Raw genomic sequence first — 55,549 nt, forward strand, 5'->3', positions numbered from 1 at the left:
ATCGTCCTCGACCTCGCCTAATCCCCCCCGCGACGAACCGCGAGCAAACCATGTTCGACAGTCCTACCTTGCCGGCCACACGGCGCCGCTTCGTCCAGGGCCTGGCGGTCAGCGGGGCGGTGGCCGGAGTTTCGCCGGCGCTGCTGGCGGGCCCCGCCGCCGCCGCGACCGCCGAATTGCGCGGGACCGAATTCGATCTCGAGATCGCCGAACTGCCGGTCAACTTCACCGGCAAGCGTCGGATCGCCACGGCGGTGAACGGCGCCGTGCCCGCCCCCGTGCTGCGATTGCGCGAGGGCGACACCGTCACCCTGCGCGTCCGCAACCGCCTCAAGGAGATGTCCAGCATCCACTGGCACGGGGTCATCCTGCCCGCCGAGATGGACGGCGTGCCGGGCATCAGCTTTCCCGGGATCGCGCCCGGCGAGACCTTCACCTATCGCTTCGAGCTGCGTCAGGCGGGCACCTACTGGTATCACGCGCACACCTTGGCCGAGCAAACCGGGCTTTATGGCGCGATCATCGTCGAGCCGCGCGCGCCGACCGGACCTGCGCCCGATCGGGACTACGCCATCCTGCTGAGCGACTGGTCGGACGAACCGCCGCTGCAGATCTTCACGAACCTCAAGAAGCTGAGCAGCTACTACAATTTCGCGCAGCCGACCGCCGGAGACTTCCTCGATGATGTGAGCCGCCTGGGGGCGGGCCAGGCCCTGACGCGGCGGCGGATGTGGAACCGGTCGCGGATGAACCCGACGGACTACAGCGACGTCTCGGCCGCCACCTACACCTACCTGATGAACGGAACGCCGCCGGCCGGGAATTGGACGGGCATAGCCGCCGCCGGCGAGCGGGTTCGCCTGCGGTTCGTGGGCGCGGCGACGGCGACCTTCTTCGACGTGCGCATTCCCGGCGTCGCGATGACCGTCGTCTCGACCGACGGCCAGCCGGTGGAGCCGGTGACGGTCGAGGAGTTCCGGATCGGGCCGGGCGAGACCTACGACGTCGAGTTCACCATGGGCGACGGCGCCCGCACGATCTTCGCCCAATCGATCGACCGGACCGGCTTCGCCCGCGGCGTCATCGCCCCAGCGCCCGGCATGACGGCGCCGACGCCGGCGCTCGATGCGCGGACCTGGCTCGATCCGGTCGACATGATGGGCGCCATGGCCGCCATGGGCGGCGAACACGCCGGCCACGGCATGGCGGACACGCCCCCGAAGGCGCGTCACGCGCGCACCGAGTACGGCGCCAACACCGACATGCGCGTCGACTATCCGCGCACCAATCTCGACGATCCCGGCGCGGGCCTGCGCGAGCGGTCCTGGCGGGTGCTGACCCTGGCCGACCTTCGCACGCCCGGCGGCGATCCGGATCCTCGCGAGCCGGAGCGTGAGATCGAGTTGCACCTCACCGGCAACATGGAGCGCTTCATCTGGACGCTGGACGGGATCAAGCTGAACGATTCCCGTCCGCTCCACTTCAAGCCGAACGCGCGGCTGCGCATCGTTCTCGTCAACGACACGATGATGGCCCACCCGATGCACCTCCACGGCATGTGGAGCGATGTCGAAGGCCCGGACGGCGCGTTCCAGGTCCGCAAGCATACCGTGGTGGTCCAGCCCGCCCAGCGGATCAGCTTTCGCGTCACCGCCGACGCCATGGGGCGATGGGCCTTCCACTGTCATCTGCTCTACCACATGGCGGCCGGCATGTTCCGGGAGGTGGTCGTCGCATGACCCGTCTGGCCCTCTCGCGAGCGTCTCTGCTCGCCTTGGCTCTGAGCGTTTCGGCCGTGGCCGCGCCCGCAATCGCCCAGGACGCCCCCCATCAGCACGCCGCGCCACCGCCGCCGAGCCCGGCCCCAACGGCCTCCCCCGCGGCGCCTGCGGATCACGCGGGCATGGATATGTCCGGCATGGATATGTCCGGCGCGGGGACGCCCGCCGGCGGCATGACCATGGACATGGGACGGATGCAGGGCGGCAAGGCTCCGCCGGACGCCCGCAACTCCGACGACTATGCGGACGGCTATCGCAATTCGACGCTGCCGGGCTACGAGATGGCCGACAAGCTGTCGATCCCCAAGGTTCTCGTTGACGAACTGGAGTTCGCCAGCGGCAACGAGGGGCAGGGCGTCGGCTGGACCGTCCTCGTCACCCAGGGCCAGGACGACAGCAAGCTCTGGCTGCGCAGCCAGGGCCTCAAGAACTCCAAGGATCGCCTCGATCCGGAGAGCAGCGTCGAGGCGCTGTGGTGGCGCAGCAAGAGCCCGTTCTGGGGCACGTTGCTGGGCGTTCGTCAGGATCTCGGCAAGGGGGCGACCACTTGGCTCGCCGCCGGCGTCGAGGGCCTGGCGCCCTACTGGTTCGATGTCCAGCTGACCGGCTACGTCGGCGACGACGGCCGCCTCGGCGCCCGCGCCAAGGGCGCCTACGAGGTCCGCTTCACCAATCGCCTCATCCTGACCCCGCAGGTCGAAACCAACCTCTATTCCAAGCGCTCGACCGACCGTGAGCTCGGCGGCGGCTTCAGCAACGTCGAGCTGAGCGCTCGGCTGCGCTACGAGGTCTCGCGGAAATTCGCGCCCTATGTCGGCTTCGTCTGGGAGCGGGCGCTGGACGACACCGCCGACTTCCGACGTGCCGATCGCCAGCGCCCGGCCGAGCATCGGGTGGTTGTCGGCTTGCGATCATGGTGGTGAGGCGCTGCGCGGCGCCTTGGCGACCGGAAGACGGCCTGACGTGTTCTGCGGCGGACGATAGCCCTGGCCGGAGCCAGACGGCTGCGTCGATCCTGTTGCTTCTCGCGGTCGCGGCGGCGTCTGCGGGCCAGACCGCCGTCCTCGCCTTTCTCCCGACCCTCGTCGACGGAGGCCAGGCCGACTTGGCGCTGCGCATCCACGATGTCCATGTCGCGAGTTTGACGGCGGCCCACCCGCTGGCGGCGCTCGTCTTCGCGCCGCTCTGGGGATGGCTCGCCGACCGCATCGACTACCGGATCATTCTGCGCACGGCCCTGGTCGTCCTCGCGCTGGCGACCGCGCCGGTCGGGGCGGTCCCGCTCCCCATGCTGTATGGACTTCGCTTGCTGGCTGGGCTGTCCGCGGCCGCCATCATCCCGCTGGCGCTGCTGTCAACGAACTTCGCACCCGGTGGCCGGGACGAGCAGGCGAGGCGTTTCACCTGGCTGACGGCCTTCATGTTTCTTGGCGACCTGTTCGGCCCCCTGCTCGCCGAAGCGTCCGCGTCGCTCTTTCCCCGCACGCCGCTGTTGGTGCTCGCGCTCGTCATCGCCGTGCTGGCGCTGGCGCTGACGACCGGCATTGTGCGCTTGCCGGCCCGCTGTGCCGCCCGTCCCGAGGGACGTCGCCTGCAAGCCCCGCCGCGCGTCGTCACGCTTGTCCTCCTGCTTGTCACCATCGTCGGCGGCGGCGGACTCGCCGCCATGCATGTCAGCCTGCTCGTGACCCGCTCCGAGGGCGCGCTGAGCCGCGAGGCGATCGCCGGGATGCTCAGTCTCTGCGGGCTGGCGATGTTGGCGGCTCAGCTTTTCCACACCCGCGTCACCTGGCTGGTGACCGCGCCTCGACGCCTAGCCTGCCTCACGCTCGCGCTTCTAGCCCTGTCGCTGTTTCTCTTTCGGTTTGGAACGACCGTGGTCGAAATGGCCGGTCTCATCGCCGTCGCCGGCTGGAGCTCAGCCAGTCTTCGGCTGGTCACGAGCTTCTGGATCAGCGGCCCCATGCGGCCCTCTGGAGTCATGCTTGGGCTGCAGCATACAGCCGCGAGCCTCGGCCAGGCGCTGGCGCCCATGTCGCTCGCCGTCGTGTCACCCCATCGGCAAGCGGCCGTCGTCGAAGCGATCGGCTGGCTGTCGCTCGGTCTGCTCGCGCTTCTGCCGGCGATATGGCGCCGGACGGCGACACCGGTCCATCCAGCCGGGGAAAGGGCGTGACAGCGCCGCCACGTCCGAGAGCCGCGTCCGCCACGCGCCCAGCTTCACGCCAAGGAGTCCGCCCATGAAAATCCGCCTCGCCGCCGTTCTGCTGTTGCTCGCCTTGCCCAGCGCCGCGCTGGCGGCTGGCGACATCCTGCTCTATCGCGACCCTGGATGTGGTTGCTGCGAGGCCTGGGCCCAGGCCGTCCGTGCGAAACTGGACAGAAAGGTCATCGTCAGGGATCAGGTCGCCCGCGTGCGCCTGCAGCGCCAATCCGGCCTGCCGCCGGCGCTTTCCTCCTGCCACACCGCGATCATCGACGGTTTCGTTATCGAAGGTCATGTGCCGGTCGCCGAGGTGAAGCGTCTCCTGGCCGCCCGGCCGGCTGGCGTGAAGGGGCTCGCCGTCGGCGGCATGCCGATCGGCTCGGAGGGCATGGCGGCGCCGAGCGGGGCGCGGCAACACTACGATGTCGTGGCCTTCGGGCCGGCCGGCGCGCGGGTTTTCGCCCGCTACTGACCTCCAACGGTCAGGGCCATGGGCTGGCGTCGGGTCAATGCGCGTCGCGCGACATCCCCGACTGCCGACGCAAGGCTTCGAGCACCGCCCGGCCGATCACCGGCTTGGGGATCACCTGATCGAAGCCGGCCGCGCGCGCGCGTTGCTCGAGATCCTCGTCGTAGAAGCCGGAGATCAGGATGGCGCCGCCGCGCCAGCCCTGGCGCCGGAGATGATCCAGGAGCGTCAGGCCGTCGATGTCGGGCATCCGGTAGTCGAGGATCACGCAATCGGCTTCCCTAGCGCGCGGATCAGCCAGAAGGGCGCTCCCCGTGGTGTAGCCGCTCACCGTGTAGCCGCGGGCTCGAAGCATGAGGAGGAGGCCGCGTCGCACGCCAGGATCATCGTCGGAGACGAGGACCGTATAGCGGCGATCGCGCGGCGAGGAACTGACCGATAACATCGCGCGATGAAGGCATCCGGTTGAAAGCCTGGTGACCGTCGCATGTCCGCCGCCTCCGGGTCGCTACGTAAACGTCGCAGTCACTTGGGTTTGCGGCCCATCCCGGCGGCGAAGGCGATCCTAAGCGCCTCGGACAGGTTGCGCACGTCCAGCTTGGTCATCAGGCTGGCGCGATGCACCTCCACGGTGCGTGACGAGCATCCAAGGTCATAGGCGATGGTCTTGTTGGGATGGCCTTGGGCCAAGCCCTCCAGCACCTCGCGCTCACGAGGGGTGAGGCTGGCGATGCGCACCTGCGCGTCCGACGCCTCGATCGCGCGGACGTCGGCGTCGTCGATACGCGCGAATGCTCGCTCGACCGCATGGAGAAGAGCGGCCTTCTCGAAGGGCTTTTCGAGGAAATCCACGGCGCCGGCCTTCATCGCCTGCACCGCGACCGACACATCGCCATGACCCGTCAGCACGATGACCGGCATCTGGATGCCGCGCTCGGCCATGGCGGTCTGCACCTCCAGGCCGTCCATCGCCGGCATGCGCACGTCGAGAATGACGCAGCCCTGGGTCGTCGACCGGGCCGCCCTCAGGAACTCCACGCCCGAAGCGTAGGTCTCCACGCCAAAGCCCGCCGTCTTCAAGGCGAACCCGGCCGCGCGCCGGATCGCCTCTTCGTCGTCGACGAGGTGTATGATCCGCCTATCCCCCATAATCCTCCTCCGCCCCCGCGTGGATCAAGGTGAAATGGAACCGGGCGCCGCCACGCTCAGGCGCCTCGACCCAGATCCGCCCGCCGTGCGCTTCGATGATGGTCCGGCAGATCGAGAGCCCCAGACCCATGCCGTCGGCCTTGGTCGAGACGAACGCCGTGAAGAGCTGCTCGCCGATGTCCTCGGCGATGCCCGGCCCGCTATCCTCGACGGTGACCTCGATCAGGCCGTCGCCGCGCAGGCGCGTGGCGATTCTCAGGTCGCGGATCGGGGTGTCCGCCATCGCCTCGATGGCGTTGCGCATAAGGTTGACCAGGACCTGTTGAATCTGCACCCGATCGACGAGGACGGGCGTGGCCGCCGGATCGAAATCGAAGAAGCTGCGCACCCCCCGCTCGCGCGCGCCCACGAGCGCCAGCTGGCCGGCGTCGCCGATCACCTGCGCCAGGTCGTGCAGGCTCTTCTCGACCTCGCCGCGCGCCACGAAGTCGCGCAGGCGGCGCACGATATGGCCAGCGCGCAGGGTCTCCTGCGCGGCCTCGTCCATGACCCGGCGAAAGGTGGCGAAGGGTTCCCCCTGCTCGGCTTCCAGCATGTCGCGGATCGTCTCCAGATAGAGCGAGACGGCCGCCAGAGGCTGGTTGAGTTCATGCGCCAGGGTCGAGGCCATGGTGCCCATGGCGCTCAGCCGGGAGACATGAACCAGCTCGGCCTGAAGCGCCTTCAGCTTCAGTTCGTCCTGCTCCTTGGCGGTCAGATCGCGAATGAAGCCGGTGAACAGCCGCTGGCCGTTCTCGCCCGCCTCGCCGACCGAAAGCTCCATCGGGAAGGTCGACCCGTCACGTCGCAGCCCCACCACGACGCGGCCGACGCCGATGATCCTGCGCTCGCCGGTCTGCAGGTAGTGGTTGATGTACGCGTCGTGCCGGCCATGGTCCGGCTCGGGCATCAGACACGCGACATTGCGGCCGATCAGCTCGGCCTCGCGATAGCCGAACAGGCGTTGGGCCGCCGCGCTGAACGAGGTGATGGCGCCGGCCTCGTCGATGATGATCATCGCGTCCGGCACCGTCGCCAGGATCGATTGCAAATGCTGCTCGCGCGTTTCGATGGAGGCGCGCACCGCGGCCTCGTCGGTGATGTCGCGGGCGATGCAGGCGAAGCCGCGATGCGCGCCCGCGTCGAACAGCGGCGTGACGGTCAGGCGGGCGAGGTATTCAGCGCCGTTTTCGCAGACCCGCCAGGCCTCGCGCTCCAGCACGCCGTCGCGCAAGGCCGCGGCGAGATCCGCCCGGGGACGCCCGGCGTGGATCTCATCGGGCGGATAGAAGACATCGTGCTGCTGGCCGACGACGTGATCGGCTGACCAGCATTCGATCCGTTCGCCGCCGATATTGTAGCTCAGGACCCGTCCCGAGGCGGCAAGCAGCGTCAGGACATAGCCGCCGGCCTGGCGCAGAAACAGCCGCGCAAGCTGCTCGACGGCGGCCACGCCCGCCTCGGGGCCTTGATCCTGGTCGCGCATGCCGCCGGCTCAGGCCAGATCCGCGGCGCGCAGGCGCGGCGATGCGGCGCGAGCGCGAGCTTGGCGACACCCCGCGGGGCCGGACCGGCAGGCCGCCCGACAACGCCGCGCGCCAGCCTTCAGCCCCCACGCGCGCGGGTCCGATAGTGCATCCATGGGTCACGGTCTCGCTTGTATCCGCGGGGTCCTATCGCGTTTACGCGCGGGCCGGCCGGTCCCCTCAGAATTTCAGCGCAAAGTGCGGCCGCGCCGTTGCTTGGCGCCCGCGCGGCTTGTCGAACGCCTCGCGGCCTGTTGCCCTCTCCAGCCGCGGGTCTGAGGAGAGTACGTATTGACCCCGGCACGATCTCAGACCCTACAAGGGCTGCTGGCGAAAGGAACGCGCGGATGAACGAGACCAAGCCCACGGCGCATGGCGCCCCGGCGGCCGACCAGGTGAAGGACCCGGTCTGCGGCATGAGCGTGGACCCGGCCAAGACCGCGCACCATGCCGAGCACGCCGGCAAGCCGCACCACTTCTGCAGCGCGGGCTGCCGGGCCAAATTCATCGCCGATCCCGACCGCTATCTCGGCGCGCCGGCCGCGTCGGCCGCGTCGGCCGCGCCCGAAGGCGTCATCTGGACCTGCCCCATGCATCCGGAGATCCGCCAGGACCATCCCGGAGCCTGTCCCATCTGCGGCATGGCGCTCGAACCGGCGACGGTGACCGCCGACGCCGGTCCCAGCCATGAGCTGATCGACATGACCCGCCGCTTCTGGGTCGGTCTGGCTCTCAGCATCCCGGTGCTGATCCTCGAGATGGGCGGCCATCTATTCCCCGCGTTGCATCACATCATCCCGATGCCGGTTTCGATATGGGTCCAGTTCGCCCTGGCTACCCCGGTGGTCCTATGGGCCGGTTGGCCGTTCTTCGAGCGTGGCTGGGCCTCGCTGAAGACCCGCAACCTCAACATGTTCACGCTGATCGCCATGGGGACGGGCGTGGCCTGGATCTATAGCGTCGTCGCCACGCTCGCGCCCCAGGTCTTCCCACCCGCGTTCCAGAACACCGACGGCGTGGTGGCGGTCTATTTCGAGGCCGCGGCGGTGATCACCGTGCTGGTGCTGCTGGGCCAGGTGCTCGAACTGCGGGCGCGCGAGCGCACATCGGGCGCGATCAAGGCGCTGCTCAATCTGGCGCCCAAGACCGCGCGCCGCATCGCGGCGGACGGGTCGGAGGCGGAGGTCAGCCTCGATCTGGTGACGGTCGGCGATCGTCTGCGCGTGCGGCCCGGCGAAAAGGTCCCGGTCGACGGGGTGGTCGAGGACGGCCGTTCCTCGCTGGACGAGTCGATGGTCACCGGCGAGTCCATGCCGGTCACGAAGGCCAAGGACGACAAGGTGATCGGCGGCACGCTCAACCAGACCGGCGCGCTGGTCATCGTCGCCGACAAGGTCGGTCGCGACACCATGCTCGCCCGCATCGTCCAGATGGTCGCCGAGGCCCAGCGTTCGCGCGCGCCGATCCAGCGCATGGCCGACCAGGTCTCCGGCTGGTTCGTCCCGGTCGTCATCGGCGTGGCGGTCCTGGCCTTCATCGCCTGGAGCGTCTGGGGGCCCGAGCCGCGCTTCGCCTACGGACTCGTGGCCGCCGTCGCCGTCCTGATCATCGCCTGTCCCTGCGCGCTGGGGCTCGCCACGCCGATGTCGATCATGGTCGGCGTCGGCCGGGGCGCGGGCGTCGGCGTCCTGATCAAGAACGCCGAAGCGCTCGAGCATATGGAGAAGGTCGACACGCTGGTCGTCGACAAGACCGGCACGCTGACGGAGGGCCGCCCGGCGGTCACGCAGGTCGTGCCCGCGGCGGGGTTTGACGAGGTCGAACTGCTGCGGCTGGCCGCGTCCGTCGAACGGGCGTCCGAACATCCGCTGGCGCTGGCCATCGTCGAAGCGGCCAAGGCGCGCGGCGTCGCGGTCGCCGAGGTCAGCGATTTCGATTCCCCGACCGGGCGCGGCGCGCTGGGAACCGTCGAGGGCCGCCGCATCGTGCTCGGCAACGCCCGGTTCCTGGCCGACGAGGGCGTCGCGACCGAGGCCCTGGCGGAGCAGGCCGACGCCCTTCGCCGCGACGGGGCCACGGCGATCTTCATCGGCGTCGACGGCCGGGTCGGCGGCGCCTTCGCCATCGCCGACCCCGTCAAGGCGACCACGCCCGAAGCCTTGGCCGCCCTCAAGGCCGAAGGCATCCGGGTGGTGATGCTGACGGGCGACAACCGCACCACGGCCGAGGCGGTCGCGCGGCGTCTGGGCATCGAGGAAGTGGAAGCCGAGGTCCTGCCCGACCAGAAGAGCGCCGTCGTCGCGCGTCTCAAGCGCGAGGGGCGCGTGGTCGCCATGGCCGGAGACGGCGTCAACGACGCGCCGGCCCTCGCCGCGGCCGATGTCGGCATCGCCATGGGCTCGGGGACCGATGTGGCGATCGAGAGCGCGGGCGTCACCCTCCTCAAGGGCGACCTCAACGGCATCGTCAAGGCGCGGCGGCTGAGCCAGGCGACCATGTCCAACATCCGCCAGAACCTGGTCTTCGCCTTCATCTACAACGTCGCGGGCGTGCCCGTGGCGGCCGGCGTGCTCTATCCGCTGTTTGGCATCCTGCTCTCGCCGATCATCGCGGCCGCGGCGATGGCGCTGTCCTCGGTCAGCGTGGTCACCAACGCGCTGCGGCTCAATCGGCAGAAGATATGAGCATGCGCGCTCGTCCCGAAGCCGCCGCCCAAACCGCTCGCCGCCCCTAGGAGCCCGCCAATGCATTACAGCCGCGGAAATTATGAAGCGTTCGTCCGTCCCCGCAAGCCGGAGCGGGCCGACAGGGCGACGGCCTGGTTCGTCGGCGCGGGCCTCGCCGGCCTGGCGGGCGCGGCCTTCCTCATCAGGGACGGCGGCGTCGCGGGCGAGCGCATCACGCTTCTCGAGGAGTTGGAGCTTCCCGGCGGCGCCCTTGATGGCCTGGACGTGGCGGAAAAGGGGTTCGTCATCCGCGGCGGGCGCGAGATGGAGGCGCATTTCGAGTGCCTCTGGGATCTCTACCGCTCGATCCCCTCGCTCGAGATCGAAGACGCCAGCGTCCTCGACGAATTCTACCGGCTCAACAAGGACGATCCGAACGTCTCGCTGCAGCGGGTCACGCAGAGCCGCGGGCAGGATGTGCCCGACAAGGCGCTGCTGACGCTGAACGACAAGGCCCAACGAGAGCTCCTCTCCGTCTTCCTGGCGACCCGCGAAGAGATGGAGAACAAGCGGATCAACGAGGTGTTCGGCCCCGATTTCCTGAAGAGCAATTTCTGGCTGTTCTGGCGTACGATGTTCGCGTTCGAGGAGTGGCATTCGGCCCTGGAGATGAAACTCTATCTCCACCGCTTCATCCACCACATCGGCCAGCTCGCCGACTTCTCGTCGCTCAAGTTCAACCGGTACAATCAGTACGAGTCGATGGTCCTGCCGCTGGTCAAGTGGCTGCAGGATCAGGGCGTCCGGTTCCGCTACGGCGTTCAGGTCACCGACATCGATTTCGCGATCGACGCCGAACGCAAGCAGGCGACGCGGATCGGCTGGATCGAGAAGGGCGCCGAGGGCGGCGTCGATCTTGGCCCCGACGATCTGGTGTTCATCACCATCGGGTCGCTGACCGAAAATTCCGACAGCGGCGACCATCAGACCCCGGCCAAGCTGAATCAAGGCCCGGCGCCCGCCTGGGACCTGTGGCGGCGCATCGCGGCCAAGGACCCGGCCTTCGGACGTCCCGACGTGTTCGGGGCCCATATTGCGCAGACCAAATGGGCGTCGGCGACCATCACCACGCTCGACGCGCGTATTCCGCAGTACATCCGCAAGATCGCCAAGCGCGATCCGTTCAGCGGCAAGGTGGTCACCGCCGGCATCGTCACGGCCAAGGATTCGAGCTGGCTGCTGAGTTGGACGGTCAGCCGCCAGCCCCATTTCAAGAAGCAGCCGAAGGACCAGCTCGTGGCCTGGTTCTACGCCCTGTTCGTCGATCGGCCCGGCGACTATGTGAAAAAGCCGATGCAGGCCTGCACTGGCGAGGAGATCACCCAGGAATGGCTCTATCACCTCGGCGTCCCGGTCGAGGATATCGCCGATCTCGCGGCGAGCGGCGCCAGGACCGTGCCGGTGATGATGCCCTATATCACCGCCTTCTTCATGCCCCGCCAGGCCGGAGACCGGCCGGACGTGGTCCCGGCGGGGGCCGTCAATTTCGCCTTCATCGGCCAGTTCGCCGAGTCCAAGCAGCGCGACTGCATCTTCACCACGGAGTATTCGGTCCGCACGCCGATGGAGGCGGTCTACACGCTGCTCGATGTCGAGCGCGGCGTGCCCGAAGTGTTCAACTCGACCTATGACATTCGCACTCTGCTCGCCGCCGTCGCGCCGCTGCGGGATGGCGAGGGCATCGAGATCCCCGGCCCCGCCATCCTGCGCAAGCTGCTGCTGAAGACGCTGGAAGGCACCGAGATCGCCAAGCTGGTCGAGCGGTTTCATCTGATCGCGGACTAGCGATCGCCGGGGCGGCCGCCGCGGCGAGCGTCTAGGCTCGCGGCGGCCGTCCCATCCCCGCCGCGAAGGCGATCCGCAGGGTCTGGGCCAAGGTCTGGACGCCGAGCTTGCGTGCCAGGCTCGCGCGACAGACCTCGACCGTGCGCGAGGAGATCCCGAGATCATAGGCGATGGCCTTGTTCGCGCGCCCCTGGGCGAGACCTTCGAGGACATCCCGCTCGCGCGGCGACAGAGCCTCGACGCGGCCCTGCGCCTCGGCTTCCTCGGCCGCCCGGCCATCGGCCCGGTCGATGCGCGCGAAGCCGCGATGGAGCGCTTCGAGCAGCATGGCCTTTTCAACAGGCTTGGCCAGGAAGTCGACGGCCCCGGCCCGCATCGCCCGGACCGCCAGGGCGACATCGCCATTGCCGGTCAGCACGACGACCGGCATGTCGACGCCGATATCGGCCAGGGCGACCTGAACCTCAAGCCCGCCCAGGCCCGGCATCTGCATGTCCAGGATGACGCAGCCGATCTTGGCCTGCGTCGCGACGGCCACAAACGCCGTCCCCGACGGATAGGTCTCGACGCTGAAGCCCGTGGCGCGGAGCATGAAGCCGACCGACCGCTGGATCGTCTCCTCGTCGTCGACGATATGAACGACACGCTTGTCCCCCATGGGCCTCCTCAGGCGAACTGAGCGGGCGCCAGGCTGCAGCGGCGAATGCGGCGCCGCTTCGCGGACGCCTTGTGCGGGTTGGACCGGGGTCCAGGGTCAAGAGGCTTCGCCGTTCGCCTCCCGGCGGCTGGCCGAGGATTGGCGAACGCCGTTCACAGCAGGGCGCGCACGGCCTGGGCGATCGCCGGCGTCATGTCGATGGCGTTCGACGCATGGGCGACCGTGTTGGTGCTGACGATGCGCGCGACGTGTTCGCCCAGGACCTGGGCGGCGTCGCCGGCGAACAGCGCATGCACCACGACGCAGTCCGGCGGCGCAAAACCCAGGGCCTTGAGCTGGCGGGCCGCGACGGCGAGCGTGCGGCCCGACGAGGCGATGTCGTCGACGAGCACGGCTTGGCGGCCCAGGAAGGCGCCGGCGTTGGGGATCGAGATGTCGACCTCACGATCCCCGGACCGCTGCTTTTGGCAGACCAGGAACGGCGCGTCGGCGCCGGCCGCCACCTGCGCCACCCACTGCTCGCTCTCCAGATCGGGCCCGACGATCACCGGTCGGGCGACGTTCCGCCTGATCCACGACGCCATGAGCGGCGCGGCGTGAACGAGCTGGCTGGGGATTCGGTAGATCTCCGCCAGGGCGTGATGGCGGTGCAGGTGGGGATCGACGGTCACCAGCCAGTCGAGGTGGCGCGAGAGCACCGCCGCGAAAATACGCGACGTGACCGCCTCGCCCGGATGGAAACGGGTGTCCTGGCGCATGTAGGCCAGATAGGGCGCGATCAGGCCCACCCCGCGCGCGCCAAGCTCGCGCAGCGTGTCCGCCGCGAAGAGCAGCGGCGGCAATTTCGCGTCCGGACGCTCGAGGCCGCAGACCAGGATGACATCGCGCTCGGTGACGTCGCTGTCGATCCGAAGGTAGGTCTCGCCATCTGGAAACTGGCGCTGCAGCAGGACCCCTGCCTCCGCGCCGAGCGCTGGGCCAAGGGCTTGGGCCAGGCGCTCGCCGCCGTCCAAGGCGAAGACGATCGGCGGCGTCATGGCGCCGCGATCGCGAAGATCGCCCCGTCGCTCAAGGCGAAGGCGGCCGCATAGTCCAGTTCGCCGGGGCTCTCGGCGTGAAGGGTGCACAAGGGCGACCCCGCGACGATCGACTGGCCGAGCCGGGCGTGGACCGCCACCCCGGCCGCCTTGGCCATCGGCGCGCCCGCGAGCTTGGCGACGGTCGCGAGTTTGCGGTTGTCGATGCTGGCGATCCGGCCGCTGGAGGGCGCGGTCAGGTCTCGCTGGAAGCGGGCGACCGGCGGCGAGCGCATGCCGCCTTGGGCCTGGCAGATGCGCTTGAACTTGGCCCAGGCGCGGCCGCTCTCGAGGCTTTGCCGCGCGCGCGCGAGGCCAGCGCCAGGGGCCGCCACGCCCGCCAGCTCGAACAATCCCCCGGCCAGTTCACAGGCCCTATGGGCGAGATCCTCGACGCCGGGCTCGCCTTGAAGCACGGCCAGTATGTCCAGCGCCTCCAGCGCCGGCCCGATGCCGCGTCCGATCGGCTCAGCCCCAGGGCCATACATCACCCGCGTGCGCAGGCCGAAGGCGGCGGCCACCGAGGTGAGCGCCGCCTCGAGATCCCGCGCGGCCTCCAGGCTCCGCACCTTGGCGGTCGGTCCCACAGGAACGTCGATCACCAGGTGGGTCGCGCCGGCGGCGATCTTCTTGGACAGCACCGAGGCCACCAGCTGGCCGACCGCGTCGATGTCGAGCGCCCGCTCGACGCCAATGATCACGTCGTCGGCCGGGCTCAACCGAACCGCCCCGCCCCAGGCGATGCAGCCCCCCTCGCGCGCCACCACCCGGCGGATCGCGGCGATGTCGAGGTCGACGGGCGCCAGAACCTCCATGGTGTCGGCGGTGCCGGCCGGTGAGGTGATCGCGCGCGAGGAGGTCTTGGGCATGACCAGGCCTTCGGCCGCCATGATCGAGACGATGATCGGCGTGGTGCGGTTGCCCGGCAAGCCGCCGACGCTGTGCTTGTCGACGACGATCGGCCCAGGCCAGCTCAACTGCTCGCCGACCTCGACCATGGCCTTGGTCAGTCCGATCGTCTCGGCCTGATCGAGCGGCGCCGCCGAACAGGCGGTGACGAACGCCGAGAGGTGGACGTCGCTATAGCGATGCTCGGCGATATCCGCGACGATCGCCGAAAAGGCCGCCTGGCTCAGGCGCTCTCCATAGATCCGGCGGCGCACCGCCCGCAGCGAGGCCAACGGCGGAGCGTGGGCGACCTCCACGCGGTCGCCCGCCTTGACCCCGAGCCGGGCCCATGCGGTCTCGGAAAGGCCGATCTCGCCGGGGTCTGGCGTGTCGCCCGAGCTGTGCAACAAGGACACCACCGCCTCGCGGCCGCCGGCGCGCAGGACGACCTGGGCGCGCGACCCCAGGCCCTCGGACCGGCAGACCGGGCAGTCGTGCCGCATCACCGCGATCATGTCGCCGCCAGCCGCGGTGAGCCCCATGCGACGCGCGCGCAGCGTGGCCGACGCCGGCCTCGCGTCGGCCTGCTCGTGCCTTGGGACGCTCACGCCAGCCGCCCCCAGCTGCCGAGGGTCGGGACGGTGCAAGGCCAGCCGTGTTCCTCGCCGATGCGCTTGGCCAGGACCTGCGCGCCGGCCGGCTCGCCATGGGTGACATAGACATGCCGCGGCGCCGCCTGCATGGCGCCCAGCCACCGCATGAGCTCGTCGCTGTCGGCGTGGGCCGACAGCATGGTCAGGTTCGCCACCTCGGCGTGGACGGGGACGTGTTCGCCGTGGATCTTGATCGTCCGGGCCCCCGAGACGAGCGCAGCGCCGCGCGTGCCGGCCGCCTGGAAGCCGGAGAACAGGATGAGGTTGCGCTCATCCGGGGCGAACCGCTTGAGATGGTGCACGACGCGGCCACCGGTCGCCATGCCGCTGGCCGAGATGATCACCTTGGGGGTGGCGTCCGCGGTCAGCGCCTTGGATTCCTCGACTTCGCGCACATAGTGCGCGACGCCGCACGCGGCTTCGCATGCCGCGCGGCTCAGCCTGTGTTCGTCCATGAAATCACACATCAGCCCGCTGGCGTCGATCGCCATCGGGCTGTCCAGATAGATCGGCGCATCACGCAGCCGGCCGTCCGCGCGCAGACGGGACAGATGATAGAGCAGCGATTGGACGCGACCGACCGCGAAGGCGGGGATCACCACGGTTCCCCCGCGTCGGATGCACCGTTCGATATGGTCTCCCAGCGCCCGCGACGGATCCACGCGGTCATGGCGGCGGTCGCCATAGGTGGATTCGACGATGACGTAGTCGGCCCGCGCCGGCGGTTCGGGGTCCTTGATCACCGCGTCGTCATAGCGCCCGATATCGCCCGAGAAGAGAACCGACCGGCCCTTCCAGTCGATCTCGATCGACGCCGCGCCGAGGATGTGGCCGGCGCGATGGTAGCGCGTCCTGATCCCGTCGGCGAGCGAGCGCCATTCGCCAAACCCGATGGTCTCGAACAGCCGCAGGGCCAGGCGCGCGTCGGCCTCCGTGTAGAGCGGCAGCGCCGGATCGTGGCGCGAGAAGCCGTGGCGGTTGGCGAACTCCGCGTCCTTCTCCTGGATGCGCCCGCTGTCGGCGAGCAGCAGTTGGCAAAGGGCCGCCGTGGCCGGCGTGCTGAGGACGGTCCCATCCCATCCCAGGCGGGCCATGCGTGGCAGGGCGCCCGAATGGTCGAGATGGGCGTGGGTGAGCAGCACCTGCTCGACGTCGGCCACCTCGGGCGCAAGCGGCGCCCAGTTGAGGCGGCGCAGGTCCTTGGCCCCCTGGAACAGACCGGAATCGACCACGATCCGGGTCTGGCCGTCGTCCAGCAGGTAGCGCGAGCCCGTCACCGTGCCCGACGCGCCGAGGAAGGCCACGGCAAGGCCGCCGGCCGGCCGCTCGGCAAGGTCGATGCGCGCTTCGCGTTCAAGGGCGGCCGTTCCGAAATTGCCGTGGAGCCGTTGCTTCTTCCTGTTCCTGTGCATGGGCGGCTTGCCTCTGGTGATGATGCTCGCCGCGCAGCCTTTCAGGCTCGGTCGCCGCGGGCCAATACGCAAAGGCCGCAGACATCGCCGCCTGCCTCCGGGGACCCGCGGGCGCCGCCCCCACCCGCCGCTGCGGCCTCTACCTATACTTGGCGCCCGGGTCGCGGGCCTATGATAGGGCGTCAAGGCCTGAAGTGAGCGATCCATGGATGTTCAACACCAAAAGCTGCGTCGGCGCGGAACGATCGTCCTGGTCGGGTTCCTGCTGATCGCCGGCTTCTTCCTGACCACCGAGCACGCCGCGCATGTGCTCGGCGTCTTGCCCTATCTGCTCCTACTGGCCTGTCCGCTGATGCACCTGTTCATGCACCATGGCCATGGCGCCCATCAGCACGGGCGAGAGGACGCGCCCGGCCGCATCCCGGCGGACGCGCCGGCCAATCCCAACGAACCGGTCGAGAGGCAGCGGCGATGACCCATCCCGGTTACGGCTACGGCCTCTGGGGACTGGCTTTGGTCAACGCCGCCGTCTTCATCCTGTTCGCGTTCAGCTTCTTCAAGCCCGCGACCGGCCGCGACTGGCGCAGCTTCGGCGCGTTCAGCGCCTTTATCGTCGCCCTGTTCGCCGAGATGTACGGCTTCCCCCTGACCATCTTCCTGCTCTCGGGATGGCTGCAGTCGCGTTTTCCCAGTGTCGACTGGTGGAGCCACGACGCCGGCCACCTGCTGGAGATGATGTTCGGCTGGCGGGTCAATCCCCACTTCGGACCGTTCCATATCGCCAGCTTCGTGCTGATCGGGACCGGGTTCTGGCTGATCTCGGTCGGCTGGGTGGCGCTGCACGCCCGTCAGCGCCACCGGGAGCTGGCCACCACGGGGGTCTACGCCAGGGTGCGCCATCCCCAGTACGCCGGCTTCATCCTGGTGATGCTAGGCTTCCTGCTGCAGTGGCCCACGCTGTTGACGCTGGCGATGTTCCCCGTGCTGGTGGTGATGTACGTCCGCCTGGCCCGTCACGAGGAGCAGGCGGCGCTGGCGCAGTTCGGCGACGCCTATCGCGACTACAGGGCGCGGGTTCCCGCCTTCATCCCCCGCTGGCCGTTGCGTTGACCCCCGCCATCGCCGCGGGGGCGACCGGGCGATGCTCAGCGAAGGGGCGCGAGCATGGCGCTCATCTGGTCGATCTCCTGCTGCTGGCCCTTGATGATCGTGGCGCAAAGGCTGCGGATCTCAGGATCCTTCACCGGCGCGCGTCCGCACATCAGGATCGCGCCAGCGTGATGCGGGATCATCGAGCGCAGGAACTCGCGGTCGCCGACCAGCCACTGCTGGCGAATGGCCGCAAAGCACAAGACCCCGATGACAAGGCTGGACGCGACCAAGCCGCGGTTGAGGCCCTTGCGCGGATACATCATGCCCATGAGCACGAGTTCGAGCATGACCATCGGCGCGGTCATCAGGCCGGCCATGTAGGCCTGGTTGAAGCTTGGATGGATGTTCGCGGCCCTGTCGACCATGGCGTACATCAGGACATACATGGCCAGGAACGACAGCACGGTCATGGCGGCCAGGCGCAGGTAGGGCCTGTGGTGTTGATGGTCTTTGGGCGCGTGGTGCTCGGCCATGACTGTTTTCCGCTCCTGGAGCCCGGCGCAACCACGCGCCGGGGCGAGGTTTTCCAGCGGGTTGCGATGCTCCCACAACCGGCGAACGGCGCCCCCGTTCCGCCTCTGAAAATATTCACCGCGACCGCGCCAAAGGTCGAGGGATGGTCCAGACCGCTGCGTATTGGACCAGATGGCGGCTTTCAGGCCCCGCCTCCAAGCCGTCGCCAGTCCGCGCGCGTCGCGGCAAATCGCATTCGGGGATTGTCCGGACATGACGAGGCCGTGTGACCGCGCTAAGCTCGCCCGATGCTAAGGCATGCGCTCGCTTTCCTGGCCGCCGTGGCCCTCGCGTTCAGTCCGCTGGCGGTCAACGCCGCGCGGGCTGATTGCGACATGGCCGGCATGGACGCGATGAGCATGATCGCCATGGCCCCCGCCGGCGACGACGTGGCCCAGGCCGAGCCCTGCTGCGATCACGGCAAGACCATGTCGGCCAAGGATTGCGCCAAGGCCTGCGCGATCAGTTGCGCCCTGTCCGTTGCGGCCCCCTGCCCGGGCTCGGAGACCCCGATCGCCGTCGGCTATCGCGTCGAGACCCGCTGGTCCAACACCAGCGGCCGCACCCACCGCCTCATCCCCGAAGATCCGCCCCCCCGAACGATCGCCTAGGACCGGCCCGAGGGCCGATCCCCGCCATCGCTGGTTTCACGCCCCGGTCCTGCCGGGCGCGCGTGATCGCCCGCGCTTTCGCCGGCTGGCTTTTCGATCTTCAAGGATGACCTTCATGTCTCCCCGCCTTCCCGCGCTGGCGCTCGTCTCCGGCCTAGCTTCCGCGACGACCGTCTCGGCCGCCACGCCACGCGCCTGCGGCTATTTGCGGGCCGCCCAACCGGCCTGCCTGGCTCGCTAGCTCGGCCGGGACGGGTGGGGCCGATCCCCTGTCTTCGCCCGTCCCGTCCGGCCCCGGCGAAGCGGCTGCAAACGCTTCGCCGGGGCGCTGGCCCCTCACGGCTTCCTCCAGGATTTTCGTCTCCATGCGTATTCTCCCCCTTCTGGCCGGGCTGAGCTTGGCGAGCGTCGCCCACGCCGCGCCCCTGACCTACGCCCAGAGCCTCGACGCGGCCGCGGCCAATGCGCCGGCGCTGCGCGCCGCGGCCCTGCAGGTCGAGGCCGCCAAGGCCTCGGCCAAGGCGGCCGGCGCCCTGCCCGATCCCAAGCTCGCCGTCGGCCTCGACAACTTCCCAGTCTCGGGTCCGCCGGCCGGTCGGTTCGGCACCGACGAGATGACCATGGGCCGGGTCGGCTTCAGCCAGGACATGCCCAGCGCCGCAAAGCGCCACGCGCGGATCGGCCGCGCCGAGGCCGACATCGTCGCGGCGGGCGCCGAGGGCGCGGTCGAGGCCCGCCAGGTCCGTGTCGCCACGGCGCTCGCCTGGATCCAACTGCTCTATGCCCAGCGCAAACTCGCTGCGCTCGATGGGGTGGTCGCCCAGCTGGCCCCGCTGTGGGACGCCGCGCCGTCCGGCGTCGCCTCGGGACGATCAAGGCCGGCCCAGGCGCTGGAGGCGGCCCAGATGCGCGCCGCCCTGGAAGACCGCCGCAGCGAAGCTGTCTCCGAACTGGGGCGCGCCCGCGCCATGCTGGCCCGCTGGACGGGCGACGCCGATCCACAGGCCGTTGGCCAGGGGCCCGATCTCGACCTTGCCCCTGCCAGTCTCAGGGCGGCGATCGATCGCAATCCCGCCGTGCTGGCGAAAGACGCCGCCGCCCTTCAGGCCCAGGCCGATGTCGCCCTGGCCAAGGCCGACAAGCGCCCCGACTGGAGTTGGGAGGTGGCCTATCAGCGCCGCGACCCGATGTTCGGCGACATGGTCTCGGCCGGGGTCAGCATCAGCCTGCCGCTGTGGGGCAAGAGCCGCCAGGACCCGATGATCGCGGCGCGCGCCGCCAGCGCCGGCCGCGCAGACGCCGAGCGTGAGGACACGCACCGGGCGCTGGCCGCTCAGCTCGAAGCCGATCTCGCCGACCACGTCATGCACCACGAGCAATGGCTGCGGGCCCGCGACACGCTGCTGCCGCTGGCCAAGCAAAAGGCTCAGCTGGAGACCGCCGCCTATGGCGCCGGCACGGCCGGTCTGCCCGATGTGCTGACCGCGTTCTCTGGCCTGGCCGACGCCCAGCTCACCACCCTCGATCGCGAGGCCGCCGTTGCGCTCGACGCCGCCCGCCTGACCCTGACCTACGGAAACGACCAATGACCCCGTCCCCCTCGATGAAGGCGCTGCTCGCGGGCGCCGCCGCCCTGGTCGTCCTGGCTGGAGCCGGTGGCTACGGCCTGGCCCGCCTGACCGCCAAGCCGGCGATGTCGCAACCCTCGGCCGACGACCGCAAGGTCCTTTACTGGTACGACCCGATGGTCCCGGCCCAGCACTTCGACAAGCCGGGCAAGTCGCCGTTCATGGACATGCAGCTGGTGCCCAAATACGCCGGCGAAGCCGAGGCAGGCGGTTCGGCGGCGGGCGTGCGCATCGATCCGTCGGCCGCACAGAACCTGGGCTTCCGGCTGGCGACCGTGGAGGAAGGCGCGCTTTCCAGCGGCTTGACCGCCACCGGGATCGTCGACTTTAACCAACGCGACGTCGCCGTGGTCCAGGCCCGCAGCGGCGGGTTCGTGCAGCGGGTCTACGGCCGCGCGCCCGGCGACGTGATCGCCGCCGGTGCGCCGCTGGCCGACCTGCTGGTTCCCGAATGGGGCGGCGCCCAGGCCGAATACCTCGCCGTCCGGCGCACCGGCGACGCGGCCCTGACCGCCGCCGCCCGCCAGCGCCTGCGCCTCTTGGGTATGCCCGACGGCGTCGTCGCCGGTCTCGACCGCGACGGTCGGCCACGCACGACGATCACCGTCACCGCGCCCTTGGGCGGGGTGATCTCCAAGCTCGACGTGCGGGCGGGCATGACCGTGGCCTTGGGCCAGACCCTGGCCGAGATCAACGGCCTCTCGAAGGTCTGGGTCACGGCCGCCGTGCCTGAGGCGCAGGCCGGCCAGCTGCGTCCTGGCCAGGGCGTCGGCGTCACCCTGGCGGCCTATCCGGGCGAGACCTTGCGCGGGACGGTCCAGGCCGTGCTCCCGCAGGCTCAAGGCGACAGCCGCACCTTGCAGGCGCGGATCGAACTGCCCAACCGCGACGGCCGCCTCAAGCCCGGCATGTTCGCCACCGTCGCCTTCGACGCGACGACCCGCACCACCTTGCTGGTCCCATCCGAGGCGGTGATCCGCACCGGCGCGCGCAACGTCGTGATGCGGGCCTCGGACGGCGGCCGCTACCAGGCCGTCGAGGTTCGGACCGGGCGCGAGGCTGGAGGCCGGACGGAGGTCCTGGCGGGACTGTCTTCGGGGCAGCGGATCATCGCCTCGGGTCAGTTCCTAATCGACTCCGAAGCCAGCCTGGCCGGCTTGCAGGTCCAGCCACTTCCGGCGTCAGGACCTCCAGCGTCGCCGAGCGACATGAGCATGGCCAAGCCTATGACGCCGGCCAAGCCCGCGCTGGCCGAAGCTGTCGGCCGCGTCGAGCAGGTGACGAAGGACGGCGTCACCCTGTCCCACGGTCCCGTGCCAGCGATCGGCTGGCCGGCCATGACCATGACTTTCCGCGCCGACCCGATGCTGCTGAAGGGCTTGAAGGTCGGCGACCAGGTCAGCTTCGCCTTCGATCCGCCGCCGGCCGATCCCACCGTCCGGCGCATCGCCAAGATCGGCGGTGGTGCATGATCGCCGCCCTGATCCGCTGGTCGGTCGCCAACCGCTTCTTCGTGCTGCTGGGCGCCCTGGCGCTGATCGTGGCCGGCGGCCTGGCCGTGCGCTCGACCTCGATCGACGCCTTGCCCGACCTCTCCGACACCCAGGTGATCATCCGCACCAGCTATCCGGGCCAAGCCCCGCAACTGGTCGAAAACCAAGTCACCTATCCCTTGGCCACCACCATGCTGTCGGTGCCCGGAGCCAAGACCGTGCGCGGCTATTCGTTCTTCGGCGACAGCTTCGTCTACGTGATCTTCGACGACAAGACCGACCTCTACTGGGCCCGATCGCGGGTCTTGGAATATCTCAACCAGGTTCAGTCGCGCCTGCCCGAAAGCGCCCGCCCAGCCCTAGGTCCCGACGCCACAGGGGTCGGCTGGGTCTATGAGTACGCCTTGGTCGACAAGACCGGCGGCCACGACCTCAGCCAGCTGCGCTCGTTGCAGGACTGGTTCCTGCGCTATGAGCTGAAGGCCCTGCCGGGCGTAGCCGAGGTCTCGGCGATCGGCGGCATGGTGCGCGAGTATCAGGTCGTGCTCGATCCGCAGAAGCTGGCCAGCTTCGGGGTCACGCACCAACAGGTCGTCGCCGCGCTGAAGGGCGCCAACGCCGAGACCGGCGGTTCGGTGCTGGAGCTGGGCGAGGCCGAGTACATGGTCCGCGCCACCGGCTATCTGAAGACGATTGAGGACTTCCAGGCCGTGCCGTTCAGGACGGCGGCCGGCGGGATCCCCGTGCGTCTCGGGGACGTGGCCACGATCCAGGTCGGCCCGGAGATGCGACGCGGCATCGCCGAACTCAACGGTCAAGGCGAGGTGGCCGGTGGGGTGGTGATCTTGCGCTCCGGCGAAAACGCCCGCACCACGATCGCGGCGGTGAAGGCCAAGCTGACCGAGCTGAAGAAGAGCCTGCCGCCCGGCGTCGAGGTGGTCACCACCTACGACCGCTCGGGCCTGATCGACCGCGCCGTCCATAACCTGACCGGCAAGCTCCTGGAGGAATTCCTGGTCGTCGCCCTGGTCTGCGCCCTGTTCCTGGGCCACCTGCGTTCGGCCCTGGTGGCGATCATCTCGCTGCCGCTGGGCGTCCTGGCCGCCTTTCTGGTCATGAAGAGCCAGGGCGTCGACGCCAACATCATGTCGCTGGGTGGCATCGCCATCGCCATAGGAGCCATGGTCGACGCGGCCGTGGTGATGATCGAGAACGCCCACAAGAAGCTGGAGCGATGGGCCCACGAGCATCCGGGTGAGACCCTGGCTGGCGAGACCCGCTGGAAGGTGATCACCGAGGCCGCCGCCGAGGTCGGTCCGGCGCTGTTCTTCAGCCTGTTGATCATCACCCTGTCGTTCATCCCGGTCTTCACACTACAAGCGCAGGAAGGCCGGCTCTTCCGCCCCCTGGCCTTCACCAAGACCTACGCCATGGCGGCGGCGGCCGTCCTGTCGGTGACCTTGATCCCGGTGCTGATGGGCTATTTGATCCGGGGCCGTATCCCCGACGAGGCGTCCAATCCGATCAACCGCGTGCTGACGGCGGCTTATCGCCCGCTGCTGGACCGGGTGATGCATCGCCCCAGGACGACGCTTGTGGTCGCGCTTCTGGCCTTTGCCACCACCGCTTGGCCGCTGGCCCATCTGGGCGGGGAGTTCATGCCCAACATGGACGAAGGCGACCTGCTCTATATGCCCTCGGCCCTGCCGGGCCTGTCGGCCGCCAAGGCCGGACAGCTCCTCCAGCAGACCGACCGGATGATTAAGACCGTACCGGAGGTCGACAGCGTGTTCGGCAAGGCCGGCCGCGCCGAGAGCGCCACCGATCCGGCCCCGCTGGAGATGTTCGAGACCACCATCCGCTTCAAGCCGCGCGACCAGTGGCGGCTGGGCATGACGCCCGACAAGTTGGTCGCCGAGCTCGACCAGCGCGTACGCGTCCCGGGCCTCACCAATGTCTGGGTGCCGCCGATCCGCAACCGTATCGACATGCTGGCCACCGGCATCAAGAGCCCGATCGGGGTCAAGGTGTCGGGGGCCAACCTGGCGGAACTCGACCGCATCGCGCGCGAAGTCGAGGGCGTGGCCAAGAGCGTTCCCGGGGTCAGTTCGGCCTTGGCCGAGCGGCTGACCGGCGGGCGTTATGTCGACGTCCGCATCGACCGGGCCGCCGCCGCGCGGTTCGGGCTCAACATCGATGACGTCCAATCGATCGTCTCCGGCGCGATCGGCGGCGAGACCATCGGCCAGACGGTCGAGGGCCTGGCGCGCTATCCGATCAGTGTCCGCTATCCGCGTGAACTGAGGGATAGCCTGGAAGGCCTGCGGGCCCTGCCGGTGCTGACGCCCGGCGGCGCCCAGATCACCCTGGGCACGGTGGCGCAGGTCCAGATCGCCGACGGGCCGCCGATGCTCAAGAGCGAGAACGGCCGACCCACGACCTGGGTCTATGTCGACGTTCGAGGCCGTGACCTGGCTTCGGTCGTCGGCGACCTGCGCCAAGCAGTGACCCAGAAGGTGCGGCTCTCGCCCGGCGTCAGCGTCTCCTACTCGGGGCAGTTCGAATATCTGCAGCGGGCCGCCGACCGGCTGAAGATCGTCGTGCCGGCCACCCTGCTGATCATCTTCGTGCTGCTCTACGTGATCTTCCGTCGCTTCGACGAAGCGGGGCTGATTATGGCTACCTTGCCGTTCGCCCTGACCGGCGGGATTTGGACGCTGTACCTGGCAGGCTTCCATCAGTCGGTGGCCACCGGCGTCGGGTTCATCGCCCTGGCCGGGGTCTCGGCCGAGTTCGGGGTGGTGATGCTGATCTATCTCAAGCACGCCATGGACGCCCTGGGTCCCAACCCCACGCCCGACCAGGTCGAGGCCGCCGTACGAGAAGGCGCCCTGCTGCGGGTGCGGCCCAAGGCCATGACCGTGGCCGTGATCCTGGCGGGTCTGGCGCCGATCCTCTGGGGTCATGGCGCGGGTTCCGAAGTGATGAGCCGCATCGCCGCCCCGATGATCGGCGGCATGCTCACCGCGCCGCTGCTGTCGATGTTCGTGATCCCGGCCGGCTACCTGCTGCTGCGCCGCCGCCAGGCCCGCCCCCCCGCTTCTGCTTCCACTTCAGCCTAGGAGATTAACCCGATGAAGACCCTGTCCCTGACCCTGGCCGCCCTGCTAGCGACGACCAGCCTGGCCGCCTGCGGCCGCAAGGCCGAAGCGCCCGCGACGCCCGCCGCTCCAGCTCCCGCCGCCACTCCTGCTCCAGCGAGCAACGCGATGGCCGGCATGGACATGGCTCCGGCCGACAAGATGGCCAAGGGCGTCGGCGTCGTGAAGGCGATCGACAAGGCCGCCGGCACGATCACCCTCGACCACGAAGCCATCCCCCAGGCCGGCTGGCCGGCCATGACCATGGGCTTCAAGATTGCGCCGGCCCTGCTGGACGGCGTCGCGATCGGCGATCATGTCGCCTTCGACCTGAAGCTCCATGACGGCGCGGGCGAGGTGACCGCGATCAGCAAGCGATAGCGGCTTGGCCGGCGGGCGCGGATCGATGTTCGCGTCCGCCGATCCTGTCACCCGCCAAGGTCAGGGTCTCGCCCATGGCGCGGCGGAGATCGTGTCTTGCCCCGCGCCGCCGGCCTTCGCGCCAAGCGTCTGGATCAGCGGGCATCCTGGATCTTGCCCGGCCTCGCACGCTTTCACAGCGTCCGCCAAGACCCGTTCCATCCGCCGAAGGTCGGCGATCCGGGCACGCACGTCATGAAGGTGGGCCGCCGCCAGATCGCGAACTTCGGCGCAGGCGGCGGCTTCATCGGTCGCCAAGGTCAGCAAGGCGCGGACTTCATCCAACTTGAACCCCAGCTCCCGCGCTCTACGCACGAAGCTCAGCTGCTCGACGTCCCGGGTCTCATAGGTCCGGTAGCGTCCTCGGCGCAGGGGCGCGGAAATCAAGCCGATCCGCTCGTAGTAGCGGATCGTCTCGATGTTGCAGCCAGTACGACGAGCAAGTTCGCCGATCTGAATTGCCTGGCCAGCCATGGTTCGCGGTCTTCGATTAGGGCTTGAGTCTGTAGTCGCTACAGATGGCATCTTGGCGCGGATCGCAACAGCAGGTGATGGCGTGATGACAAGACGCGGGCTTGGGACACCGGGCGACGGAACGCCCCGGCGCATGACGGAGGCGGCCTTGAGCTGGACCGCGCTGACAGCGGCGGCCAGTGCGGTGCTGGCCTGGGCGGCTTGCTGCATTTTGCCGATGTCCCTGGCGCTGGCGGGCCTGGGCTTGGGCGGTCTTGGCTGGATCGCGGGTCAGCGCGCTTGGCTCACCCTTCTGGCGCTGGGCGCCATCGGCGCGGGCTGGGCCCTGACCTGGCGACGGGCGCGGAGGTGTCGGATCGACAACGCCTGCGCTGCCCCCTCGCGGCTGGAGGTGGGTCTGTTGGGCGCGGCCACCCTTCTCGTCGTCCTTGCCATGCTCTGGCAGCCGATCATCGAACCTTGGGCCCTGGGCCTGATCCGGAATGCGCGCCGATGAGCGATGTCCAGATCAAACCTCAGTCGACCCTGACCTGTCCGCAATGCGGCCACAAGGCCACCGAGACCATGCCTACCGACGCCTGTCAGTATTTCTACGACTGCCGAGGCTGTGGCGCGGTGCTGAAGCCCAAGCCGGGCGACTGCTGCGTCTACTGCTCCTACGGCGACGTTCCGTGCCCACCGATTCAGAAAAATTGCAGCGCGTGTTGCGGGTGAGTACTACAGCCCGCCTCACCTCGATCTAGCCGGCTTTAGATGAAATTGACCTCCAGTGGGCCGCCGCCTAGAGTACTTAGCCCTCGACACCTTCAAGGGTCATCGGGCCGGGGCGGTGCGGCAGCCTCAGGCGGCGGGATGGAGCCTAAATCGCTCGTTCCTGAACGTGCCGGACGTCTCGCGTATCCCGCCCTGGCCGAAAGCTGGGATCGACATCAGGTCCGACCAATGCCCATATCGGGAGCCACTATGTGAAGCAGTGGGTCAAAGACGGCCTCAGCCCGCGGGCAGCCCGGACCGCTGTCCGAAACGGATAGCTGAACACACTCGCAACCGGCCTGCAGCGTTGAAGATATCGGCCGAAAGCGCAAGAGTGTCGGCATTGCAGCTAGCGGGGGACCGTGGGGGTTGGCGTGTTAGGGCAGCTTCGTCAGGTGGTGGTGGCCATGGCCGCCCTGCTAATGGCGGTGCTCGCCCTGCTGATGCCGGTCGACCGGACCCATCTTGACGCCGACCTCTTCGGGGCCGCGCCCTCCACGATCGCTGAGGACCCGGAGCGCCCCGTCGGTAGGACAGACGATCGCGTCTCGGCGCCGTCGACGCCGACCGATCTCCAGACCTCAGAATCGCCCGCCTCGGGCGCCCATCAGCACCATGCCGATGGCCCCTCCCTCTTTGGGTCGACCGCCCATGCGATCGAACCCACGGTCTCGCTCGCCATGGTCGTCCGGTTCCACCTGACGAACGACCGCAGCACGGGCCTGACCAGCAACCCGCAAGACCGTCCGCCCAAACCCGATCTCGAATCCATCGCCTAGACCGCGCGGCCACGGCCGCGCCCTCCGTGTTCGAGGAATTCCATGTCTCAGAAATCTATCGGCCGCATGCCGCGGCTCTGCGCGTCGGTGCGCGCCGGCCCCCTCCTGTCCTACCCGTCACTAGCCGGAAGCAACGCCTCGTGACCCCGATCCACGATCTGACGCTCTATGCCGCCGCCCACCCCTGAGCCCTGACCGCCGCCGTGCTGTTGGTTTTCATCGCCCTAGTCGCGGTACTGATCTTGGTCTGGATGCACCGGTTCGAGGGGGTGCTGGCGCTCTACCACGACGGCGATGGCGGAGACCCCCATTGCATCTATCTCGACAATGGGGCCATTCGGCTGGAGATCATTCGCCGCCGGGCGGCCTGGAACTTCCGCGTAACCCCGCTCCTGGGAAGCCTCCAAGCCGACCAAGTCGTCGTCGCCACGCTGCGCGCCGACGGCCTTGGACTGAGGTTCGTTTTCGACCGACGGAACGGTCGGCTGGAGTCGACCGCCAAGGTCCGCGAGCCCCTAACGTTCGTGGCGCACGTGTCGATCACCCGCGGCTCCACGGTCAGCGAGTTCGTCGTCCTGTTTGACGGGACCGAGAAGGACGGCGCGCTCGTCAGGCCGGCTGATGGGGCTCGGGCCGCCTGACGAACGGATCATGGCGGCGTAGCCAGCCGCGCGCGGGACGCTCCACGCCATGATAGACCGCAACGGAGACGAACATGCAGAAGACCAGGACACCGCCCCAGGCCACCCACGCCCAGCCGCCGACCGGCCGCACGAAGCGATCGAGCAGCTCGAAATAGGCGATGTCGACCGGTAGGTGGGTCATGTAGACGGCGTAGGAGACCTCGCCCAGATAGACCATCAGCGGCGCCGGCCAGGACGCCGCCCCGCCCGGCCTTCGCCGTCTCGGCGGTGCAGTAGATGAGCGCCGCCAGACCCAGCCAGGTCCAGCGATCGGCCAGGCCCAGCGTCGCGGCCACGACGATCCAGACCACGGCGACGCCCATGCCCGTGTGCGCCACCAGCGTGGGCGGCGCGCGGGTCGAACCGAGCCTATGGAGCGCCACGCCCATGGCGAAGGACGGGATGATCCGCAGCACGCCGCCGTGCGCGGTCAGCCTGGTCAGCGATCCGCCGTAGGCCTGAACGATGGCGTCGAGCGAAAAGAACAGGGTTGCCGCCAGGACGACCGCCACGATCGGACGTCGGCGCAGGGTCAACGACGCCAGGGCGAAGGCGGGGAAAGTCAGGTAGGCGAACCACTCGGCCGAGATCGACCAGGAGGGAAAATTCCACTGCACGGTCGGCGTCGCCCACCAGGCGTGGACCAGTAGTAGATGTTGGGGGATGGCGGCCGGATCGAAGGCCGCGGCCTCGAACCGGGCGCCGGCCCAGCGCCCCAGCCCCCACAGCATGATGGTCGCGCCGAGAGTCAGAAGGTGGACCGGATAGAGCCGCGCCAGGCGCGCCCAGAGAAACGAGCTGTAGGGGAAGCGACCTTCCGCCCAGGCGCGCACATAGACGTGGGACAGGATGAAGCCCGACAGGATGAAGAACAGGTCCACCCCAAGGTAGCCCTTGTCGATCATGCCGACCTGCTCGAGGTCGAGGCCGAGCCGGTTTCGGAAGTGATAAACGAGCACCCATCCGGCCGCGACGATGCGCAAGCCCGTCAAGGATTTGAGGTCAGCTGGATACATGTCGTCCCCCGACGGCGACGGGATGGCACCCGAGCGTCCCCGAACGCGGGTGGCGCTCCTGGTGCCGCGCGCCCTAGCCTTCGCCGATCATCCCGCCGTCGCGGCGGGTCTCGGTTTCACTTTCGACGCCTTCGACATTGCCGCGATAGACGCCGCCCTCGTCGATCATGCCGCCCTCTTCGGGGGGCGAACGATCGGATGGCGGCGCGGGCTGGGGATCTGGCTTGAGCGGGGATTTTGGATCGGTCATCTTCGGCTCCTCGACATAGACCCTTGCGGGTCGGGGCTAGCTTGATCGCGGCCTCAGGCGGGCGGCGCGCTGTGATGACGGTGGCCGCTATAGGCGACGACCTGGACCTTGCCCAGGGTCGCCAGACCGACATCGGCCGCCACTTCGAGCGTCGCGGCCAAAGCGTCGAGCTTGGACCGGGTATCGACCATCTCGACGATCAGGTGCTGTTCAGGCGCCAGGTCGCGGGCCTTGGCGCCATGCAGCACCGCCTCGCCGAAGGCCTCCTCGATGCGCAGCACCGCCGCGCCAGCGATGTCCATGGCGCGGGCGCGCTCGATCAGCACCGCGTCATAGGCCACGCCGTTCAAGGTCGCCTCGGCGTCGAGATAGATCCTCAGGATGTGCAGGTCGTCTTGGGCCACGGGTCACCTCACTCTCTAAAATCCTGGCGCGCCCCGGAACGCGGACGCGCCTTACGCTCATTCAGCCGGCCGCCTAGGCGTGCCGATCTTCCTCCGCGCACTCCACGACCTCGGTCTGGATCGTGACGTGATGCAGGTCGAAGTCGGTCTCCAGCCGCGCAGCGATGGCCTTGCGGACATCCTCACCCACTGCCCCGTCGGCCAGCACGACATGGACGGTGCAGACGGCCTGGTCGGCGCCGGTGGTCCACAGGTGCAGCTCATGGACGCTGGCGACGCCGAGCATCTCGGTGATGGCCTTGCGCACGCCGGCCAAGGCCATGCCCGGAGGGGCGCCTTCCAGCAGGATGCGGGAGGTGTCCTTCAGCAGGATCCAGGTGCGCGGCAGCACCCAGAGGCCGATGCCGATGGCGACGATCGGGTCGACGAAGCGCCATCCCGTGAACTTGATGACGACGGCGCCGACGATCACGCCCAGCGAGCCGAGCATGTCGGCCCAGACCTCCAGATAGGCGCCCTTGACGTTGAGACTCTTGTCTTTGTGGCTGCTGAGCAGGCGCATGGAGACCAGGTTGATGACCAGGCCCAGCACCGCGACGATGAACATCCCCACCGACCCGACCGGCTCGGGATTGACGATGCGCTTGACGCCCTCGACCAGCACGTAGATGGCCACGCCGAACAGCAGGATGGCGTTGAAGGCCGCGGCGAGGATTTCAAAGCGCCGATAGCCGAACGTGAATTCCTCGGTCGCCTTTTTCTGACCGACGCGGATGGCGGCCAGAGCGATGGCGAGGGCGGCGGCGTCGGTGAACATGTGCGCCGCGTCCGACAGCAGCGCCAAGCTGTTGAAGGCGATGCCGGCGACGACCTCGGCGATCAGAAACGTCGAGGTCAGCGCCAAGGCGATCGCGAGCCTGCGGCCATTGGCCTGGCTCGCGCCGTGATCGTGTCCCGCTCCCATCGAAAACGTCTCCCTTTCCCGTGCGCCGAGACGCGCCTGCCAAGTTTGAGGGATCAACGCACGAAACCGATCAATTGTGGGCGTCGCGCGTGATCCGATGGTCTATTTCTTATCGAGAATGGAAAGGGTGGCCTTCTCCATCGCGTCCTGGGTGTCCAGGACGTTGAGATTGGCCTCGTAGGCTTTCATGGCCTGCTTGAGGTCGAGGCTCTCGGCCAGGCTGTTGACGTTGGGCAACAGCACGTAACCGGCGGCGTTGGCCGCCGGGTGGCCAGGGTCATAGGCTTGCGGGAATGGCTTGGGATCGGCCTTCACCCCGCTCAGCACCACGCCCTCGTCGCCGCCCATGGGCTCGACCTTGAAGACGGGAATCTGGCGTCGATAGGGCTCGCCGCCGGGAGTTCTGGCGGTCGAGTTGGCGTTGGCGATGTTCTCGGCCAGGATCTGGATACGCTTCTTCTGGGCCTGCAGCCCCGACACGGCGATGGCCGTGCTTCCCCCTTCGATCGACGACTTGGTCATGGACTGTCTCCGGACTTGGGTTTGAAGAAAAAGACGGCGCGCCGAGACCTGCTCGGCGCGCCGCCCTTGGCTCAGCTGTGTTCAGGACTCCGGATTTCGGCCTTGCGCAGGACGAACCGGCAGATGGCCGGCAGCACGAACAGGGTCAGGGCCGTGGCCGTGATCAGGCCGCCGATGACGACGGTGGCCAGCGGGCGCTGGACCTCCGCGCCGGTGCCCGTCGCCAGCGCCATGGGCACGAAGCCCAGGGACGCGACGAGGCCGGTCATCATCACCGGCCGCAGGCGTTCCATGGCCCCGTCGATGATCGCCTTCTCCAGCGCCATGCCGGTGGCCAGGCGCTGTCGGATGGCCGTCATCATCACCAGGCCGTTCAGCACCGCCACGCCCGAGAGCGCGATGAAGCCGACGGCGGCCGAGACCGAGAACGGGATGCCCCGCAGCGCCAGGCCAAACACCCCACCGGCCAAGGCCAGCGGAATGGCCGAGAACACGGCCGCGGCCGGCGCGATGCCACCCAAGGCCATATAGAGCAGGCCGAAGATCAGCAGGAAGCAGAGCGGGACCACGAGCGCCAGGCGGCCTTGGGCAGCCTTAAGGTTCTCGTACTGACCACCCCAGACCAGCCAGGAGCCGGCCGGCAGCTTGACCTGCGCATCGACCTTCTGCTGGGCCTGCGTGACGAACGAGCCCAGGTCCGCGCCGCGAACATTGGACTGGACGACGACGCGACGCTTGCCGTTCTCGCGGCTGACCTGGTTGAGGCCTTCCGAATAGGAGAACTTGGCCACGTCGCGCAGCGGCACAGATGCGCGGGCCCCGCCACCGGCCCGTTCCGGCAGCATCACCGGCAGGGCGCCGACGGCGTCCAGGTCGTTGCGGCTGGCGTCCGGCAGGCGGACCACCACGTCGAAGCGGCGGTCGCCCTGGAAGACCAGGCCGGCCTCGCGACCGCCCATGGCCACGGCCAGGGTGTCGGCGACCTCTTCGACCGTCAGGCCCAGGCGGCCGATGGCGTCGCGGTCGAGCTGAACGTCGAGGGTCGGGAAGCCAGAGGTCTGCTCGACCTTGACGTCCGCCGCGCCCTTCACCGTCCGCAGGACCGTGGCGATCTCCTCGGCCGTTCGGCTCATGGCATCGAGATCGTCGCCATAGACCTTGATGGCCACATCGCCGCGCACACCGGCGATCAGCTCGTTGAAGCGCATCTGGATCGGCTGGCTGAACTCGTAGGCGTTGCCCGTCAGGCCTTCCAGCTTGCTCTCGATACGGCCGATCAGCTCGGCCTTGGTCTCACCCTTGTTGGGCCATTCCTTCTGGGGTTTGAGGATAATGAAGGCGTCCGAGGCGTTGGGCGGCATGGGGTCGCTGGCGACCTCGGCCGTGCCGGTCTTGGAGTAGACGAAGGCCACTTCGGGGAAGCCTGCCACGACGCGCTCGATCCGCCGCTGCATGCGCAGAGACTGTTCCAGCGAGGTCGACGGGATGCGCAGGGCCTGGACGGCCATGTCCTTCTCGTCGAGCTGAGGCGTGAACTCCCGGCCCAGGAACCCGAAGGTCACTGCGGCGACGACGAAGATGCCGGCCGCCGCGCCAATCACAGGCCAGGGCTTGGCCACGACCTTGCGCAGGGCCGGTTCGTAGCGGGACTTGGTCCAACGGACCGGCGCGACTTCCTTCTCGGCCACCTTGCCGTTGATCAAGATGGCGATCATGGCCGGGATGAAGGTCAGCGACAGCACGAAGGCGCCGGCCAGGGCCAGCATCACGGTGATGGCCATCGGCGAGAAGGTCTTGCCCTCGACACCGGTGAAGGTCAGCAGCGGGGCGTAGACCAACAGGATGATCGCCTGGCCATAGACGGTGGGCGAGATCATCTCGCGGGCGGCTTCACGGGTTTCGCCAAGACGCTCCGACAGGGTCAGGAGACGGCCCTCGTGGTGCTGGCGCTCGGCCAGGCGCCGCAGGGCGTTCTCGACGATGATGACGGCGCCGTCGACGATCAGGCCAAAGTCCAGCGCGCCCAGGCTCATCAGATTGCCCGAGACGCCAAGCTTGTTCATGCCGATCGCGGTGATCAGCATCGACAGCGGGATGACCAGGGCCGTGATCAGGGCGGCGCGGAAGTTACCCAGCAGCAGGAACAGCACCACGATGACCAGCAGCGCGCCTTCGGTCAGGTTCTTCTCGACCGTCTTGATGGTCGCGCCGACCAGCTTGGAGCGGTCGTAGACCACCTGGACCTTGATGCCGGGCGGCAGGCTCTTGGTGACCTCGGCCAGCTTCTCGGCCGAGGCGCCGGCCACGGTGCGGCTGTTTTCGCCGGTCAGCATCAGGACGGTGCCGACCACGACCTCCTCGCCATTCTCCGAGGCCGCGCCGGTGCGCAAGGCGCCGCCGAGCTTGACCACGGCGACGTCGCGGACGCGGATCGAAACGCCTTCGCGCGCGGCGACCGTGGCGTTGGCGATCTCGTCGACCGTGCGCACGCGGGCGTCGGCGCGGACGAGGAAGGCTTCCCCGCCCTTCTCGACGAAGTTGGCGCCGACCGCGAGGTTAGCCGCCTCCAGGGCCTTGGCCAGGTCGTTGAACGACACGCCCAGCGAGGCCATGCGCACAGCGTCCGGCTGGACGATGAACTGCTTTTCGAAGCCGCCGATGGAGTCGACGCCGGCCACGCCCGCGACCGAACGCATCTGGGGCCGCACGATCCAGTCTTGCACTTCGCGCAGGAAGGCCGCCTGGGCTGTGGAATCCGACAGTCGCTCGCCCGTAGAGGTCAGGTAGGTTCCATCGCTTTGCCAACCGGGGGCGCCGTCGGTGACCTTGGCGCCCTTCCCGCCCGGATGCTCGTAGGCCACGGTCCACATCAGGACCTCGCCGAGACCCGACGAGATTGGGCCCATGGCCGGTTCGGCGCCGGCGGGCAGACTTTGGCGCACCTGGGTCAGGCGCTCGGCCACCTGCTGGCGGGCGAAGTAGATGTCGGTCTTTTCCTTGAAGACGATGGTGACCTGGGAAAAGCCGTTGCGTGAGATCGAGCGGGTCGACTCCAGACCGGGGATGCCGGCCATGGCCGTCTCCACCGGGAAGGTGACGAGCTTTTCCACCTCGGCCGGGGCCAGGGTCCCCGAGACGGTGTTGATCTGCACCTGCTTGTTGGTGATGTCGGGCACTGCGTCGATCGGCAGGCGCACGAGGTTGTAGACGCCCAGGGCCGCGACCAGCGTGACCAGAGCGATGACCGCCCAGCGGAAGCGAACGGAAAGGTCGAGGATGCGGCCGATCATCGGGCCACCTCGCCGGTTTCCATGGCGTGTGGTTTGGCGGCGTAGCGGACCTGCAGCCTGGTCACCGACGCCCGCTGCACCAGCGGCAAGGTCGCCTCGTAGCGAGCCGGTTCGCGATCCATGCGCTGGGGACTGAGCGCGGCCAGGCGTGTGGGCACGGTGATGGCCCAGTGACCGTCAGGATCGTAGGCGCTGATGTCGAGGTGAGCGGTGACAGGTGGCAGGCTTGCACCAGACGCGCGCCGGATCAGGCCAAAGACACGCAGACCGCTTGCGGTGTCGCGCGCCGAGGCAGTGATGATCTCGACCTCCCGACCGCCGAGGCGGTCGATGGTCACGCTATCCTTGGCCACGGCGGCCGAGGCGGTGAAGCTCGCGGCCAGGGCGGCCACGGCGAGGATGACCTTAGTCCTCATGGCTCGCCTCCCCCTTGCCGAGTTCGGCCTTGAGCAGGAAGGCGCCTTTGCCGGCGATCTGCTCGCCGGCGCGCACGCCCGAGAGGATCTCGACGTGACCGCCGCCGCGGCGGCCCACCCGGACCGGGCGCGGCTCGAAGCCCTCCTTGGTGCGGACGAAGACGACCTCCGCGCCATTGACCGTCTGGACGGCTTCATCGGGTGCGGAGATGCGACCCTCTGGGCCGGCGGCCGGACCGCGCGGGGTGATCCGCGCGCGCAGGGCCTGGCCGGGTGTCAACATCGGAGCGCGGCCGCTGACGGCCAGCACGGCGGTAGCCGAGCGGTTCTCGGCGTCCAAGGCTGGCGTGATGCTGCGCACCGTGGCGTTCACCGAGCCGCTGGCGGTCTCCAGGATGGCCGTGTCGCCTGGCTTGACGCGCTGGGCGTCGGCGACCGGCAGGGCCGCCTGGATCTCGATGCGGCCCGGGTCGGCGACGCGGAAGAGTTCGGAACCGGCCGTGACATAGGCGCCGAGCGTGGCGCTAGCGGCGGTGATCCGGCCGGAGATCGGGCTGGTGACCGCCAACGTACGACCGTTGCCGCTGACGCCGGCGGCGGCGCTGGCGCCGCTGGCGCGGCGCAACTCCGACTCGGCGATGGCCGCCTCGCGCTGGGCGGCTTCGAGGTCCTGGCGAGCGGTGATCTTGGCGTCGAACAGGCGCTGCTCGCGGACCAGGGCCTGGCGGGCGGCAGCGGCCTTGGCGGCCGCGGTGCTACGGTCGGCGCTGATGGCCGCGGCGTCGCGGCTTTCTATGGCGGCGATCACTTCACCGGCGGCGACGGGGTCCCCCAGGCGCTTGTTGATGCGGACGATAGCCCCGTCGGCGCGGGCCGCCAGGATCGCCGCGCCGTTGGGCGTGGCCACCACGGTGGCCTGGGCCGAAACGGCGGCGTCGAGGCCGCCGCCGGTGAGGGTCAACAGTTGGATGCCATCGGAGACGATGCGATCGGCGGTCATGCCCACGTGGGGCTTTTCGCCGGCGTGGTCTTCCTTGGCCTCGGCCGCGGGGGCGTCCTTGGCCGGCGAAGACAGCAGGGACTTGCCGACCAGCGCGCCGACGCCAGCGGCCAGCAGGCTACTGACCGCCACGGCCGTCAGCAGGGTCTTTCGATCGTTGGATTTCATGGTGAGCTTTCCTATTGGGCGGCGGCGCGTTCGAGCGCGGCCAGCGCCTTGGCGCGGTCGAGACGCGCGGCGATGAGTTCGGTGCGGGCGGTCGTCAGGGCGGCTTGCGCGTCTAGGACTTCGAGCAGCGAGAATTTCCCCGCCTCGAAGCCGCCTCGCGCCAGGTCGACGGCGGTCTGGGCCTGGGGCACGACCTTGCTGTCGAGCACTTCCAGCCTGGCGGTGGCGGCGCGCAATGCCGCCTCCCCGTCCCGAACGGCCCGAACCGAGCGCGCCAGGGCCAGGCGTTCGCGCGCCTCGGCCGCGGTGGCGTCCGCGCGGGCGGCCGCGACGGTACCCTGGTTGCGGTTGGAGATTGGGATCGGGGCGGTAAAGCCGACGATCATCGCCGAGTCCCCGGTCTGCTCGAACCGCCGAACCCCGGCCTGGACGGTGAGGTCCGGACGACCAGCGGCGCGTTCGCGATCGATCACCGCCCGGGCGGTCTCCAGCTGGGCGCGCGCTTGGCGCACATCCAGGGTTTCGCCGGGATCGATCGTGGCCATCACCGGCGTCGCCGGCTGCGGGGACCGCACCAGCTCGATGGTCTCGGCCGCATCGCCCCAGAGGGTTACTAGAGCGCGGCGCGCGGCTGCGGCCTCGGCCTCGGCGGCAATGACGGCGGCGGCGGCCTCACGGCTGGCCGCCTCAGCCCGCAACGCCCGCAGGGGCGGCTCGCGACCGGCTTCGACCAACGTGCCGGCGACCTTGGAAAGGCCTTCGGCGCGGGTGGCCGTCTCTCGGGCCAGGGCCAGACGATCCTGCGCCGCGAGGGCTTCGGCATAACGGACGCTGACTTCTTGGGTGAGGTCGGCCTTGGCGATGACGAAGCCGATCCGGGCGGCGTCGACCTCGGCGTTGGCGGCGGCGGCGCGGGTGCGACGCTTGCCGCCCAGCTCCAGGCGCTGGCTGATGGTGGCCGTGGTTTCGGCTGCGCCGAAGCGGCCATAGGGGCCCGAACCGGCGAAGTTCTCCGATTGGAGGCCGGCTTCAGGGTTTGGCATCAGGTCGGCTTGGCGAGCGCGGCCCTCAGCCGCTTTCACCGAGGCTTCGGCTGCCGTGACAAGCGGTGACTGGGTCTGGGCGCGCATGATAGCGGCGTCCAGGGTGAGCGGCTCAGCGAGCGCGCGCGAAAGCGCGCCGCTGCCGGCAAGCGCCAGGACCGCGCCGAAAATGGCGGCGGACCGAGCATAGCGGGAATGCATGAGAGGTCCCTATGTGAGAACTGACGAAGGCGATTACGCGCGCGAGGGCGCGGCCAGGGTCAGGCTCGAGGGGGCTCGTTGGGGCCGTCCGGCATGCGCGAGAGCGGCATGTGGGGCGGCGCTGGAGTCAGGCGGATGCGCGTGACGGAGACGTAGGTCTGCCCGGCCGTGGCGAGCCCGATCAGCGACGGAGAATGATGGCAATGGCCAATCCCGCAGACCTCGCCGTCGGCCAGGTCTGCGGGATCCTGGTCATTGGCCTGGGCAAAGGTCGTGGCCTCGGCGACGGCGCTCGTCTTCTTGCTCGACAGGGAGTCGGCCGAGCATAAGCCTGAACGCAATGATGGCGCAGCTACGGCGAGCACCAGCAGGCACGCTAGAAGCGCTCCCGTCCAGGTTTTCAGCCATGTCGCCACATCGAACATGTAAGGGCCTATAGCGTCCGTGATGCGTCGAGGAAATACGTTACAAGATACACTTGGCGTGGCGCATCAGCGCGGCAGTGAGAGTTAGATCCGAGTTCGCGGACGGGCCCGTGTCACCGCTCGCAGCGGCGTGCTGGTGGTCACGTATTTCGAAAGAGCGTCCAGGCGGAAGCTATAGATTCTGATCAACTTTTCGCGCTCGGCCTTAAACTTGAACTGCAGCGCCGCTAGGCCGGTTATCTTGTTGGTGTGGCGAAGCAGCGTGCCGCGCGCGCTGCGCTCCAGGTGGAAGTATTCATACGATCGCGCGAAGAATGGACCGGACTGGAAGGCGATCTCCTCGCCTGGCGCCATGCCAATGACCCGAGCCCTGACCCTCAGACGCTTTTCCGGATTGGAGCCGATACGGATGTAGACGCTGGCGCCCCGAATGGGGACGCCGTCGATTTCCCAATGAGGATGCCAACGCGGGTAGCCACCGAACTCCGACAAGGTTCGCCAGACCTTAGTGGGGGGGGCGGCGATATCGATCTCAGATTCAATGATCATGGGCGGCCTTTCGTCGCCATCTCGCTTGAGCTCGATGCAGCCGAGACAGGCTGCGGGCACGGACGGTTGGTGGAAAGCGTACAGACCCGAAACTGCTCGCCTGACATGACCGGGCCGGGGGTCGGCAGGTCGAAGAAAATGCAATGGCGCTCGCGCCCACGCAGGCCCCACAGGACACGCGTCGCCGTGCTGATGACGTTTCCACCCGCGTCAAGACGATCCGCTCGGATGATCCGCGGCGAGGATCCTATGGACCGTCGACAGATCGCGCCATGGAAACGGACCCCCTCACCTTCGGCGATGGCGCGGACCGACTCAAGTGCGAAGCCCCGCTGAGTGTTGAGCACGATGGGCTTTTCGATCGTGTCTGCAGTAGCCCCGCCCGAAAAGGCCAGGATCAGAAGCCCAATTCCTTTTCCGCCTAGGTGGCGCAAGTGTTGTCGGTTCATGTTCGATGCTCCAGGCCGATCGCCAAAACCCCAATCGACATGACGAGCAGAAGCATCGCCGCAGCCAGGGCCATTATCGCACGGCGGGCCGATCGGCGGGCCCAGTCCGACGCTTCGGTGCGAGGTTCTTCGCCATTCATGCCTGGCGGTCCTTGTAGGCGAGCAACCGCAGCGCGTTGGCCACCACCAGAAGGGTCGAGCCCTCGTGGAAGATCACCGCCTCGCCGATCTTCAGGCCAAACAGGGTCGCTGGGATCAGCACCGCGACCATGCCCAGGCTGACCCACAGGTTCTGGCGGATGATGGCGCTGGTCTTGCGGCTAAGGCCCACGGCGAACGGCAGATGGGTCAGGTCATCGGCCATCAGCGCGACGTCGGCGGTTTCCAGCGCCACGTCCGAGCCGGCCGCGCCCATGGCGATGCCGACGGTGGCGTTGGCCATGGCCGGGGCGTCATTGACCCCGTCGCCGACCATCGCGGCCTTGCCGTAGTGCTGGCGCAGGGCCTTGATGGTCTCGACCTTGTCCTCCGGCATCAGGCCGCCGCGGGCTTCGTCGAGACCCAGATCACGGGCGATCGCATCGGCGACCGACTGGTTGTCGCCCGACAGCATGATCATGCGGGTGATCCCCAGCGAGCGAAGGCGAACGATAACGTCGCGGGCCGCGGGGCGGGCGGTGTCCATCAGGCCCAGCACGCCGAGAAAACGATCACCGTAGCGGACGACGACCACTGTCCGGCCGCGCGCTTCAAGGCGCTTGGCATCGCTCCAGACCGATACGGGCAGGTCTTTCTGGTCGCCTTCGAATAGGCCCGGCTTGCCGATCACGACGTCCTTGCCATCGACCTGGGCCTGGATGCCCTGCCCTGTCAGGCTCTTGACGTTGGTGGCTTCACGATGGGCCTGGCCGATCAGCTTGGCCTCCCCGTCGCGCACCACGGCGGCCGCCAGCGGGTGGTCGCTGAGCGCCTCGACGGCCACGGCGATGGCGAGCAGCTCGGCCTCATCGACGCCTTCGGCAGGGACGATATCGGTCAGCTTGGGCTTGCCCTCGGTTAGGGTGCCGGTCTTGTCGAAGGCCAGAGCGGTCAGCGTTCCGAGATTTTCCAGGGGACCGCCGCCCTTGACCAGGACGCCGCCGCGCCCTGCCCGGGCCACGCCACTGAGCACGGCGCTGGGCACCGAAATGGCCAGGGCGCAGGGGCTAGCGGCTACCAGGACCGCCATGGCGCGGTAGAAGCTGCGGCTGAACGGCTCGTCGAGCACCAGGAAGGCCAGCATCAGGGTCGCGACCAGCACCAGCACGGCCGGCACGAAGACCTTCTCGAACCGGTCGGTAAAGCGCTGGGTGGGCGAACGCTGGGCCTCGGCCTCGGCGACCATGCGCACGACGCGGGCCAGGGTGCTCTCGCCGGCCTTGCGGGCCACGCGGATGTCGAGCGCGCCCGCGCCATTGATGGTGCCGGCGAAGACCCGGTACTCGGCGCTGGCCTTGGCGAAGTCGAGGTCGCGATCGGCGCTGGCGCGCTTGTCGACCGGCACGCTTTCGCCGGTGACCGGGGCCTGGTTGACGCTGCTGTCGCCGGCTACGACGACGCCGTCGGCGGCGATGCGCTCGTTGGGCCGCACCAGGATGATGTCGCCGATCTCCAGGGCCTCGACGGCGACGTCCTCTGTCTTGCCGTCGCGGCGAACCGTGGCCCGCTCGGGGGCCAGCTTGGCCAGGGCTTCGATCGCCCGGCGGGCCCGGCCCATGGCGTAATGCTCCAGGGAATGACCCATGCTGAATAGGAAGAGGAGAAGCGCGCCTTCCGCCCATTGCCCCAGGGCCGCGGCCCCGGCGGCGGCCACCAGCATCAAGGTATCGATCTCGAACTTGCGCTTGCGCAGGTTTTCGATCGCCTCGGTCAGGGTGAACCAACCGCCGAACACGTAGGCGGCCATATAGAAGGCCAGCGGGATCCAGCCATCGGCCTTGAGGCTGATGAGCCAGCCGACCAGCAGGGTCGCGCCGCACAGCAGGGCGAAGATCAGTTCGGTTCGCTCGCCGAAAAGCCCACCATGGGCGTGGCCGTGGCCGCCCTCCCCTTCACCGTGCTTGTGGTCGTCATTCGGGCCATGATCGTGGCCCTTATGATCGTGCGCAGACTTGCTGGTCATAATGCTCGCTCCTACCGGTGCGGCTCGACGTGATGGCCGCCGTAGCGAAGGACCTCGACCTTCTCGAAGGTGACCAGGCCGATGTCCTTGAGGTCGTCGAGCTTGGTCAGGAACTCGCGCAGGCGGGCTTCCTCATCGACGAACTCGATGACCACGGGCAGGTTGTCGTTGAAGTCGAGCGGGCGCGGCTCGTGCATGCGTGCGGATTCACCGAACCCCTTGCGGCCGCGCAGGACCGTGGCGCCGGCCAGACGCGCGGTCTGGGCGCGCTGGACGATGACGTCCATCAGGGAGCGATCGCCGACCAGGGCGTTTTCGTCGGTGTAGATGCGGAGCAGGACGGCTTGTCCGGGGGTTTGCATAGGCGTCTCCTCTTGATGATTACGGCCCGTGAGAGCTGTTCGCTCGGGACGGTTGAAGGTGATGCGCCGGCGCGACGCTGTGGGGGCTGAGGGGCCGCGCCGGCGCCCCGGCTAGTGCGTCGTGCTCAAATCCGACGCGGCCGGTCCCTCGTCTGGGGTCTTCCGACCAGACCCCAGTTGGAGGATGAGTTTGGCGATGGCGGGCAGGACCAGCAGGGTCACGGCGGTGGCCGTGATCAGGCCGCCGATGACCACCATGGCCAGGGGCTTTTGGACCTCGGCGCCGGTGCCGCTGGCCAGGGCCATCGGGATGAAGCCGATGGCCGGCACCAGGCCCGTCATCAGGACCGGGCGGAAGCGTTCGACCGAGCCCTCATAGATCGCCTGGGCGACGGGCACGCCGGCGTCGAGCCGCTCTCGGACGCTGGTCATAACGACCAGGCCGTTGAGGACGGCCACGCCGGCCAGCACGATGAAGCCGACCGCGGCTGAGATCGAGAACGTGATCCCGGTCAGGGCCAGGGCGAACACGCCGCCGGATAGTCCCAGCGGAATGGCCGCGAACACCGAGGCTGCCGGCCCGAAACCGCCCAGCGCCATGTAGAGCACCAGGAAGATCAGCGCGAAGCACAGCGGCACGACGATCGACAGGCGCTGGGTGGCGGCCTTCAGGTTCTCGAACTGGCCGCCCCAGGTCAGCCAGTAGCCGGTCGGCAGCTGGACGGCGTCGACCTTGCTGCGGGCTTCGGTGACGAACGAGCCGATGTCGCGGCCACGAACGTTGACCTGGATAACCACCCGGCGCTTGCCGTCTTCGCGGCTGATCTGGTTCAGACCATCCGATAAGCGGAACTGCACCAGCTCCCGCAGCGGCACCGACCGTTGCAGGCCGTTCTCGCCGGCCGGCAGCATGACCGGTAGAGCGCCCAGGGCATCGAGGTCGTTGCGCTGGGTCATCGGCACGCGGACGGTGATGTCGAAGCGGCGATCACCCTCGAAGACGTCGCCGGCCTGGCGACCGCCCATGGCCGTGGCCACGGTGTCGGCCACCTGGTCGATGCTGAGCCCAAAGCGGGCGATGGCGGCGCGGTCGAACTTGACGTCCAGGGTCGGGGCCCCGCCGACCTGTTCGACACGGACACCCTCGGCGCCTTGGATCGACTGCAGGACCGCGCCGATCTTGGCGGCCGTGGCGCTCATCTTGTCCAGATCGTCGCCGTAGAGCTTGATGGCGACGTCGCCACGCACGCCGGCGATCAGCTCGTTGAAGCGCATCTGGATCGGCTGGGTGACTTCGAAGCTGTTGCCCAGCAACGGCGAGACCTTGCCCTCGATGCGCTCGACGACCTTGGCCTTGTTGGCGACGTCCTTGGGCCACTCCTTCTGGGGCTTCAGGATAATGAAGCCGTCCGAGGCGTTGGGCGGCATCGGGTCGGTGGCGACCTCGGCCGTGCCGGTCTTGGAGAACATCATCTCCACTTCGGGCAGGGACGAGACGCTCTTTTCGACCTGGCGCTGCATGGTCAGCGACTGTTCCAGGGCCGTCGACGGGATCTTCAGCGAGCCCATGGCGACGTTCTTTTCGTCGAGCTGCGGGATGAACTCCTGGCCCAGCGTCGTGTAGACCACGCCAGCGACCAGGAAGAGCGCCACCGCGCCGCCGATGAACGGCCAGGGGCGATCGACCACGCGCTTGAGGACGGGTTCATAGCGCTGCCGGGAGACAGCGATCAGCTTGACCTCTTTTTCCGAGACCTTGCCGCGCATCAGGATGGCGACAAGGGCCGGGACGAAGGTCAGCGACAGGATGAAGGCTGCGCCCAGGGCCAGCATGATGGTGATGGCCATCGGCGAGAAGGTCTTGCCTTCCACGCCGGTGAAGGTCAGCAGCGGAGCGAAGACCAGGAAGATGATCGCCTGGCCGAAGACGGTCGGACGGATCATTTCCTGGGCCGCGCGAAGCACGGTCTCCAGGCGTTCGGGCAGACGCAGCAGCCGGCCTTCGTGGTGCTGGCGCTCGGCCAGCCGTAGCAGACAGTTTTCGATAATGATGACGGTGCCGTCGACGATCAGGCCGAAGTCCAGCGCCCCCAGGCTCATCAGGTTGCCCGGCACCTTCAGCTCGTTCATGCCGATGGCCATCATCACGAAGGACAGCGGGATGATCAGCACGGCGATGAAGGCGGCGCGGACGTTGCCGAGCAGCAGGAAGAGGGTCGCGGCGACCAGGATGGCGCCTTCGGTCAGGTTGCGTTCGACGGTCTTGATGGTGGCGTTGACCAGCACCGATCGGTCGAGCGCGGTGGTGATGACCACGCCGTTCGGCAAGGCCTTGCGAACATCGACCAGCTTGTCGCCGACCGACTTGGCCACCGAGCGGCTGTTCTCGCCGATCAGCATCAGGGCGGTGCCGACGACCACTTCTTCGCCGTTCTTGCTGGCCGCGCCGGTGCGCAGGTCGCCGCCGACCCGCACGGTGGCGACGTCCTTGACGGCGACGGGTACGGTGCGACGGGTGGCGATGATGGCGTTCTGGATCTCGTCGAGCGTGCGAACCCGCGCGTCGGCCCGGACCAGATAGGCCTCGCCGGCGCGCTGGATGAAGTTGGCCCCGACCGAGAGGTTGGCCCCTTCCAGGGCCTTGGCCAGGTCGGTGTAGGAGACGCCGTAGGCCACGAGCTTGGCCGGGTCGGGTTCGACCACGTACTGCTTCTGGAAGCCGCCGATGGAGTCCACGCCGGCCACCCCCTTGACGGTGCGCAGTTGCGGACGAACGACCCAGTCCTGGATGGTGCGCAAGTACGCGCCCTGCGAGGTGGCGTCGGTGAGGCGCTCGCCTTCCGGCGTCAGATAGGCGCCGTCACTCTGCCAGCCGGTCTGGCCGTCACGCACCTTGGCGCCCTTGCCGCCCGGATTGGCGTACTCCACCGAGTACATGTAAACCTCGCCCAGACCCGTCGTGACGGGCCCGATCTGCGGCTGGATCCCAGCGGGCAGGCTGTCGCCGGCCTGGGTCAGACGCTCGGCCACCTGCTGGCGGGCGAAGTAGAGGTTGGTCTTCTCCGAGAAGATCGCGGTGACCTGCGAGAAGCCATTGCGCGAGATCGAGCGGGTGGTCTCCAGGCCCGGGATGCCGGCCAGGGCCGTTTCCACTGGGAAGGTCACCCGCTTTTCGATTTCGACCGGCGAAAGCGCGCCGGCCACGGTGTTGATCTGCACCTGTTTGTTGGTGATGTCGGGAACGGCGTCGATGGGCAACTTGGTCAGCTGCCATGTGCCGAGGGCGGCGATGATGACGGTGAGAAGCAGGACGTACCAACGCCCCTTCACCGACATCGAGAGTAAGCGACCGATCATTTCGGCGTGTCTCCGGACTAGCGGTTAGGGGTTCAGTCTTCTTCCGAGCTCTTGCCGAGCTCAGCCTTCAGCAAGAAGGCGTTCTTGACCGCTACGGTCTCGCCCCCCTTCAAGCCGTCGACGATGACCACCCGGCCGCCGCTGCGCTGGCCGACCAGAACGTGCTGCACGCGGAAGCCCTCCTTGGTCCGGACGAAGACGACGTCGTTCCCGTTCAGGTTCTGAACAGCCTCCTCGGAGACGACGATCCCGCTGGAGGTCGACTGGCGCGAGGTGATGCGGGCGCGGACCAACTGGCCCGGCTGCAGCGCGCCGGTTCCCCCGGTCAGGGTCAGGACCACCGTGGCGCTGCGGGTCTCCTCGTTGACGCCGGGGGTCACCGATCGCACGACGGCGGTGCGGGTCTCGCCGCTGGTCGTCTCGACGATCGCCTGGTCGCCGGGCTGGACCCTGCGGGCGTCCGCGGCGGTAACCGACGCGTCGACCTGGATCTTGGCCGGATCGGAGATACGGAAGAGTTCGGTCTCGGGGGCCACGAAGGCGCCCAGGCTGGCGGTCATGGCGGTGACGCGGCCGTTGATCGGGCTGATGACGGCGACATAGCCGCCCGACACCGCCGAGGCGCCGGCGGCCGTGGCCGCGCGACGGGCCTCGGCCTCGGCCACCGCGACTTCGGCCTGAGCCGTCTCGTAGTCCTGACGCGGGCTGACCTTCTGTTCGAAGAGGCGCTTTTCGCGGGCCAGGTTCTTGCGGGCCAGGTCGGCCCTGGCCGAAGCCACGCTGCGGTCGGCTGAGATCTGGGCGGCCTCGCGACTGGAGACCAGGGCCAGGGTCTCGCCGGCCCGCACGGGGTCGCCGAGGCGCTTGGTGATCCGGGTGATCGAACCGGCGGCGCGGGCGGTCAGAGCCGCCTCCCCACCGGGTTCGGCTTCGACCGTGGCCTGCGCGACGACCTCGGAAGCCAGGCCCCCGGTGTTGACCGTCTGCAGTTGGACGCCCGAGGCGGTGATGCGCTCGGGGCCCATCGACAGGCTCTGGGGTCCGGCCGCGGGAGCTGCCGCCGCCGGCTTTTCAGCGGTCGCGGTCTCGGCGGGTTTGCCGCCCGACATCTTGCCGACCGAGAAGGCGGCGATCGCCACGACCACCACGGCCGCGCCGGCCAGCAGCAACTGCCGGTTCGAGGAGTTGGACTTGCGCATCAGCGATCTCCGAAGAGGCGGCCTTGCAGGCGCGCCAGGTCGGCCTCGGCGCGAACGCGCGCCAATTGGGCCTGAATGGTTTGGTCACGCGCTTCGGCCAGGGACCGGCGCGCATTGATTAGTTCGACAAGGGGGGCCTTGCCGGACTCGTAGGCGATCCGCGTGAGGCGGAAGGCTTCGGCGGCGCTGGTTTCGCCCTGGCCGGCCGCGTCGGCGCGCGACTGGGCCGCGCCCAGCTGGAAGCGGGCCGTGCGGATGTCGGCCTCGGCGTCGAACCGCGCGGCATTGAGCCGAGCCTCGGCGGCCTGCAGCTCGCCTTGGGCGGCGGTGATGTTGCCGCGGTTCTGGTCGAAGACCGGGATCGGAAGCGACACGCCCGCGACCAAGGCCGTGGAGTCGTCGCCGCTGAACCGGCGAACGCCGGCCGAGACCGTGACGTCCGGCACAGCGCGGGTCCGCTCGATGCGCACGCGACGGGCGGCGGCTTCGCGATCGGCCTCGGCCGCCAGAACGGCGGGCGTCGACAGCGCGTCGATGTCGCCCGGCTGGCTCGTGACCTTGGGGTTGGTCAGCAGGCTGTCGCTGAGCGAGGTGTAGGGCGTGGTCGATCCGACGAGAGCGGTGAGCCGCGAGAAGGCGCCCGTCCGCTCGGCCCGCGCTTCTTCCAACGACGCGCGCGCGCCGGTGAGCGCGGCTTGCGCCTGGAGGGTTCGCAGTTCGGCCTCTTTGCCCGCGTCGACCAGAGCTCGGGAGGCGCGCAGGGTCTCGTCGGACAGCGTCACGGCCTCTTCGGCCAGGGCGACCCGGCGTTCGGCGGCTTCGGCCTGGGCGTAGGCGTCGGCCAGAGCGAAGGCGAAATCGGCCTTCGACTGGACCAGCCGCGCCCGTGCAGCATCGAGAGCCGCCCGACCGGCGGCGACCCGCGCGCCGCGCTTGCCCCCGACTTCGAGCGGCTGGCTCAGCGAAAAGGTCGTCTCGGCATTGTTCGCGCCGCTATAGACGCCGCTGCCGCTGAAGTTCTCGATCTCCATCCCGACGGTGGGATTGGGTCGAGCGCCAGCCTGACGAGCCAGGCCCTCGGCCTGGCGCACGCCGGCGGCGGCTTCGGCGAGCCTTGGGGCATTGGCTTGCGCCTGGGCGAGAAGGTCCTTGAAAGGCGGCGCCGGATCGGCCGCCGCGCCGCGAGCGGACGCCAACGCGCCGACAATCGCGACCACGCTCACGGCCGCGAAACGCAGCTGTCCACGCATGATGAGAGTCATGAAGATGTGTTCCTAGAGATTGAGACGCAAACGGTCCGCCTCCTCGGGCGGAAGGGTCGCGTCAGGCTCTAGGCGGACGTTCGAGCAGGACGGAACGATCGATGAGCAGGCCCACATCCGGCTCGGCCAGCCAAACGGCACGATGCTCAAACGCTATCATCTCGGGCGCGAAGGACACGGGCAAGCTTATGCCATGCGCCGAACAATGACCGGTGCAGGCCGTGAGCGTTCTCTTGATGGGGGTCTTCTGGTCGCCAGCGGTCTTGATCAATGCTGGCGCCTGGACGCTCGACATGACGATCTGGCTGGCGACCTGAGTTTCGGTCTCCAGCGCAGCGTGCTCAGCAGGTCCGCAGATGACGATGCCGAGGATGAACGTGCAGGTTACGAACAGCGCCCATGCCTTGCCGAAGCTGAATCGCGAGGACGGCGCGCGGCGCGAGCGCCACGTGTCGGCATATCTGCCGACTTGCCGACGAAGGGGCGCGATTCCAGCCATCGAAATCTGCAATACCTCCGCTCAGTCCAGATTGAAATGCGTTATATGATTACATGTTATAGTGTCACATTGCCGAGCGCTCCAATTACGGCAACAAACACCTGGCGAAGACTTCGCGATAACTGGGGCAAAGCGGAAAGCTACAGAAGCCCGTACCGCGTTGTCGCGCCATGATCGAATCTCTCTCGATGCCCTGCCCATCCCGTTTGAAGTGGTCAGATGGCCCTTAGGCGGACCTCTTTGCCCCCATTTCGCCGGCTCTGTGCCGAGACCACCAGAATCCGCCGACCAGGATGGCCAGGGTGAGCGCCTGGGCGGCGACGCCTTCGATGGTCGGGAAGAAGCCCAGCAGTTCGATGCGCGGCAGAGCCAGCGGGTGCAGGTCCAAGAGGCCAGCCTCCTGCAGCGCGGCCACGCCCTTGCCGGCCAGGACGACCGCCAGGATCGCCATCAGGATGGCGCTGTATTCGAAAAACTTGCCGATCGGCAGGCGCTTGGAGAACCGCAGCATGGCCCAGGCGATGGCGGCCAGGACGACGACGGCGCAGCCGACGCCGGCCAGCACCGCCCCTGCCCCGCCCTGGGTCCACAGCGCCGTCAGGAACAGGATGGTCTCGAACACCTCGCGATAGACGACGATGAAGGCCAGCAGGAACAGGAACCACGCCGACGACTTGGAGAGCGCGTGGGATAGTTTCTCGCGGATATAGACCTGCCAAGCGTCGGCCTGGGCCTTGCCGTGCATCCAGAGTCCGACCGAGATCAGCACGGCGGCGGCGATCACCGAACCGAAGCCCTCGGTCAGCTCGCGGCTGGCCCCGCTGATCGAAATGAAGAAGGTCGCTGCGGCCCAGGTCAGACCACCAGCCGCCAGGGCTGCGATCCAGCCGCCGTGGACGTAGGGCAGCACGTCGGTTCGCTCGGCCTTGCGCAGGAAGGCGATCATGGCGACCACGATCAGCAGGGCTTCCAGGCCCTCGCGCAACAGGATGGTGAAGGCGCCGGCGAAGCTCGACAGGCTGTTGGCCTTTTCCGGGGCCAAGGCTCTGCCTGCGGCCGCGAACAGGGCGTCGAGCCGCTCGATCTGGCTCTTGACCTCGCTGGCCGGCGCGGCCTTACCGATCGCGCCGCGCACGTCGCCCATCGCCCCTTCGATCCGTCGCATCAGGGCCGGATCGCGCGCGCCCAGCGACGGCTCGACCGGCTCGAAGCCATCGAGATAGGCCGCGAGCGCGAGGTCGGCGGCGGCCTTGCGGTCGCCGGCCTCGTAGGCCTTGAGGCTTGCGGCGAGCTTCTGGCGGGCGACATCGAGCGAGCCGCCGCCGGTGCGGGTGACGACTTCGGGATGGCGTCGCAGATAGGCGGTCAGCGCTCGGGCCTTGGTCTCGCCGAGGGTGGTGGCCAGGGCGGCCGGCGTGGTCTGGGTCAAGGTCTGCAGGTCGGGGAAGCGGGCGCGGACGGCGGCGTCCTCGTTCCAGAGCTTTTCGCCGACGGCGGCCTCGGCGTCGCTGAAAGCGAAGCGCCCGACATAGAAGGCCAGGTCCCAGCGGTCGTCGGACGGCAGGTGGGCGTAGCTGGCCATGGCGGTGCCGTCGAGACCCTGCTGGATCACCTGGTAGAGGCCAAAGACGCTGCGCTGGCGCGCGCGGCCGGCGTCGGCGAAGGCGATCGGCGGCGGATCCAGGCCCGCGGCGTTGGGGCCGTCAGCCTTGCCGGTCTCGCCGTGGCAGGCCGCGCAGTTTTCCGCATAGAGCGCCGCGCCGCGCGCCAGGTCCGGCGCGCGCTTGGGGGCCAGGGGCGTGGGATAGGCGGCCAGGAGGTCGTTGGCCAGGGCATGGGCCTTGGCCGAGACCACGGCCGGCTCCTGCTTGGCGGCGATCGTGGCTTGCAGGCTTTGCGCCTTAGCCAGCAGGTCCGGCTGAGCCTTGGTGGCCGGCAGGCCGGCGATGCGCTCACGCACCTGGCCGGCGAACTCGTTCATCTCGGCATATTCGGACGGGCTGATGACCTTGCCGTCTTTCACCGCGCCCGCGTAGTCGACCGACAGATAGTCGAGCAGCCGCCAGGCGGTTTGCGAGGAACTGGCCTCCTGGGCATGGGCCATCGGCGCCGCCGTGAAGATCAGGACCGCCAGCAGCCCGCCAAGGATCGAGGCCAGACGCCCCTTGAGACCAGTAATCATTATCAATCCATGGGCGCAAAAAGGCGCGTGTGGCAAGAGCTTGAGCATATGTCAGGAAGTCGCGAGGTCGGCGCGGTGTTCGTCGCGAGCCTGGCGGATGATCTGGTAGGCCGAACTCAGGAAGACGCCGGCCAGGAGCACGCCGACGATCAGGTCAGGCCAGCGCGAACCGGTCAGCCAGACCAACCCGCCGGTAGCCGCCACGCCCAGGCATTGGATCAGATCGTTGCGCGTGCAGAGCCACACCGAACGGACATTGGCGTCGCCATCCCGATAGCGGACGAGCAAGGCGGCGGCGACGAGATTGGCCAGGGCGCCAAACAGCCCCAGGGCCGAGATCGCCTCGCCCGAGGGCGCCGCGCCGCTCCAGGCGCGCCAGGCGGCGAAGCCCGCGACCGACAGGGCGACCAGGCCCAGGCTGACGCCCTTGAACAGGGCCGCGCCGGTGCGGATGCCCACCGACTTGCCGATGGCCCATAGACTGATGGCGTAGGTGGCGCTGTCGGCCAGGAAGTCGAGCGCATTGGCCGACAACGACGCCGAGCCTTCGACCATGCCGCCGATCAGCACCACGACAAAGCCGACCAGGTTGATGGCGATCACCCAGGCCAGGGCGCGGCTATAGGCGGGCGTGGCGCCGTCGAACTTGACGTCGCTTCCGCAACCGCAGCCCGACGCGGCCGGTTTGCTGGAACAGGATTCGCTCATGAGGCCACCATGCATCCTCTAGCCACTAGAGGATCAAGGGCCTATCTGCAAAACTAAGGAGCACCTCATGACCCTTTCCATCGGCCTCTTGGCCAAGGCCGCCGACGTCAAGGTCCCGACCATCCGCTTCTATGAGGAGATCGGGCTGCTGCCGGAGCCCCGGCGAGCAGCCAATGATCGCCGGGTCTATGACGCGGACGCCGTCCGCCGCCTGGCCTTCATCCGCCACGCGCGCCAATTGGGCTTCTCGGTCGAGGCGATCCGCAATCTGCTGGATCTTTCCGACAATCCCGAGCGCCCCTGCGGCGAGGCCAACGCCCTGGCGGCGCGACAGCTCGACGATGTCGAGGCCAAGATCGCCCAGCTGGAGACCCTGCGCGGTGAACTGCAACGGATGGTGGCGGCGACCTGCGACGGACGGGCCGCCGACTGCCGGGTGATCGAGGCGCTGGCGGGCTAGGCGTCTCAGCGGGCGGTCATTCGTCGTCTTGCGCCGGGGATGATTGAATATGGACGCTCGTGTAAGATCATGTGCGCCCAACTACCGAGGCATAGGTCGGCATGGCAACATCCCCGATTGCCGCCCCCATCGGCGGCCGGATGGTGGAATTATCTTCAAAATATCCAATAACTTACCTAATTTACATCGGGTCCTGCACAACCACCCGTCCGGCGACCCGACGCCGTCGCGGCCGGACATCGACATGACCAAGCAGATCGTCGAGGCCGGCAAGGCCCTGAAGATCGCCGTCCACGACCATCTGGTGGTCGGCCGTGAAGGCGTGGCCAGCTTCAAGGCGCTGGGATTGATGTAGATCCGGATCAGGACATTAATTTCCGGACAGGACATGCAAGCTCGGCTTGACGCCCTCCGCCGAAACCGTGAGCGTCACGGCTCCTGTTTACGCCCCTGAAGTTGCTCCGGAGTCTTCGCATGCGTCGCCTGCTCACCGTTCTTCTCGGCTCGGCCGCCCTGCTGACCGGCGTCGCGCACGCCGCCGACGCCAAGAAGGCCCCGGAGAAGTCCGCCGACATCCCCAAGGCGATCAAGACGCTGCACGACGGCTTCCTGACCCTGGACACCCACCTGGACACGCCCGAACACTTCGCGCGTCAGGGCTGGTCGATGATCGACCGTCACGCCGTCACCGAGGACGGCACCCAGGTCGACCTTCCTCGCATGAAGGCCGGCGGCCTGGATGGCGGGTTCTTCGTCATCTACACCGGCCAGGGCGAACTGACGGCCGAGGGCTATCGCAAGGCCCGCGACTTCGCCCTGAACCGCGCGACCGAGATCCGCGAGATGGTCGCCGCCCATCCCGACCAGTTCGAACTGGCCTACACCGCCGAGGACGCCGCGCGGATCAACAAGGCCGGCAAGGTCTTCGTCTTCCAGAGCATCGAGAACTCCTGGCCAATCGGCGAGGACCTGACCTTGCTGCAGACTTTCTACGCCACCGGCGTGCGGATGGCCGGGCCGGTCCACTTCCGCAACAACCAGTTCGCCGACAGCTCGACCGATCCCAAGGGCAAGATCTGGCACGGCTATTCGCCGCTGGGCCTTCGCTGGCTGGCCGAGGCCAACCGCCTGGGCATCCTGGTGGATGTCAGCCACGCGTCGGACGACATCGTCGATCAGTCGGTGGCCCTGTCGAAGGCCCCGATCATCGCCTCGCACTCCGGCGCCAAGGCGATCTTCGACCATCCGCGAAACCTGGATGACGGTCGCATCAAGAAGATCGCCGACAGCGGCGGCGCGGTCTGCATCAACTCGGTCTATCTGAAGGCCTCGGAGCAACCGAGCCCGGAACTCATGGCCGCGCTGAAAGCCCTGGGTCCGATGGACGACGACGCCACCGAGGCCCAGGTCAAGGCCAGGATGGTCAAGATGGCGGCGCTCAAGGCCCAGTACACGTTCCCGCCGCGCGCCAATTTCGAGATCTTCATGGCCAGCATGCTGCACACCCTGAAGATCGCCGGACCCAAGGCCGTCTGCATCGGCGCCGACTGGGACGGCGGCGGCGGCGTCGAGGGCCTGGAGGACGTGGCCGACCTGCCCAAGATCACCGCCCGCCTGAAGGCCGAAGGCTATAGCGACGCCGACATCCAGGCGATCTGGAGCGGCAATGTGCTGCGGCTCATCGCCGGGGCGCAGGCCTACGCCAAGAGCGTGGCCGCCAAATAGGGTCTAGCGGGGCGGCCCCTCGAAGGCCGCCCTTCGCGCCGCCGCGGGCGTGTAGACCCGCGCCAGGCCCTCGGCCAGCACGGCCCGCTCCGGTGGGGTCAGGGTGGCGGCATAGCTGGCCAGGGCGGCCTCGACATTGCCGCGCGCCTGGAGATCGAGCGCGCGCGCCGCGCCCAGCCGCCTGGCCACCTCGGCGGCGTCGTAGCCGGGCGAGCCCAGGGCCGCCAGGGCCGCCTGCCGCTCGGCGCGGGCCTGCTGGGTCAGGGGCCTGTTCTTCTTGTTGGCCTCGCCCAGCGCCTTGCGGAACGCCCGCCGGCTGTCGGGCGAGAGCACGTCGCCGGCCGAGATCAGCGGCGGCCGGGCCTGGGCCGTCGGCGGCGGGCCCTCGACGGACGGCGCGGCGGCGACCGCGGGCAAGGCGGACGGGGTAGCGACCGGCGCGGCCGGCGGCTCCCTGGTCGCCGCGTGACGGGGCGGCTTCGACGGCGCCTCGGCCGGCGCGACCGGAGCGGCTGCCGGCGGGCTGGGCGGGGCGACGATGCGCGGAGCCGGCGCGGTCGCGACGGTCGGCGCGACCGGCGGCGCCGTCAGACGCGCATAGCCCATGCCGGCCAGCCCGCCGACCAGGAACACATTGACCACCGCCGAGGCGGCCAGAGCGATGATCCAGGGCCGCGACGTCATAGTTCGGAGGGCTCCGCGATGGCGTCCTGCAGGGCCGAGGAGGTGTCGACGGCCGTGATGACCGGCTGCTCGGCCACGATCGTCGGCGCGGCGGCCTCAGGGCGACCAACGGCCACGCCCACGGCGATCCCCGCGAAGGCGGCGGCCGACAGGCCCAGGGCCGCGCCCAGGCCGGCGATCCAACGGCGAGCGGTGTCGGGCGCTTGCGGCGCGGCGGCGACCAGCCGGCCCAGCAAGGCGGCGTCGGCGCTCTGGGCGGGCGCAAGATCCAGCAGGCGGTCCATCTGCGCGGCGGCGCTCAGCACCGGCGCCAGGCGCGCCGCGTTCACCGCCAGCAGGGCGCGCGCGGCTTCGCGTTCGCCTTCCGGCCAGCGGGCGATCTCGCCGCCATAGGCCTCGGCCAGCGCCTCGAACCTCTCGAGCGTCATCATGACCATGCGTCCTTCATCCCCCCGCCCCCGTACCGGCCAGGTCGGCCAGCGAAGCCTTCAGCGCCCGGCGACCTCTGGAGAGCAAGCTCTCCAGCGCCTCGACGCTGATCGCCATCAGTCCGGCGGCTTCGATATTGCCCAGCCCCTGGTGATGACAGAGCACGATCGCCTCGCGCTGACGCGCCGGCAAGGCCGCCAGCGCCGCTTCGACGCGCCTGGACAGGTCCGCGCCGATCAGACCCGCATCCGGCGCCGGACCGGTGTCGATCTGCTCCGGCGGCGTGTCCGTCGCGATCTCGCGCCGTCGCCGCAGCCGGTCGTAGCAGAGGTTCAGCGCCACCCGGTGCAGCCAGGTGTCGAACCTGGCCGCGCCCGGCTTCCAGGCCCGCGCCTGCTTCCAGGCGCGCAGGAAGGTCTCCTGGGCGACGTCCTCGGCCTCGCCCGAGTCGTTCAGCATGCGCCTGGCCAGGGCCAGGATGCGCGGCAGGCGTCGGTCCAGCAGCGTGCGAACGGCGGACGGGTCGCCCCGGCCCACCCCCGCCAGCAAGGCTTCGTCGGGGTCGTTCCCGTCGGACGCCAACCGTCACTCCGCCGCGCACGTCGCCATCAGACCCCGACCTTGGCCTTGCCGGGCTTGGCCTGCAATTCCTCCAGCGTCAGGACACCGTCATTGTTGGTGTCCATCCGCTTGAACCGCCAGGCCAGCATGGCGTCGGCCTCGGTTCGCGACAGGGCGCCATCCTTGTCGGTGTCGAAGCGGGCGAACAGGCGCTGGCCGCGCTTGCCGGCCTTGCCCGACGCCTTGGCGTCGACCTCGGCGTCCTGCTTGCGGAAGGCGGCGAACTCGTCGGGCGAGATCTTGCCATCCTTGTTGGCGTCCAGCCGCGCGAACAGCTTGTCGCCGTTCCTGGCCTGGAACTGCTGCAGGGTCATGCCGTCGGTAGCGGCGGGCGCGGCTTTCCCCGGCATGTTTTGGGCAGCCGCGTTCTGGGCCAAGGCGGGTCCGCCCAGCGCCAGCACGGCGCCGGCGGCGATCAGGGTGCGTACGATCATCAGTCTTAAGGTCTCCATGGAGGAAGGACCGTCCCGAAGAGTGAAACGCGTAACGATGGCGATTCCGTCGCCGCCTCATCCGAGAAATCGACGCTGAAAATCCTTGTCATCCCGGAAGCCTCGCAGAGGCTGTCCGGGACCCAGGGGCCAGGTCCCGAGCGGTTGCCCCTGGGTCCCGGCTCTTCCCCCGGCCTTCGCCGGGGTGCGGCCGGGATGACAAGCTGGGCGGCCTCTACCCCGGCGCCTTCACGATCGCGGAATAGGCCGCCCGGGCCTCGGCCTTGGCCTTGGCCAGCTTGGGTTTCAGCGACTTGAACTGGCCGACACGGCCGGCCTTGGCCATCAACGCCTTGAACGCCTTGGGCTCCGCTTCGGGGTCGCCGCCGTCCTCGAGGGCCACCTTGATCAGCTGCGAGAGGTCCTGTTCCAGCCGCCAGGCGGTCTCCAGCCGGGTCAGGGCGCCGGCGTCGGCGAGGCCGGCTTCGCGCAGGGCCGCCAGGGCCTCGCCGGTGTTCTGGCGCAGGGGGCCGCCCTTGGCCGCGTGGGCCAGCTGCAGGAACTGGGCGGCGAACTCGATGTCGACCAGCCCGCCGGGGACCAGCTTCAGGTCCCAATCGCCCTTGCCCGGCCGCTCGCGCTCCATCAGCTCGCGCATCTCGACGACGTCGGCGGCGGTCTTCTTCCAGTCGCGGGGCCGGCGCAGGGCCGCTTCGATGGCCCCCTCGGCCTGGGCCTTGAACGCCGGCGAGCTGGCC

55 protein-coding genes and 1 pseudogene (2 of these 56 running past the window's edge) are annotated in these 55,549 nt (G+C 68.7%); 22 read left to right on the forward strand and 34 right to left on the reverse strand.

The window, feature by feature from the left end; genetic code table 11:
* The 5 genes from adhP to AC07R7_RS20500 all read left to right on the forward strand — a co-directional run.
* Positions 1-21, forward strand: the 3' portion of a protein-coding gene (gene adhP / locus AC07R7_RS20480; RefSeq protein ID WP_062100020.1) for an alcohol dehydrogenase AdhP. It extends 1,005 nt beyond the left edge of the window; only the last 21 of its 1,026 coding nucleotides appear in the window; its start codon lies beyond the left edge, outside the window; its stop codon occupies positions 19-21.
* A 29-nt stretch (positions 22-50) separates the two neighbouring features.
* A complete protein-coding gene (locus AC07R7_RS20485) occupies positions 51-1,739 on the forward strand; it encodes a copper resistance system multicopper oxidase (RefSeq protein WP_172274912.1) in 1,689 nt (562 codons plus the stop codon).
* Positions 1,740-1,918: 179 nt separating this feature from the next.
* Positions 1,919-2,704, forward strand: a complete 786-nt coding sequence (locus AC07R7_RS20490; RefSeq protein ID WP_156449520.1) for a copper resistance protein B — start codon at positions 1,919-1,921, stop codon at positions 2,702-2,704.
* Positions 2,695-3,957 carry an MFS transporter gene (locus AC07R7_RS20495; protein WP_062099701.1) on the forward strand — a complete coding sequence of 421 codons (1,263 nt, stop codon included), beginning with the start codon at positions 2,695-2,697 and terminating at the stop codon, positions 3,955-3,957. Before AC07R7_RS20490 ends, AC07R7_RS20495 begins: the two co-directional genes overlap by 10 nt.
* 64 nt (positions 3,958-4,021) lie before the next feature.
* Positions 4,022-4,459 (forward strand): DUF411 domain-containing protein, encoded by a 438-nt coding sequence (locus AC07R7_RS20500; protein ID WP_062099702.1) that lies wholly within the window; start codon positions 4,022-4,024, stop codon positions 4,457-4,459.
* 34 nt (positions 4,460-4,493) lie between these two features.
* Here the strand turns inward: AC07R7_RS20500 and AC07R7_RS20505 are convergent, their stop codons facing one another.
* The 3 genes from AC07R7_RS20505 to AC07R7_RS20515 form a co-directional block, all read right to left on the reverse strand.
* Positions 4,494-4,901: a response regulator gene (locus AC07R7_RS20505; protein ID WP_101714500.1), complete on the reverse strand. Its 408-nt coding sequence runs from the start codon at positions 4,899-4,901 to the stop codon at positions 4,494-4,496.
* A gap of 80 nt (positions 4,902-4,981) precedes the next feature.
* Positions 4,982-5,605 carry a response regulator transcription factor gene (locus tag AC07R7_RS20510; RefSeq protein WP_172274909.1) on the reverse strand — a complete coding sequence of 208 codons (624 nt, stop codon included), beginning with the start codon at positions 5,603-5,605 and terminating at the stop codon, positions 4,982-4,984.
* Positions 5,595-7,130 (reverse strand): PAS domain S-box protein, encoded by a 1,536-nt coding sequence (locus tag AC07R7_RS20515; protein WP_494636428.1) that lies wholly within the window; start codon positions 7,128-7,130, stop codon positions 5,595-5,597. Before AC07R7_RS20515 ends, AC07R7_RS20510 begins: the two co-directional genes overlap by 11 nt.
* A 387-nt stretch (positions 7,131-7,517) precedes the next feature.
* Between AC07R7_RS20515 and AC07R7_RS20520 the strand changes: the two genes are divergently transcribed.
* Entirely contained in the window at positions 7,518-9,854 is a 2,337-nt protein-coding gene (locus AC07R7_RS20520; protein WP_062099706.1) for a heavy metal translocating P-type ATPase, read from the forward strand.
* A 60-nt stretch (positions 9,855-9,914) separates the two neighbouring features.
* The gene (locus tag AC07R7_RS20525; RefSeq protein WP_062099707.1) at positions 9,915-11,681 is read left to right on the forward strand and encodes an oleate hydratase; all 1,767 of its coding nucleotides are present in this window, start codon (positions 9,915-9,917) and stop codon (positions 11,679-11,681) included.
* A gap of 31 nt (positions 11,682-11,712) precedes the next feature.
* Here the strand turns inward: AC07R7_RS20525 and AC07R7_RS20530 are convergent, their stop codons facing one another.
* The 4 genes from AC07R7_RS20530 to AC07R7_RS20545 all read right to left on the reverse strand — a co-directional run bounded on the left by AC07R7_RS20530 (position 11,713) and on the right by AC07R7_RS20545 (position 16,440).
* The gene (locus AC07R7_RS20530; protein WP_062099708.1) at positions 11,713-12,339 is read right to left on the reverse strand and encodes a response regulator transcription factor; all 627 of its coding nucleotides are present in this window, start codon (positions 12,337-12,339) and stop codon (positions 11,713-11,715) included.
* A 152-nt stretch (positions 12,340-12,491) separates the two neighbouring features.
* Positions 12,492-13,376, reverse strand: coding sequence for a ribose-phosphate pyrophosphokinase (locus AC07R7_RS20535; RefSeq protein WP_062099709.1), 885 nt, complete (start codon positions 13,374-13,376; stop codon positions 12,492-12,494).
* Positions 13,373-14,911: a thymidine phosphorylase family protein gene (locus AC07R7_RS20540; protein WP_062099727.1), complete on the reverse strand. Its 1,539-nt coding sequence runs from the start codon at positions 14,909-14,911 to the stop codon at positions 13,373-13,375. The genes AC07R7_RS20535 and AC07R7_RS20540 overlap by 4 nt, the downstream gene beginning before the upstream one ends.
* Positions 14,908-16,440 carry an MBL fold metallo-hydrolase RNA specificity domain-containing protein gene (locus tag AC07R7_RS20545; protein WP_231732072.1) on the reverse strand — a complete coding sequence of 511 codons (1,533 nt, stop codon included), beginning with the start codon at positions 16,438-16,440 and terminating at the stop codon, positions 14,908-14,910. The genes AC07R7_RS20540 and AC07R7_RS20545 overlap by 4 nt, the downstream gene beginning before the upstream one ends.
* Positions 16,441-16,573: 133 nt before the next feature.
* Between AC07R7_RS20545 and AC07R7_RS20550 the strand changes: the two genes are divergently transcribed.
* Positions 16,574-16,843, forward strand: coding sequence for a DUF2933 domain-containing protein (locus tag AC07R7_RS20550; protein ID WP_062099711.1), 270 nt, complete (start codon positions 16,574-16,576; stop codon positions 16,841-16,843).
* A complete protein-coding gene (locus AC07R7_RS20555) occupies positions 16,840-17,478 on the forward strand; it encodes a methyltransferase family protein (RefSeq protein WP_062099712.1) in 639 nt (212 codons plus the stop codon). Before AC07R7_RS20550 ends, AC07R7_RS20555 begins: the two co-directional genes overlap by 4 nt.
* Before the next feature lie 35 nt (positions 17,479-17,513).
* Here AC07R7_RS20555 and AC07R7_RS20560 read toward each other — a convergent pair whose 3' ends face one another.
* On the reverse strand, positions 17,514-17,993 hold the full coding sequence (locus tag AC07R7_RS20560) for a DUF305 domain-containing protein (RefSeq protein WP_062099713.1): 480 nt from the start codon (positions 17,991-17,993) through the stop codon (positions 17,514-17,516).
* A 288-nt stretch (positions 17,994-18,281) separates the two neighbouring features.
* On the opposite strand from AC07R7_RS20560, the gene AC07R7_RS20565 reads away from it, so the two are divergent.
* From AC07R7_RS20565 to AC07R7_RS20590, 6 genes are all read left to right on the forward strand, one after another.
* The gene (locus AC07R7_RS20565) at positions 18,282-18,644 is read left to right on the forward strand and encodes a hypothetical protein (RefSeq protein WP_062099714.1); all 363 of its coding nucleotides are present in this window, start codon (positions 18,282-18,284) and stop codon (positions 18,642-18,644) included.
* 115 nt (positions 18,645-18,759) lie between these two features.
* A complete protein-coding gene (locus tag AC07R7_RS20570; protein WP_255357039.1) occupies positions 18,760-18,885 on the forward strand; it encodes a hypothetical protein in 126 nt (41 codons plus the stop codon).
* A gap of 124 nt (positions 18,886-19,009) precedes the next feature.
* The gene (locus tag AC07R7_RS20575; RefSeq protein ID WP_062099715.1) at positions 19,010-20,233 is read left to right on the forward strand and encodes a TolC family protein; all 1,224 of its coding nucleotides are present in this window, start codon (positions 19,010-19,012) and stop codon (positions 20,231-20,233) included.
* Positions 20,230-21,744, forward strand: coding sequence for an efflux RND transporter periplasmic adaptor subunit (locus AC07R7_RS20580; protein ID WP_062099716.1), 1,515 nt, complete (start codon positions 20,230-20,232; stop codon positions 21,742-21,744). Before AC07R7_RS20575 ends, AC07R7_RS20580 begins: the two co-directional genes overlap by 4 nt.
* Positions 21,741-24,887 (forward strand): efflux RND transporter permease subunit, encoded by a 3,147-nt coding sequence (locus tag AC07R7_RS20585; RefSeq protein WP_062099717.1) that lies wholly within the window; start codon positions 21,741-21,743, stop codon positions 24,885-24,887. The genes AC07R7_RS20580 and AC07R7_RS20585 overlap by 4 nt, the downstream gene beginning before the upstream one ends.
* Before the next feature lie 12 nt (positions 24,888-24,899).
* Positions 24,900-25,286, forward strand: a complete 387-nt coding sequence (locus tag AC07R7_RS20590) for a copper-binding protein (RefSeq protein ID WP_062099718.1) — start codon at positions 24,900-24,902, stop codon at positions 25,284-25,286.
* Positions 25,287-25,346: 60 nt separating this feature from the next.
* On the opposite strand, the gene AC07R7_RS20595 is transcribed toward AC07R7_RS20590, so the two are convergent.
* Positions 25,347-25,799, reverse strand: coding sequence for a MerR family transcriptional regulator (locus AC07R7_RS20595; protein ID WP_062099719.1), 453 nt, complete (start codon positions 25,797-25,799; stop codon positions 25,347-25,349).
* Positions 25,800-25,947: 148 nt separating this feature from the next.
* Between AC07R7_RS20595 and AC07R7_RS20600 the strand changes: the two genes are divergently transcribed.
* From AC07R7_RS20600 to AC07R7_RS20615, 4 genes are all read left to right on the forward strand, one after another.
* Positions 25,948-26,295 carry an MFS transporter permease gene (locus AC07R7_RS20600; protein ID WP_231737590.1) on the forward strand — a complete coding sequence of 116 codons (348 nt, stop codon included), beginning with the start codon at positions 25,948-25,950 and terminating at the stop codon, positions 26,293-26,295.
* A complete protein-coding gene (locus AC07R7_RS20605; RefSeq protein WP_082749784.1) occupies positions 26,292-26,513 on the forward strand; it encodes a GDCCVxC domain-containing (seleno)protein in 222 nt (73 codons plus the stop codon). Before AC07R7_RS20600 ends, AC07R7_RS20605 begins: the two co-directional genes overlap by 4 nt.
* A 413-nt stretch (positions 26,514-26,926) precedes the next feature.
* Positions 26,927-27,331, forward strand: a complete 405-nt coding sequence (locus tag AC07R7_RS20610; RefSeq protein WP_137803452.1) for a hypothetical protein — start codon at positions 26,927-26,929, stop codon at positions 27,329-27,331.
* Between the two features lie 203 nt (positions 27,332-27,534).
* Positions 27,535-27,972, forward strand: coding sequence for a type IV pilus assembly protein FimV (locus tag AC07R7_RS20615; RefSeq protein WP_062099722.1), 438 nt, complete (start codon positions 27,535-27,537; stop codon positions 27,970-27,972).
* Between the two features lie 8 nt (positions 27,973-27,980).
* Here AC07R7_RS20615 and AC07R7_RS20620 read toward each other — a convergent pair whose 3' ends face one another.
* From AC07R7_RS20620 to AC07R7_RS20715, 20 genes are all read right to left on the reverse strand, one after another.
* Positions 27,981-29,030 carry an acyltransferase family protein gene (locus AC07R7_RS20620; RefSeq protein WP_062099723.1) on the reverse strand — a complete coding sequence of 350 codons (1,050 nt, stop codon included), beginning with the start codon at positions 29,028-29,030 and terminating at the stop codon, positions 27,981-27,983.
* Positions 29,031-29,103: 73 nt separating this feature from the next.
* On the reverse strand, positions 29,104-29,280 hold the full coding sequence (locus AC07R7_RS20625; protein ID WP_156447825.1) for a hypothetical protein: 177 nt from the start codon (positions 29,278-29,280) through the stop codon (positions 29,104-29,106).
* Between the two features lie 53 nt (positions 29,281-29,333).
* On the reverse strand, positions 29,334-29,684 hold the full coding sequence (locus AC07R7_RS20630; protein WP_062099724.1) for a DUF190 domain-containing protein: 351 nt from the start codon (positions 29,682-29,684) through the stop codon (positions 29,334-29,336).
* Between the two features lie 73 nt (positions 29,685-29,757).
* Entirely contained in the window at positions 29,758-30,648 is an 891-nt protein-coding gene (locus tag AC07R7_RS20635) for a cation diffusion facilitator family transporter (protein WP_062099725.1), read from the reverse strand.
* A gap of 102 nt (positions 30,649-30,750) precedes the next feature.
* Positions 30,751-31,170 (reverse strand): flagellar basal body rod protein FlgC, encoded by a 420-nt coding sequence (gene flgC, locus AC07R7_RS20640; protein ID WP_062099726.1) that lies wholly within the window; start codon positions 31,168-31,170, stop codon positions 30,751-30,753.
* A gap of 71 nt (positions 31,171-31,241) precedes the next feature.
* A complete protein-coding gene (locus tag AC07R7_RS20645) occupies positions 31,242-34,460 on the reverse strand; it encodes an efflux RND transporter permease subunit (protein ID WP_099538407.1) in 3,219 nt (1,072 codons plus the stop codon).
* Positions 34,457-34,876, reverse strand: coding sequence for a hypothetical protein (locus AC07R7_RS20650; RefSeq protein WP_062099738.1), 420 nt, complete (start codon positions 34,874-34,876; stop codon positions 34,457-34,459). The genes AC07R7_RS20645 and AC07R7_RS20650 overlap by 4 nt, the downstream gene beginning before the upstream one ends.
* Complete coding sequence (locus AC07R7_RS20655; RefSeq protein ID WP_062099737.1) at positions 34,866-36,044, reverse strand: efflux RND transporter periplasmic adaptor subunit; 1,179 nt, start codon at positions 36,042-36,044, stop codon at positions 34,866-34,868. The genes AC07R7_RS20650 and AC07R7_RS20655 overlap by 11 nt, the downstream gene beginning before the upstream one ends.
* Positions 36,045-36,055: 11 nt before the next feature.
* A complete protein-coding gene (locus tag AC07R7_RS20660; protein ID WP_066683571.1) occupies positions 36,056-37,288 on the reverse strand; it encodes a TolC family protein in 1,233 nt (410 codons plus the stop codon).
* Positions 37,289-37,347: 59 nt separating this feature from the next.
* Complete coding sequence (locus tag AC07R7_RS20665; protein WP_062095847.1) at positions 37,348-37,713, reverse strand: hypothetical protein; 366 nt, start codon at positions 37,711-37,713, stop codon at positions 37,348-37,350.
* Positions 37,714-37,797: 84 nt separating this feature from the next.
* Entirely contained in the window at positions 37,798-38,262 is a 465-nt protein-coding gene (locus AC07R7_RS20670) for an SRPBCC family protein (protein ID WP_062095849.1), read from the reverse strand.
* On the reverse strand, positions 38,259-38,711 hold the full coding sequence (locus AC07R7_RS20675) for a hypothetical protein (protein ID WP_137803453.1): 453 nt from the start codon (positions 38,709-38,711) through the stop codon (positions 38,259-38,261). The genes AC07R7_RS20670 and AC07R7_RS20675 overlap by 4 nt, the downstream gene beginning before the upstream one ends.
* A gap of 136 nt (positions 38,712-38,847) precedes the next feature.
* The gene (locus AC07R7_RS20680) at positions 38,848-40,872 is read right to left on the reverse strand and encodes a heavy metal translocating P-type ATPase (RefSeq protein ID WP_062095850.1); all 2,025 of its coding nucleotides are present in this window, start codon (positions 40,870-40,872) and stop codon (positions 38,848-38,850) included.
* Positions 40,873-40,883: 11 nt separating this feature from the next.
* Positions 40,884-41,234 carry a DUF190 domain-containing protein gene (locus tag AC07R7_RS20685; RefSeq protein WP_004616671.1) on the reverse strand — a complete coding sequence of 117 codons (351 nt, stop codon included), beginning with the start codon at positions 41,232-41,234 and terminating at the stop codon, positions 40,884-40,886.
* A gap of 111 nt (positions 41,235-41,345) precedes the next feature.
* Positions 41,346-44,591, reverse strand: coding sequence for an efflux RND transporter permease subunit (locus AC07R7_RS20690; RefSeq protein WP_494636430.1), 3,246 nt, complete (start codon positions 44,589-44,591; stop codon positions 41,346-41,348).
* A 32-nt stretch (positions 44,592-44,623) separates the two neighbouring features.
* Positions 44,624-45,790 (reverse strand): efflux RND transporter periplasmic adaptor subunit, encoded by a 1,167-nt coding sequence (locus AC07R7_RS20695; RefSeq protein ID WP_099538406.1) that lies wholly within the window; start codon positions 45,788-45,790, stop codon positions 44,624-44,626.
* Entirely contained in the window at positions 45,790-47,052 is a 1,263-nt protein-coding gene (locus AC07R7_RS20700; protein ID WP_062097155.1) for a TolC family protein, read from the reverse strand. The genes AC07R7_RS20695 and AC07R7_RS20700 overlap by 1 nt, the downstream gene beginning before the upstream one ends.
* A 61-nt stretch (positions 47,053-47,113) precedes the next feature.
* A complete protein-coding gene (locus AC07R7_RS20705; protein ID WP_062093429.1) occupies positions 47,114-47,563 on the reverse strand; it encodes a hypothetical protein in 450 nt (149 codons plus the stop codon).
* A 214-nt stretch (positions 47,564-47,777) separates the two neighbouring features.
* Positions 47,778-49,733 carry an FTR1 family protein gene (locus AC07R7_RS20710; RefSeq protein WP_062093428.1) on the reverse strand — a complete coding sequence of 652 codons (1,956 nt, stop codon included), beginning with the start codon at positions 49,731-49,733 and terminating at the stop codon, positions 47,778-47,780.
* A 51-nt stretch (positions 49,734-49,784) separates the two neighbouring features.
* On the reverse strand, positions 49,785-50,441 hold the full coding sequence (locus AC07R7_RS20715) for a cation efflux transmembrane domain-containing protein (RefSeq protein ID WP_062093427.1): 657 nt from the start codon (positions 50,439-50,441) through the stop codon (positions 49,785-49,787).
* Positions 50,442-50,508: 67 nt separating this feature from the next.
* On the opposite strand from AC07R7_RS20715, the gene AC07R7_RS20720 reads away from it, so the two are divergent.
* The 3 genes and pseudogenes from AC07R7_RS20720 (at position 50,509) to AC07R7_RS20730 (ending at position 52,626) form a co-directional block, all read left to right on the forward strand.
* On the forward strand, positions 50,509-50,901 hold the full coding sequence (locus tag AC07R7_RS20720) for a MerR family transcriptional regulator (protein ID WP_062093426.1): 393 nt from the start codon (positions 50,509-50,511) through the stop codon (positions 50,899-50,901).
* A 190-nt stretch (positions 50,902-51,091) separates the two neighbouring features.
* Positions 51,092-51,256, forward strand: a pseudogene (locus AC07R7_RS20725) (JAB domain-containing protein); the annotation flags it as partial.
* Between the two features lie 119 nt (positions 51,257-51,375).
* Complete coding sequence (locus AC07R7_RS20730; protein WP_494636431.1) at positions 51,376-52,626, forward strand: dipeptidase; 1,251 nt, start codon at positions 51,376-51,378, stop codon at positions 52,624-52,626.
* A gap of 3 nt (positions 52,627-52,629) precedes the next feature.
* Here AC07R7_RS20730 and AC07R7_RS20735 read toward each other — a convergent pair whose 3' ends face one another.
* From AC07R7_RS20735 to AC07R7_RS20755, 5 genes are all read right to left on the reverse strand, one after another.
* Positions 52,630-53,310, reverse strand: a complete 681-nt coding sequence (locus AC07R7_RS20735) for a periplasmic heavy metal sensor (protein WP_494636432.1) — start codon at positions 53,308-53,310, stop codon at positions 52,630-52,632.
* Positions 53,307-53,741: a hypothetical protein gene (locus tag AC07R7_RS20740; protein ID WP_494636433.1), complete on the reverse strand. Its 435-nt coding sequence runs from the start codon at positions 53,739-53,741 to the stop codon at positions 53,307-53,309. Before AC07R7_RS20740 ends, AC07R7_RS20735 begins: the two co-directional genes overlap by 4 nt.
* A 13-nt stretch (positions 53,742-53,754) precedes the next feature.
* Positions 53,755-54,321 carry an RNA polymerase sigma factor gene (locus AC07R7_RS20745; protein WP_494636434.1) on the reverse strand — a complete coding sequence of 189 codons (567 nt, stop codon included), beginning with the start codon at positions 54,319-54,321 and terminating at the stop codon, positions 53,755-53,757.
* Positions 54,322-54,347: 26 nt separating this feature from the next.
* Positions 54,348-54,794, reverse strand: a complete 447-nt coding sequence (locus AC07R7_RS20750) for an EF-hand domain-containing protein (protein ID WP_494636435.1) — start codon at positions 54,792-54,794, stop codon at positions 54,348-54,350.
* A gap of 232 nt (positions 54,795-55,026) precedes the next feature.
* A protein-coding gene (locus AC07R7_RS20755; protein ID WP_494636436.1) for a bifunctional [glutamine synthetase] adenylyltransferase/[glutamine synthetase]-adenylyl-L-tyrosine phosphorylase crosses the window boundary here: on the reverse strand, positions 55,027-55,549 show its final stretch. Its footprint extends 2,372 nt past the window's final position; the window shows 523 of its 2,895 coding nt (coding positions 2,373-2,895); its start codon lies off the right edge, out of view; its stop codon occupies positions 55,027-55,029.

Source organism: Caulobacter sp. GW821-FHT05F04 (assembly GCF_059419665.1).

Coding starts and splice junctions, on each gene's coding strand:
- AC07R7_RS20655 (WP_062099737.1), bottom strand. CDS start 36,044: ATGAAATCCAACGATCGAAAGACCCTGCTGACGGCCGTGGCGGTCAGT.
- AC07R7_RS20500 (WP_062099702.1), top strand. CDS start 4,022: ATGAAAATCCGCCTCGCCGCCGTTCTGCTGTTGCTCGCCTTGCCCAGC.
- AC07R7_RS20510 (WP_172274909.1), bottom strand. CDS start 5,605: ATGGGGGATAGGCGGATCATACACCTCGTCGACGACGAAGAGGCGATC.
- AC07R7_RS20685 (WP_004616671.1), bottom strand. CDS start 41,234: ATGCAAACCCCCGGACAAGCCGTCCTGCTCCGCATCTACACCGACGAA.
- AC07R7_RS20690 (WP_494636430.1), bottom strand. CDS start 44,591: ATGATCGGTCGCTTACTCTCGATGTCGGTGAAGGGGCGTTGGTACGTC.
- AC07R7_RS20555 (WP_062099712.1), top strand. CDS start 16,840: ATGACCCATCCCGGTTACGGCTACGGCCTCTGGGGACTGGCTTTGGTC.
- AC07R7_RS20645 (WP_099538407.1), bottom strand. CDS start 34,460: ATGATCGGCCGCATCCTCGACCTTTCCGTTCGCTTCCGCTGGGCGGTC.
- AC07R7_RS20485 (WP_172274912.1), top strand. CDS start 51: ATGTTCGACAGTCCTACCTTGCCGGCCACACGGCGCCGCTTCGTCCAG.
- AC07R7_RS20660 (WP_066683571.1), bottom strand. CDS start 37,288: ATGCATTCCCGCTATGCTCGGTCCGCCGCCATTTTCGGCGCGGTCCTG.
- flgC (WP_062099726.1), bottom strand. CDS start 31,170: ATGACCAAGTCGTCGATCGAAGGGGGAAGCACGGCCATCGCCGTGTCG.
- AC07R7_RS20595 (WP_062099719.1), bottom strand. CDS start 25,799: ATGGCTGGCCAGGCAATTCAGATCGGCGAACTTGCTCGTCGTACTGGC.
- AC07R7_RS20665 (WP_062095847.1), bottom strand. CDS start 37,713: ATGTTCGATGTGGCGACATGGCTGAAAACCTGGACGGGAGCGCTTCTA.
- AC07R7_RS20585 (WP_062099717.1), top strand. CDS start 21,741: ATGATCGCCGCCCTGATCCGCTGGTCGGTCGCCAACCGCTTCTTCGTG.
- AC07R7_RS20625 (WP_156447825.1), bottom strand. CDS start 29,280: ATGACCGATCCAAAATCCCCGCTCAAGCCAGATCCCCAGCCCGCGCCG.
- AC07R7_RS20505 (WP_101714500.1), bottom strand. CDS start 4,901: ATGTTATCGGTCAGTTCCTCGCCGCGCGATCGCCGCTATACGGTCCTC.
- AC07R7_RS20550 (WP_062099711.1), top strand. CDS start 16,574: ATGGATGTTCAACACCAAAAGCTGCGTCGGCGCGGAACGATCGTCCTG.
- AC07R7_RS20560 (WP_062099713.1), bottom strand. CDS start 17,993: ATGGCCGAGCACCACGCGCCCAAAGACCATCAACACCACAGGCCCTAC.
- AC07R7_RS20675 (WP_137803453.1), bottom strand. CDS start 38,711: ATGAACCGACAACACTTGCGCCACCTAGGCGGAAAAGGAATTGGGCTT.
- AC07R7_RS20570 (WP_255357039.1), top strand. CDS start 18,760: ATGTCTCCCCGCCTTCCCGCGCTGGCGCTCGTCTCCGGCCTAGCTTCC.
- AC07R7_RS20635 (WP_062099725.1), bottom strand. CDS start 30,648: ATGGGAGCGGGACACGATCACGGCGCGAGCCAGGCCAATGGCCGCAGG.
- AC07R7_RS20490 (WP_156449520.1), top strand. CDS start 1,919: ATGGATATGTCCGGCGCGGGGACGCCCGCCGGCGGCATGACCATGGAC.
- AC07R7_RS20650 (WP_062099738.1), bottom strand. CDS start 34,876: ATGAGGACTAAGGTCATCCTCGCCGTGGCCGCCCTGGCCGCGAGCTTC.
- AC07R7_RS20580 (WP_062099716.1), top strand. CDS start 20,230: ATGACCCCGTCCCCCTCGATGAAGGCGCTGCTCGCGGGCGCCGCCGCC.
- AC07R7_RS20525 (WP_062099707.1), top strand. CDS start 9,915: ATGCATTACAGCCGCGGAAATTATGAAGCGTTCGTCCGTCCCCGCAAG.
- AC07R7_RS20535 (WP_062099709.1), bottom strand. CDS start 13,376: ATGACGCCGCCGATCGTCTTCGCCTTGGACGGCGGCGAGCGCCTGGCC.
- AC07R7_RS20520 (WP_062099706.1), top strand. CDS start 7,518: ATGAACGAGACCAAGCCCACGGCGCATGGCGCCCCGGCGGCCGACCAG.
- AC07R7_RS20605 (WP_082749784.1), top strand. CDS start 26,292: ATGAGCGATGTCCAGATCAAACCTCAGTCGACCCTGACCTGTCCGCAA.
- AC07R7_RS20670 (WP_062095849.1), bottom strand. CDS start 38,262: ATGATCATTGAATCTGAGATCGATATCGCCGCCCCCCCCACTAAGGTC.
- AC07R7_RS20495 (WP_062099701.1), top strand. CDS start 2,695: ATGGTGGTGAGGCGCTGCGCGGCGCCTTGGCGACCGGAAGACGGCCTG.
- AC07R7_RS20715 (WP_062093427.1), bottom strand. CDS start 50,441: ATGAGCGAATCCTGTTCCAGCAAACCGGCCGCGTCGGGCTGCGGTTGC.
- AC07R7_RS20695 (WP_099538406.1), bottom strand. CDS start 45,790: ATGCGCAAGTCCAACTCCTCGAACCGGCAGTTGCTGCTGGCCGGCGCG.
- AC07R7_RS20530 (WP_062099708.1), bottom strand. CDS start 12,339: ATGGGGGACAAGCGTGTCGTTCATATCGTCGACGACGAGGAGACGATC.
- AC07R7_RS20735 (WP_494636432.1), bottom strand. CDS start 53,310: ATGACGTCGCGGCCCTGGATCATCGCTCTGGCCGCCTCGGCGGTGGTC.
- AC07R7_RS20515 (WP_494636428.1), bottom strand. CDS start 7,130: ATGCGCGACCAGGATCAAGGCCCCGAGGCGGGCGTGGCCGCCGTCGAG.
- AC07R7_RS20710 (WP_062093428.1), bottom strand. CDS start 49,733: ATGATTACTGGTCTCAAGGGGCGTCTGGCCTCGATCCTTGGCGGGCTG.
- AC07R7_RS20740 (WP_494636433.1), bottom strand. CDS start 53,741: ATGATGACGCTCGAGAGGTTCGAGGCGCTGGCCGAGGCCTATGGCGGC.
- AC07R7_RS20620 (WP_062099723.1), bottom strand. CDS start 29,030: ATGTATCCAGCTGACCTCAAATCCTTGACGGGCTTGCGCATCGTCGCG.
- AC07R7_RS20575 (WP_062099715.1), top strand. CDS start 19,010: ATGCGTATTCTCCCCCTTCTGGCCGGGCTGAGCTTGGCGAGCGTCGCC.
- AC07R7_RS20700 (WP_062097155.1), bottom strand. CDS start 47,052: ATGACTCTCATCATGCGTGGACAGCTGCGTTTCGCGGCCGTGAGCGTG.
- AC07R7_RS20750 (WP_494636435.1), bottom strand. CDS start 54,794: ATGATCGTACGCACCCTGATCGCCGCCGGCGCCGTGCTGGCGCTGGGC.
- AC07R7_RS20720 (WP_062093426.1), top strand. CDS start 50,509: ATGACCCTTTCCATCGGCCTCTTGGCCAAGGCCGCCGACGTCAAGGTC.
- AC07R7_RS20730 (WP_494636431.1), top strand. CDS start 51,376: ATGCGTCGCCTGCTCACCGTTCTTCTCGGCTCGGCCGCCCTGCTGACC.
- AC07R7_RS20590 (WP_062099718.1), top strand. CDS start 24,900: ATGAAGACCCTGTCCCTGACCCTGGCCGCCCTGCTAGCGACGACCAGC.
- AC07R7_RS20565 (WP_062099714.1), top strand. CDS start 18,282: ATGCTAAGGCATGCGCTCGCTTTCCTGGCCGCCGTGGCCCTCGCGTTC.
- AC07R7_RS20680 (WP_062095850.1), bottom strand. CDS start 40,872: ATGACCAGCAAGTCTGCGCACGATCATAAGGGCCACGATCATGGCCCG.